The organism is Bradyrhizobium sp. 956_D2_N1_4 (assembly GCF_052076025.1).
Taxonomy (GTDB): domain Bacteria; phylum Pseudomonadota; class Alphaproteobacteria; order Rhizobiales; family Xanthobacteraceae; genus Bradyrhizobium; species Bradyrhizobium barranii.
This window is the reverse complement of sequence record NZ_CP197237.1, coordinates 4,149,579-4,204,720: the sequence shown is the minus strand read 5'-3', so window position 1 is coordinate 4,204,720 and position 55,142 is coordinate 4,149,579. Positions and strand designations below refer to the sequence as shown.

Below are 55,142 nucleotides of genomic sequence, written 5' to 3'. Positions count from 1 at the left end.
CGAGGAGATGCCGCAGCGGGTGTAAGGCACGATCCGGAAAACTGCGCAGCGGTTTTCCCTCGCGACAAACGCGGAACGGGTTTGCGCGGAGATCATGCTCAAACAAAAACTAGAGCGCGATCTCATCGCGCTTTAGGCTCGCAGCCACACTTCGAGCTTAAGCGAAGCATGCCGGCTGCAAAATAATGTAGCAAGGCGCCAGTCTCGCTCGAACCGAAGGTGGCTGCCGATGAAACGCGAAGCGCTCCGCGTCGAACCGATCTCGTCCTTTCTCGACCGCGTCAAGGCGCCGACCTCGCCGGTCACGCGCGCCGGCAACATGATCTTCGTCGCCGGCCTGCCGCCGTTCGACCCCGAGACGGGCGAGATCGGGGGGATGCCAATCGCGCGGCAGAGCGAGATCATCATGGAGCAGATGAAGCTCTGCCTTCAGACGGCAGGCGCCTCGCTCGACAATGTCATGAAGTGCAACGTCTACTGCACCTCGACCAAACACTTCGCCGTCTTCAACGCGATCTATGCGCGCTATTTCCCGATCGATCCGCCGGCGCGCATCTTCGTCTGCACCCCGGAATGGTTCGGCCCCTTCGACGTCGAGATCGACTGCATCGCGATGATGTGAGGGGGATTTCCGCGGCCCATCCTTCGAGGCGCCCGCTTGAGGCGGGCGCCTCAGGATGAGGACGGAGCGCGCGGCTTAGATTCAACGGGCAACAATGCCGATTAGCCTCATCCTGAGGAGACCGCAAAGCGGTCGTCTCGAAGGACGAGGCGTGCACGAGAAATCGATCGAGCTCATTCGTCAGCGCGCGTCTCGCGCGAGTAGGCGCGCGGGCGCCTTCGTCTCGGTCCGCCCCGCCGTCAGCGCCATCGTCGCGACGCTGACGACGCGCGCGACGACGTCCTCGACGTCGTCGAGATCGCATTTGCCTTCCGACAGCTTCGTCAACCGCTCGCTCTCGCGGATGGTGTGGTGCGCCATGGCGAGCGCGAAGTTCAGGCCCCAATAGATATCGACGTCGCTGCGGTCGGGCAGGGACCGTCGCATGGCGCCCGCGAATTTCCGCAAATGGTCGATCTCGCGGTTCTTGATGCGGCGGATCGGCGGCACGGATTCGATCGAGGCGCGGATCATGAAGCGCGCCGCGGTGGATCGCTGGTTTTCCGGACCAAGGCAGCCGCGCAAGGTCGGGCCGACCAGGGCGCGCAAGATCACCTCGATCGGCGCACGACCGCCGCCTTGTTCTTCCGCGGCCTTCAATTCGCGCAGGCGTTCGCGGTTGGTGGCGATCGAGCGCGAGACGAACAGCTCCGCGATCAATTCGTCCTTCGAGCCGAAATGATAATTCACCGCCGCGAGGTTGACGTTGGCCTCCGCGACGATGTCGCGCAGCGTCACGTCGCCAAAGCCGCGATCGGCATAAAGCCGTTCGGCGGCGGCGAGAATGGCAGACCTCGTATGATCGCTGGCCATGGATGCCCCTCGGGGAGGGAGTTGCAATTCAAACACTTGTATGAAACTATCGTTTGAAGGCCGGAGAAAGTCAATCCGCAATCGAGACTCGTTCGCAACGCGCGAGCCGGTTCCGAGGCGTCCGCAAGCATTCGCGCTTGCGGGGCGCGTGCGGCGGGAGGACAGTCCGGCGCAAAACAGCTTTGCAAAGAGAGACCGAGGAGCGTCCCATGGATTTCGATCTGTCCCCCAAGCAGAAGGAATGGCTCGACCGCGTGCAGTCGTTCATGACCAAGCACGTGCGTCCGGCGGTGCCGATCTATAACGAGCAGGATCACAGCGGCGAGCGCTGGAAGGTGATCCCGGTTCTGGAGGACCTCAAGAAGAAGGCGAAGGCCGAAGGCCTCTGGAACATGTTCATGCCGCCGAACGAGCATGAGGACGACGAATTCCGCGGCGCGGGATTGACCAATCTCGAATACGCGCTGCTGTCGGAGCAGATGGGCCACATCTCCTGGGCTTCGGAAGTGTTCAACTGTTCGGCGCCCGACACCGGCAACATGGAAGTGTTCATGCGCTACGGCTCCAAGGAGCAGAAGCGCAAATGGCTGCGTCCGCTGATGGACGGCGAGATCCGATCGGCGTTCCTGATGACGGAACCGGCGGTCGCCTCGTCCGACGCCACCAACATCGAGACCAGCATCGAGAAGGATGGCGATCACTACGTCATCAACGGCCGCAAATGGTGGTCGTCCGGCGTCGGCGATCCCCGCTGCAAGATCGCGATCCTGATGGGCAAGACCGATTTCAAGGCGGCCAAGCATCAGCAGCAGTCGCAGATCCTGGTTCCGCTCGACACCCCCGGCATCAAGGTCGAGAAAATGCTGCCGGTGTTCGGCTTCGACGATGCGCCGCACGGCCACGCCCAGGTGCTGCTCGAGAACGTGCGCGTGCCGAAGGAGAACATCCTGCTCGGTGAAGGCCGCGGCTTCGAGATCGCGCAGGGCCGCCTCGGTCCCGGCCGCATCCATCACTGCATGCGCACCATCGGCAAGGCAGAGGAAGCGCTGGAGAAGATGGTGAAGCGGCTGATGTCGCGCACCGCCTTCGGCAAGAAGATCGTCGAGCACAGCGTGTGGGAGCAGCGCATCGGCGAGGCCCGCACCAACATCGAGATGACGCGTCTTCTCTGCCTCAAGGCTGCCGACATGATGGACAAGGTCGGCAACAAGACCGCGCAGGCCGAGATCGCGATGATCAAGGTCGCAGCCCCCAACATGGCGCTGAAGATCATCGACGAGGCGATCCAGGCCTTTGGTGGCGCAGGCGTTTCGGACGAAGCGGGTCTTGCCAAGGACTACGCCGGCATCCGCACGCTGCGGCTCGCCGACGGTCCGGACGAGGTGCACAATCGCGCCATTGCAAGGCTCGAAGTTCGGAAGTATGCCAATTCTCCCAAGCATTAAGAGGGAGAGCCCTGCGGCGCTCCCGACTTGAAAAAGACGACAGGGCTGATCCGCATTCGGTGACCGCTTGACGCAAGTGCGTCAGCGGTTACCGATTAGGATCATGTTCGGACTGAAGAGGGAGCGTCATCGTGGCTGACGGCGTCAGGAAAGACGAAGAATTCTCGGGCACCAAGCCGGTCGAGGAGCGTCATCGCTTCGACGAGATGCGGCTCGAAGCCTGGATGCGCGACAACGTCGAAGGCTATGAGGGCCCGCTGGTCGTCCTCCAGTTCAAGGGCGGCCAGTCCAATCCGACCTACCGGCTCAACACGCCGAACCGCTCATATGTGATGCGCCGAAAGCCGTTCGGCAAATTGCTGCCGTCGGCGCACGCGGTCGATCGCGAATATCGCGTCATCGCAGCCCTTGGAAAGCAGGGTTTTCCGGTCGCGCGCGCCTACGCGCTGTGCCAGGACGACAGCATCATCGGCGCCGCCTTCTACATCATGTCGATGGAGGACGGCCGGGTGTTCTGGGATCCGACGCTGCCGAGCCAGACGCCGGAGGACCGCCGCAAGATATTCACCAGCAAGATCGAGACGCTGGCAAAACTCCACATGTACGATCCCGTAGCGATCGGCCTCGGCGAGTTCGGCAAGCCCGGCAACTACTTTGCGCGGCAGATCGACCGCTGGACCAAACAGTACCGGGCGTCCGAGACGCAGCACATTCCGGAGTTCGAGAAGGTCGCCGAATGGCTGCCCAAAACCGTGCCGGAGCAGGCGCGCGTCTCGATCGTCCACGGCGACTATCGCCTCGACAACATGATTTTCCACGCGACGGAACCGCGCGTGCAGGCCGTGCTCGACTGGGAGCTGTCGACGCTTGGCGATCCCATGGCCGACTTCACCTATCTGTTGATGCAGTGGATCATGCCGGGCCTGGAGGGCGCCGACCTCAAGGCGCTCAACATCCCAAGCGTGGAAGAGGCCGCGCAGATCTATTGCAACGTCACCAAGATGACGGTGCCTGATCTCAACTGGTATTTTGCTTACAACCTGTTCCGCCTCGCCGGCATCACCCAGGGCATCGCCGGCCGCGTTCGCGACGGCACCGCCGCCAATGCCAAGGCGCTGGAGTCAGCCAAGCGCACCGTGCCGCTGTCGAAGGCGTCGTGGGAGTACGCGCAGAAGGCGGGCGCGGTTTAGACACACAAAGGCGCGGCTGATGGCCGCGCCTTTTCGCTTTGTGGTTCGCCGTCTCCACACTTTCGGTGTCATTGCCCGCGAAAGCGGGCAATCCAGTATCCCAGAGACAGCGCGTGGACGCAGAGGAGCCGCGGCGTACTGGATGCGCCGGTCAAGCCGGGGCATGACACCGCTGTCGTAGCGACATCAGTGAAAGAACGGCCAGCCACATGATCGATCACGCCACCCTCATCACCTACATCCTCATCGTACTCGGTTTTGTCTTCATTCCCGGGCCTGCGACGCTGCTCACCATGGCGCGCGCGGTTAGCTCGGGAACGAAGGTCGGCATCGCGACCGGCGCGGGGATTGCGGCCGGTGACTTGATCCACACTTCGATGGCGATCGTCGGTCTTTCGGCGATCATCGCGACCTCTGCGCTGCTGTTCAGCATCGTTAAATATGCGGGCGCTGCGTTCCTGATCTATCTCGGCATTCGCGCGATGCTCGACAAGGCGCCGGTCGAGCTGAACGGCGGCGCGCCCGCGATCGGCGCGGGCCGGGCCTTCCGGCAGGCCGTGCTGACCGAAGTGCTCAATCCCAAGACCGCGCTGTTCTTCCTTGCGTTCCTGCCGCAATTCGTGAGGCCGGAGCACGGTTCGATCGCACTTCAGCTTGCGATCCTCGGCATCGTCTTCGTGCTGCTGGGTCTCGTCAGCACCGTGGTGTTCGCCGTCGGCGCCGGTCGTCTGGGCAATCTCCTGCGCCGCCATCCGGCCGTGGTGAAATGGCAGGGCAAGGTGGTCGGGACCATCTACTGCGCTGTCGGCGTGCGGCTGGCGTTGCAGGAGCGATGAGGAACGCGTGCTCCCGTAGCCCGGGTGAGCGCAGCGACACCCGGGACGGCGGTCCCGCATGTTGCTAACGCTCATGCGGGCTACGCTCTGAACGGTTGCGGCGATGAACGCCATCGATGTCGACATCCTGCGCTCGCTGTTCATGCCCTTCTTCTTCGACGCGACGGCGTCGAGCGCCGCTCTGATGGTGATTGGCCTGCTACCGGGCGCGAATGGTGAACCTCGGTCCGACGTAGTAGCCGCCGTATCCGCGATCGTAATAGCCGGGACCGGCGTAGTAGTTGTAGCCCCTGCCGGGGAAGTAGCTGGGGTCGTCAAAGTAGCGCAGGACATAGCGTCCCCGGGTCCGCCAGCAGCGTCCATAATACTCGTTGCAGATCAGACCGACTTGGTCGACGTCGGAGATTTCGGCAGAGCCGATCGTCGTTGCGTTGAGCGGCGCGGCGGGAGCGGCGGCCGCAACCGGCGTGGCCCCGAGTGCGCCCAGTGCGATGGCCTTCATGGAGTTCTCCCTTCAGTTAGGCGAGAGTCTGGAGCCTAGCAGAAGGGAGCCTTGCCTGTCGGGCAAATCAGCTCCCGCAGGGTGGGCAAAGGCGCATCATTGTCCGCCATTCGCACGGGCAACAGAAGTGGCGGGTTACGCTGCGCTAAGCTAACCCACCCTACGGGTCAGCCCTTCACACAATGCGCGATCAGCCTTTCCACGAAGCCTGCGCATTTCTCCAGCTCCGCCATCGCCACGAACTCGTCGGGCGTATGCGCTTGCGCGATCGCGCCGGGGCCGATCACCACCGACGGGATATCCGCCATGCTGGCGAACAGGCTCGCCTCGGTGCCGAAGGCGACCTTGGCGTGGTCGTTGCGCCCGGCGAGGCTTTTTGCCAGCGTGACGATCGCGGCATCGGCATCGGTGTCGAGCGCGGGATAATCGAGGATCTCCTCGAAATCGATGCCGCACTCGGGATGTTGCTTCTTCATCTCCGGCTCGAGCTCGGCCTTGGCCCAGGCGACGATCGCATCCGTCACCTCGCGCGACTCGGTGATGCCGATGCCGCGGCATTCGAAATCCACCGTGCAGGTATCGGGCACGATGTTCAGCGCGGCGCCGCCATGCACGATGCTGGTGAGCAGCGTCGAATGCGGAACGTCGTAGAGGCTGTCATTCGATCGCGCGGCCGCAAGCTTCACGGCACGGCGACGGATTTCGGTGATCAACTCGGCCGCGTATTCGATCGCGTTGACGCCGTCAGGCGCGATCGAGGAGTGGCGGGCGAGACCACGGAATGTCGCGCGCACGCCGTGCTTGCCCTTGTGGCCGATGATGACCTTCATCTCGGTCGGCTCGCCGATGAAGGCGCCGAGCGGCTTGATCTTCTTCTTCGCGACCTCGCGCAGCATCGGCCGCACGCCGACGCAGCCGATCTCCTCGTCATAGGAGATGGCGAGATGGATCGGCGTCGTCAGCTTCGCTTCCAGCATCTCCGGCACCATGGCGAGGCACACCGCGACAAAACCCTTCATGTCGGTGGTGCCGCGGCCGTAGAGCTTGCCGTCGCGCTCGACCAGCTTGAACGGATCGTGGCTCCAGTCCTGGCCCACGACCGGCACGACGTCTGTGTGTCCCGACAGCACGAGGCCTGGACGGTCCTCCGGTCCGATCGTGACCCAGAGCGAGGCCTTCTGGCCGGTGTCGTCGACGATGCGCTCGCCCTTGACACCGAGGAAAGCGAGATAGCTCTCGATATGGGCAATCAAGGGCAGATTGGTGCGGTCGCTGACGGTGTCGAAGCCGACGAGGTCGGCGAGGAGGTTGCGAATGCGATCGGGTCGTGAACTCGGGAAAATCGGGTTGGGCATTGTCTCGTTCATGAGATGGAGGATGGCTTCGCGGCTTGCACGAAACATACCAATGGAGTGGCGGTTCGGGCAAATCCGGTCGCGAGGGGTGCTTTAGCCGAGTGCGGAGAGATCTTTCGGCAGCATTCGCTTGAACAGCTCAAGCGTACGCCGCGCCTCCGCCGGCGGCAAGGCGATGGCGTGACGAACCGCGGCCGCGATCTGGATCATCGCCAGTTGCGAGAAGGAGGTGAGGGCGGTGGCGGGCTGTTTCGGCGCGACACGCTTGAGCGCCTCGCGTAGGAGGCCGGCGAGAAAAGCCACATCCTCCTCGTCGATCTTCTGCAAGCTTCGGTCGGCCTGCGTCGCCTGCCAGATGCGATGCATCACGGGATGTTCGCGGAACATCTGGTCATAGCCGTCGGTGATGCGGCATAGCGCAGCGTGCAGGTCGGACAGCTTCTTCATCTCGGCGAGGTCGCGCTGGACGCATTCGCGGCCGATGACATTGCACCGCTCGGCGAGCGTCCCGATCACCGTGCTCTTGTCCGGAAAATATTGATAGAGCGAGCCGAACGCGATGCCGGTGCGCTCGACGATGTCGCTCATCCGGAAGGCGTCGCTGCCTTTCTCGGTGAGGATCTCGGCCGCAGCGGTCAGGATGCGGTCGAAGCGTTCGCGGCTTCGCTCCTGCGTCGGCACCAGCGGCGTGCGTCGCGCGGCCGCGTGCGTCGTCTTGTCCGTCCTGCTTTTCCGTTCCGGCATCCTGATTCCCGCCATCCGCGCTTGACGTCAAAAATAAGAGAGTTTATCGCATTTATCAAATACGAGAGTTTATCGTATTATAGGGAGCTGCGGCATGTGGCAGGGTTTTACGACCGGACTGCTCTGGTTTTCGGCGATCGGCTGCGGCCTCATGGCCGGAATCTATTTCGCCTTCTCGACCTTCATCATGGCCGCGCTCGGCCGGCTCGATCAGGCCGCCGGCATCGCCGTGATGAACGCGATCAATGTCGACATCGTGCGCTCGCTGTTCATGCCGCTGTTTCTCGGCACGACGGTGGTGGGTGCGGCGCTGGTGGTGATGGGGACGTTGCGCGTCAGCGAGCCGGGGGCAGTGAGCATGATCGCCGGCGGCGGCCTCTACGTCATCGGCATGTTCGTGGTGACGATGGTGTTCAACGTCCCGCTCAACAACGCGCTCGCCGCGTTGCAGCCGTCCGCGCCGGAGGCTGGCGCGGTGTGGGCGGCGTATCTGAAGGACTGGACGTTCTGGAACCACGTGCGGACGGTTGCGTCGGTGGTCGCGAGCGGGTTGTTTGTCGCAGCGCTGGCTTCGTAGGCCAAATCGGCATCGTAGCCCGGATGGAGCGAAGCGAAATCCGGGGCCACTATGTCCGGGGGCGCAAACCCCGGATTACGCTTCGCTCCAGCCGGGCTACAATATCTCCAGTCTACAAGACCTTGCGTTGCCCGTCGGGCAAAACACTCAAACTCTCGGTCAATGTGTACTCGCGAAAATATTCCACTTTACCGAAATTCGGAAACGGCGTATCTGTCGCCGCAACCCGGCCCAAGGAAGAGGGGCGTATCGCGATCGTCACGAACGCGGGCCGGGCGGCGGTGGACGTGGGCCACATCGGTGCGAAAAGCTTCGCAGGGCGGGCGACCGTGAGCGAAGACCTCGCGCCAACGACAGATGTGATCGGCGTACGGCCAAATCGTGTCGTCCTGGCGCCCGGGGTCTGTGCGCCAAGTCTTGCGGTGATGTGGCAGCCCGACCGGGCATGCGCATCAGCCATCCGCAACGGCGACGGGGGCAATAGTGCAACGCTCCCCGGGGAGAGCACGACATAAGCCGTTCCAACCACTGCGCAGGGAAGGCCGGGATGCTCCGGTTGCCCTGTTACCCGCTGTGCATTGTAGCGCAAACTACTCATGGCATAGCGGACAATGGGAGCCAACCGGCTCCCGGCCTTCCCTGCGCCCTCTTTCAATTGGGGGTGAGGCGACCAAGCAAAGCTCGGGCGAAACAAGCCGCGAGGATGCGAGCCCATGCCGGTCATTCAACAACGATCTCGTGCCCCGGACGCAGCGCAGCACGAAGTGATGCGCTGCAGAGCCGGGGCCCATGCAACAGCGGTTGCCGCGGCTTTCTGGGTCCCGGCTCTGCGCTGCAACGCCAAGAGGCGTTGCAGCGCGTCCGGGACACGAGAGAGCGCGTGCTAAACCGGCTTGCCCGTATACGGCATCGACGCCGTCAAACCACCGTCAACCGGGAACGCCTGGCCGTTGACATACGATGCTTCGTCGCTGGCCAGGAACAGCCCCATCGCCGCGAGCTCGTGCGGCTGGCCGGGGCGCTTCAACGGATTGAGCTGGCCGATTTTGTCTTGGGTGCCGCGCTCCTTGGCGCGGTCGAAGATCGGTTTGGTCATGCCGGTCTCGATCAGGCCCGGACACACCGCGTTGATGCGCACGCCGGTGCCGGTGAGCGAATACGCTGTGGTCTGCACCAGGCTGATCACGCCGGCCTTGCTCGCCGCATAGGGATGTCCGCTGGCGCCGGCCTTGAGGCCCGCGACGGACGCCGTGAGCACGATCGCGCCGGATTGCTGCTTCACCATGTGCGGCATCGCATGCTTCACCGCGAGGAACGGGCCGATCAGGTTGACGCGCAGCACCTCCTGCCACTGTTCCACGGTCTGCTCGCCGAGCGGCACGAGCCCGCCGGAAACGCCGGCATTGGCCCAGATCACGTCGAGCCGGCCGTGCGTCTTCACCGCCTTGTCGATGACGGCCATGACGTCCTTTTCGGAGCCCGCATCCGCCACCATGGCTTCCGCGACACCGCCGGCCTTCTTCACCTCGTCGACGGTCTCCTTCACCGCCTCGGTGCGATCGACCGCGATCAGCTTGGCGCCTTCCCTGGTGAAGAGGAGTGCGGCGGCGCGGCCGATGCCGCTGCCGGCGCCGGTGATGATGACGGATTTGCCTTGCAGACGGCCCATGCGTTTCTCCCTTTGGTATGCTGCGCGACGCTTGCCGCGCAACGGAATTTCAAACAAGATTTCAAACGGTAAAGTGTCTTGAGACACGTTCACACCTGACGTACAGCGACATCACACGGGATGGAAGAGTTTCGATGACAGGCACAGACAAGCCCAAAGTGGTCACGACGCGGTGGTGGTGGGTCCGTCATGCGCCGGTGCGCAATGACGGCGGCAACATTTACGGCCAGAGCGATCTCGCCTGCGATACCAGCGATACCTACGTGTTCAACGCTGTTGCCAAGGTGCTGCCACGCAAGGCGGTCTGGTATTCGAGCAATCTGATGCGCACCCACCAGACCGCGGAAGCGATCTGGGCGGCCGGCTTCCCAAGGCCCGCATCGATGAAATGGGAAGCAGACCTGGCCGAACAGAATCTCGGCCGCTGGCAGGGCATGAACCGCGCCCAGTTCATCGCCAGCCGCCCCGTCGGCGCGAGCTGGTTCGCCGATATCAACGAGCCCGCGCCCGGCGGTGAAAGCTTCATGGATCTCTACAACCGCACGCGCCGCACCGTCGAGCGGATCAACAACGAGGCGGCCGGGCAGGACGTGATTGCGGTTGCGCATGGCGGCACCATCAAGGCGGCGATCGGCCTCGCACTCGACGGCCAGGTAGAGCGGGCACTCTCGTTCGACATCGACAACTGCTCGATCACGCGGCTCGATTATTTCTCAAGCCCCGAACGCTCGGTCTGGCGACTGCCGATGGTCAACCAGCAGCCGTGGATCGCTGATGACGCGCACGCCGAGATGCATCAGCTGGCGGGGCCGGAAGTCAAGAAGCTCGCCTGACGCCATTGTCCGCTCGTGCGGACGCGGCGTAAGCTTCAAGCCAATCAAAACGCACTCTGGGAGGAAACCATGACCTTGTTCGACATGAAGGGGAAAGTCGCCGTCATCACCGGCTCGACGCGCGGCATCGGGCTTGCGATCGCCGAGCGCATGGCCGAGCACGGCGCCAAGGTCGTGATCTCCTCGCGCAAGGCCGACGTCTGCGACCAGGTCGCGAAGGGCATCAACGACAAGTTCGGCAACGGCACGGCGGTTGCGATCGCTGCCAACATCTCGTCGAAGGAGAATCTGCAAAACCTCATCGACGAGAGCAACCGCGCCTTCGGCAAGATCGACGTGCTGGTCTGCAACGCCGCGTCGAACCCGTACTACGGTCCGCTCGCCGGCATCTCCGACGATCAGTTCAGGAAGATTCTCGACAACAACATCGTCGCCAACAACTGGCTGATCTCGATGGTGGTGCCGCAGATGATCGAGCGCAAGGACGGCTCGGTCATCATCGTGTCCTCGATTGGCGGCCTGAAGGGCTCGACCATCCTCGGCGCCTACGCGATCTCCAAGGCCGCCGACATGCAGCTCGCGCGCAACCTCGCCTGCGAATACGGCAAGCACAACATCCGCGTGAACTGCATCGCGCCCGGTCTGATCAAGACCGATTTTGCCAAGGCACTGTGGGACAATCCGGAGAATTTGAAGGCCTCGACCTCGCGCTCGCCGCTGCTCCGCATCGGCATCCCCGACGAGATCGCCGGCGCCGCCGTGTTCCTGGGATCGAAGGCCGGCGACTTCATGACCGGCCAGACCATGGTGATCGACGGCGGCGCGACGATTAGTTGAGCCGTTGCGTGGGAGGGAAGGGGCACCCAGCCCGCCCACACACAGCTGTCATCGCCCGCCTTGTGCGCAATTGCGCACTGGGGCGGGCGACCCAGTATCCCAGAGGCCGGCGTTAGAGAGCTCGCTTTCACCACATCCGCCGCGGCGTACTGGATGCCCCGCTTGCCGCCTACGCTAAAGCTTCGGCGGCCCTGGACCTGAGCCCCGGCGAAGCCTTGGCGTAGCCGGGTCGCGGGGCATGACGGTGAGTGCGGAGATGCAGCGCCGCATCTAACCGTCGCCGCGTCAGTCCACCGCCGCGTAAACCAGATCCCGCACCAACGTCCGCGTGTGGTCGCGCTGCCCCGGGCCCTGGCTCATGAACACCGTGAACAGATCCTCCTTCGAGTCGATCCAGAAGAACGTCCCTGCAATGCCGCTCCAGAAATACTGGCCGACGCTGCCGGGGAACGGCGCGATGCCGGCCTCGCGGCGCACGGCGAAGCCGAGGCCGAAGCCGTGGCCCGGCGACAGCAGCGTGCCGTTGGTCACAACGTGCGGCCCAAGGTGATCGGATGCCATCAGCTCCAGCGTCTTGCGGCCGATGATCCTGTTGCCGTCGAGCGTGCCGCCGTTGCGCAGCATCAGCGCGAAGCGGGCATAGTCCATCGTGGTCGAGACCAGGCCGCCGCCGCCGGACTCCATCACCGGCTGCTCGAGCATGTTGAACAGCGCGACCTTGTCGCCGGTCCAGGGATCGGCTTCGAACGGCTGAGCGAGCCGGCCGGCATTGGCTTCGCTGGTGGAGAAGGCGGTTTCAGTCATCTGCAACGGCGCGAGGATGCGCTCAGTGAGGAGGGCGCCGAGCGATTTGCCGCTGACGACCTCGATGATGTGGCCGAGGATGTCGGTGGAGCGGCTGTAGTTGAACTGGTCGCCGGGATGGCAGACCAGCGGGAAGCTTGCCACCAGCGCGGCATGCTCGGCATTGGTGATCTTGCGGCTGCGGACGCGGGACTCCTGGTAGAGCTTGTGCACGGGGCCGTCGCCCTGGTGCTCATAAGTGAGACCAGAGGTGTGGCGGAGCAGGTCCTGCACCGTCATCGGCCGCCGGGGCGGAACCAGTTCCAGCTTGCCGCCGCTGACCACGCCGACCTTCTGGTCCGCGAACTCCGGAATGAACTTGGCGACGGGATCGGCGAGCAGGAGGTGGCCATCCTCGACCAGCGCCATGATGCCGACCGACACGATCGGCTTGGTCATCGAGAAGATCCGGAAGATCGAATCAAGCGCCATCGGCGCGGCCCCCACCGGGCTCTGCTTGCCGAGCGCCTCGAACCAGCCGACCTGGCCGCGCCGGGCGACCAGCACGGTCACCCCGGGAATGGTTCCCTTGTCGATCTCGCGTTTGAAGGCGTCCGACATCGCCTGGAGGCGAGGGCGCGACAGACCCAGCGTTTCCGGCCTGGCCTCGGGCAAAGGCGGGGTTTTCGGCGTGGTGGCGGCTTGGGCGGCGGCTGTGGCAGTCATGTTCACTCCCGGGGGCACATTATTATCGGGAATGAACTGTGGCCCAGAAGGCGCGGCACAAACAAGCGAAGCCAGCGCGCTTCACCCTTGCAAACGAGCCGTCCCCTGTGCTTGAAAGCGCCCCTGATCCGCGTGGCGACGCGAGGGTCCGTAGGAGTGTAGCTCAATTGGTAGAGCACCGGTCTCCAAAACCGGGGGTCGCAGGTTCGAGCCCTGCCACTCCTGCCAGCTAATCCCAGACAATCAGAATCGACAGGCAGGACGGCGACGGGCCGACAAGCTCGGACCGTGGATCATGCGGACCGGGTAAGCCCTTGATCCGGATCGGGTCCGCTGGCCTCGGCCGCGCGTGTCCCGGCCAGCCCACACCTTGACCTTTGGCCTCATCCGCAGTATCTACCCCGCACTCGCAGCCGGCCCGTTAAACGCGGATTTCCGGCGCGGCTTTGAAATCCCCGAACAATCGAGCCCGGTTTCCCGGCTCATCCTTCGAGACAGAGGGCTGGGCCAACGGCGGCTGTTCGGATCCCTGAAATTCATTCGCGTCTGTCGACGGACGTTGGACATCAAACGATGGCAGTCAGCCCGTTCAAGTTTTTGCAGGAAGTGCGCTCGGAGACCGCCAAGGTCACCTGGCCGACCCGTCGTGAGACCACGATCACCACCATCATGGTGTTCGTGATGGTCGCCGTGGCCTCGATATTCTTCTTCGCCGCCGACCAGATCATCCGTTACCTCATCACCTTCCTTTTGGGCATTCACTGATGGCAACAGCCGCTGCAACCCAATCGACCGACAAGCGCTGGTACATCGTCCACGCCTACTCGAACTTCGAGAAGAAGGTCGCCGAATCGATCCGCGAGCAGGCCAAGCAGCGCGGGCTCGAAGAGCTGTTCGAGCTGGTGCTGGTTCCGACCGAGAAGGTCACGGAAGTGCGCCGCGGCCGCAAGATCGACGCCGAGCGCAAGTTCTTCCCGGGCTACGTGCTGGTGAAGATGAAGCTGACCGACGAGGCGTTTCATCTGATCAAGAACACCCCGAAGGTCACGGGCTTCCTCGGCGCCGAGAACAAGCCGATGCCGATCTCGGAAGCCGAGGCCATGCGCATCCTGCACCAGGTGCAGGAGGGCGTGGAACGGCCGAAGGCGTCGGTGTCGTTCGAGATTGGCGAGAACGTGCGCGTGGCCGATGGCCCGTTCGCCTCGTTCTCGGGTGTGGTCGAGGAAATCGACGAGGCGCGCTCGCGCGTGAAGGTCGCGGTGTCGATCTTCGGCCGCGCCACGCCGGTCGAACTGGAATTCGGTCAGGTCGAGAAGGTCTGATCGATTGAGGCGTGAGGCTTCGGTCTCACGCTAGCAAGAGGCCGTGGGAGGGAGAGGGCGGTTGCCAGCCGCATCCGACCCAGACCACGAACCTGAAACCGCTGGCCCTGCCGGCACAACAGGAGTGATACATGGCAAAGAAAGTGACCGGATACCTGAAGCTTCAGGTCCCGGCCGGTGCGGCGAATCCTTCGCCCCCGATCGGTCCCGCGCTTGGTCAGCGCGGTCTCAACATCATGGAGTTCTGCAAGGCGTTCAACGCCCAGACCCAGAAGGAAGAGAAGAACACCCCGATTCCCGTCGTGATCACGATCTACGCCGATCGTTCGTTCACGTTCGAGATGAAGACGCCCCCGATGTCCTTCTTCCTCAAGCAGGCCGCCAAGATCCAGTCCGGCTCGAAGGCGCCGGGCCGCGACAAGGCCGGCAAGGTGACCAAGGCGCAGGTGCGCGAGATCGCCGAGAAGAAGATGAAGGATCTCAATTGCGATTCCATCGAGTCGGCCATGAAGATGGTCGAGGGCTCTGCCCGTTCGATGGGTCTGGAAGTGGCGGGGTAAGCGGTCATGGCAATCGGAAAGCGTTTGAACAAAGCCCGCGAAGGTGTTGACCGCGAAAAGCTTTACCCGCTCGCGGACGCCATCAAGATGGTCAAGGAACGCGCCAAGGCGAAGTTCGACGAGACCATCGAGGTCGCGATCAATCTCGGCGTTGATCCGCGTCACGCCGACCAGATGGTCCGCGGCGTGGTTACCCTGCCGAACGGCACCGGCCGTACGCTCCGCGTCGGCGTGTTCGCCCGCGGTGCCAAGGCTGACGAAGCCAAGGCTGCTGGCGCCGACGTCGTCGGCGCAGAAGACCTGGTCGAGAAGGTGCAGAACGGCTCGATCGATTTCGACCGCTGCATCGCCACCCCCGACATGATGCCGCTGGTCGGCCGTCTCGGTAAGGTGCTCGGCCCGCGCGGCCTGATGCCGAACCCGAAGATCGGCACCGTGACCATGGACGTCACCGGTGCGGTGAAGGGGGCCAAGGGCGGCTCGGTCGAGTTCCGCGTCGAGAAGGCCGGCATTTTGCAGGCCGGCGTCGGCAAGGCCTCGTTCTCCGAGGAGAAGCTGGTCGAGAACATCAAGGCCCTGGCCGATGCTGTCTCGAAGGCGAAGCCGGCTGGCTCCAAGGGCACCTACATCCAGCGCGTTGCGGTGTCCTCGACGATGGGCCCCGGCGTGAAGGTCGAGCCGGGCACCATTCTCGGTTAAGGCTTGCCTCGGCTGAGGTTTGGAAATTGCATGAGGCGAGGGGCGGAATTGGGCAACCGATTCCGCCCTTCGTCGTTTGTGGCGGCGTTTACTGGAAACAAGAACAATGGCTGACAAGGTCCTGATCTATTCGCGCTTCCCCAAGACGATGATGGCGCGCTTCGCCGAGCGGTTCGAGCTGCTCGACACCGGCGGCAAGCCAGCTCGTGATGTGTTTCCGGTGGCGGAGCTCAGCGGCATCCGCGCGATGCTGACGGCCGGCGGCTCGCCGCTCGGCGCAGAGGCGATGGACCTGTTTCCAAAACTCGGCGCCATCGTCTGCTACGGAACCGGCTATGACGGCGTCGACCTCAAGGCGGCTGCCGCCCGCAACATCGCGGTCGGCCACAGCCCCGGCGCCAATGCCGCCTCGGTTGCCGACATCGCGATGACCCTGATGCTGGCAACGACGCGGCGGATCCTGGTTGCCGACCAATATGTCCGCAGCGGCGATTGGGCGTCGTCAAAGCAGTCGCCGATGATGCGCCCGCAGGCCGGCATGCCCGGCCGCCGTATCGGCGTCTACGGCATGGGCGAGATCGGCCGCAAGATCGCGGCGCGCTGCGCCGCCTTCGAGAGCGAGGTCGGCTATTTCAGCCGCAGCAAATACGATCTGCCCTATCAATATTTCCCGACGCTGGAGGCGCTGGCCGACTGGTGCAGCGTGCTGATGATCGCGGTCCGGGCAGGGGCCGAGACCCAGCACGTCGTCAACGCCGATATCCTCGGGCGACTCGGGGAGCACGGCTATGTCGTCAACATCTCCCGCGGCTCAGTGATCGACGAGAAGGCCCTGGTTGCGGCCCTGACCGACAGGACGATCGCCGGCGCCGGCCTCGACGTCTTCGAGAAGGAACCGCACGCCCCCGACGCGCTGACGGCGCTCCCCAACGTCGTGTTCGCCCCGCATATCGGCGGCCACACCCTCGAATCGCACGTCGCCATGCAGAACTGCGTGCTAGCGAACCTGACGGAGTTCTTCGCGGGCAAACCGCTGCCATATGGGGTCAAATCGGCCTGAATCGGCCCTTGTCGGGCCGCCTCAAGCCCGGCCGGCAACGGATTGGAACTGGTGTGAATTTTGCTCTTGGCAAGCGGGCTCCGAGCGGTTAAAGAACCGCTTCCGGACGTGCCGGCCTCGGCTGGCGCGTTCGTGCACGCATTCCGAAAACCCGACAAGACAGGAGATCATTCCTTTTCAGGACGTCCGTGAGGATTTGCCCGAAAAGGAAGGAAAACCCGTCGGTTGGTGGAGTGCGGGCAGGGGTCGGGCGGTTCGCCGGCTGACCTCGTCCTGTCCAAGACTGCAGGCGCCCGCGGGAAATTTCGATTTCTCAACGGCTTAATCGCATGGCCTGCATAGACGGGTGAAGACCGGATTTCACTTCGCGCCCAGCTTTAACGGCTGGCTTGCGAAACGGGTCTGGTTCGGACCTCGACACGCCGTGGGCCTTAAGGGCTCCCGGAGGGCAGGCTTTGAATTGTCGTCTCGCCCGGCGCGTGTCCTAGGGGTTTTGGCCCCGAGGTTCAGGTTTTGGGTGGGGCGATGGGTGCAACCCGGCGGTCCCGCTTCTCGCGATGACCGCCAACCGGAAAGAGCTTGCTGTGGAACGAGCGGCAAAAAAGGAAGCGGTCGAACAGCTCAATGGGGTCTTCAAGACCACGAGCGTCGCGGTCGTTGCTCAATATTCCGGCCTGACCGTTGCCCAGATGCAGAAGCTGCGTATGCAGATGAAGCAGGCTGGCGCCTCGGTGAAGGTCTCGAAGAACCGTCTCGCCAAAATTGCTCTTGAAGGCACTGACGTCGTTGCCATCGGCCCCATGCTGAAGGGACCGACCGTGATCGCCACTTCGAACGATCCGGTAGCGGCGCCGAAGGTCGCCGTCGAATTCGCCAAGACGAACGAAAAGTTCGTCATCATTGGCGGCTCGATGGGAAAGACCGTCCTGAATGTCGACAGCGTGAAGGCACTTGCCTCGCTGCCGTCGCTTGATGAACTGCGCGCCAAGATCGTCGGCCTTCTTGTGGCCCCGGCGACCAAGATCGCTCAGCTCGCCAATGCGCCCGCGGGCAAGCTCGCGCGCGTCATCCAGGCTCATGCCTCAAAGGGCGAAGCGGCCTGACGCCCTTCGCAAAACTCAAACCCGAACCAGACTTACACTCAAGGAAACTGAACAATGGCTGACTTGCAGAAGATCGTTGACGACCTCTCGAGCCTCACCGTGCTCGAAGCTGCCGAACTCGCGAAGCTCCTCGAAGAGAAGTGGGGCGTTTCGGCTGCCGCGGCTGTCGCCGTGGCCGGCCCGGCTGGTGGTGGCGCTGCCGCCGCTCCGGCCGAAGAGAAGACCGAGTTCACGGTCGTTCTCGCCGCCGCCGGCGAGAAGAAGATCGAGGTCATCAAGGAAGTCCGCGCCATCACCGGCCTGGGCCTGAAGGAAGCAAAGGATCTCGTCGAGGGCGCGCCGAAGCCTGTCAAGGAAGGCGTGAACAAGGACGAGGCCGAGAAGCTCAAGGTCCAGCTCGAGAAGGCTGGCGCGAAGGTCGAGCTCAAGTAAGCAACGCTTACTGGCGCGAGATCCCGGGCGAGCATCAGCGAAGCCCGGGGTCTCGGACCACCCATCTAAGGGGTGGGCAATATGCAAAAGGCGTGCGACGGAACATCCCGACGCAGGCCGAACACGAAAAAGTGTTGGGATTTGAAGGTTAACCCCTCGAATCTCGACTATTGTCGCCCCATATCGGTTCGACAGCACGAAAGCGCGGTGGGCAGGGATGCCGGATTCCCTGTAAGCCGTTGGGAGAGCAGGCTATTTCGGGCTTTTGCAGTCCGTGAAGACAATCGTTGTGACGGGCGGGCGTGCCTATGCGCCCCGCGCGTCGTTTTGCGTTTTGAAGGTCTGAAGAACAGATTCAGGACATGACGGTCTGAATCTGGATTTTTGGTCCCCAAAGCGGGTTCGAAAAATTCAACCCGGGGAGCGGTGGCAACCGCGTCCTGGACGGCGCGCCCGGAGCGGGCGACGAAATGAGAGGCCACGATGGCGCAGCAGACATTCACCGGTCGCAAACGCGTTCGCAAGTTCTTCGGACACATCAAGGAAGTCGCCGAGATGCCGAACCTCATCGAGGTTCAGAAGGCGTCCTATGACCAGTTCCTGATGGTCGACGAACCCGTGGGCGGGCGTCTCGACGAGGGCCTGCAGGCGGTGTTCCGCTCGGTGTTCCCGATCTCCGACTTCTCGGGCACCTCGATGCTGGAATTCGTCCGCTACGAGTTCGAGCAGCCGAAATACGACGTCGACGAGTGCCGCCAGCGCGGCATGACCTTCGCGGCCCCCCTCAAGGTGACGCTGCGCCTCATCGTGTTCGATATCGACGAGGAAACCGGCGCGAAGTCGGTGAAGGACATCAAGGAGCAGGACGTCTACATGGGCGACATCCCGCTCATGACGATGAACGGCACCTTCATCGTCAACGGCACCGAGCGCGTCATCGTCTCGCAGATGCACCGTTCGCCCGGCGTGTTCTTCGACCACGACAAGGGCAAGACCCATTCGTCGGGCAAGCTGCTGTTCGCCGCCCGCGTCATCCCGTATCGCGGCTCCTGGCTCGACATCGAGTTCGACGCCAAGGACATCGTCTATGCGCGTATCGACCGTCGCCGCAAGATTCCGGTGACGTCGCTGATGTTCGCGCTTGGCCTCGACGGCGAGGCGATCCTGTCCACGTTCTACAAGAAGATTCTCTACAAGCGGACCAAGGAAGGCTGGCGCGTTCCGTTCGACGCCAACCGTTTCCGCGGCTACTCGACCATCAACGACCTGATCGACGCCGACACCGGCAAGGTCGTGCTCGAGGCCGGCAAGAAGCTCACGGTGCGCGGTGCGCGTCAGATGCAGGAGAAGGGCCTGAAGGCGCTGCGGCTGTCCGATGAGGAGCTCGTCGGCAACTATCTCGCCGAGGACCTCGTCAACCCGAAGACGGGCGAGATCCACGCGGAAGCCGGTGAAGAGATCACCGACAAGTCGATGAAGGCCCTCAACGAGCAGGGCTACAAGGAACTGCCGCTGCTCGACATCGACCACGTCAATGTCGGCGCCTACATCCGCAACACGCTCTCGGCCGACAAGAACATGACGCGTGAGGACGCGCTGTTCGACATCTACCGCGTGATGCGTCCGGGCGAGCCGCCGACGCTGGATTCGGCGCAGGCGATGTTCCAGTCGCTGTTCTTCGACGCCGAGCGCTACGACCTGTCCGCGGTCGGCCGCGTCAAGATGAACATGCGCCTCGACCTCGATGCGCCCGACACCCAGCGTACGCTGCGTAAGGAAGACATCCTCTCCGTCATCAAGACGCTGGTGGATTTGCGCGACGGCAAGGGCGAGATCGACGACATCGACCATCTCGGCAACCGCCGCGTGCGCTCGGTCGGCGAGCTCATGGAGAACCAGTACCGCATCGGCCTGCTGCGCATGGAGCGCGCGATCAAGGAGCGCATGTCCTCGGTCGACATCGACACGGTCATGCCGCAGGACCTGATCAACGCGAAGCCGGCGGCTGCCGCCGTGCGCGAGTTCTTCGGCTCCTCGCAGCTCTCGCAGTTCATGGACCAGACCAACCCGCTGTCGGAGATCACCCACAAGCGCCGCCTCTCGGCGCTTGGACCGGGCGGTCTGACCCGCGAGCGCGCCGGCTTCGAGGTGCGCGACGTGCATCCGACGCATTACGGCCGCATCTGCCCGATCGAGACGCCGGAAGGTCCGAACATCGGCCTGATCAACTCGCTCGCGACCTTCGCGCGCGTGAACAAGTACGGCTTCGTCGAGACGCCGTACCGCAAGGTCAAGGACGGTCGCGTCACCGACGAGGTCGTGTACCTCTCGGCGATGGAAGAGGGCCGCTACACGGTCGCGCAGGCCAACGTGCCGCTCGACCCGAAGGGCCGCTTCACCGAGGATCTCGTGGTCTGCCGTCACGCCGGCGAAGTCTTGCCGGTGACGCCGGACAAGGTCGACTACATGGACGTGTCGCCGAAGCAGCTCGTTTCGGTCGCCGCGGCGCTGATCCCGTTCCTCGAGAACGACGACGCCAACCGCGCGCTGATGGGCTCGAACATGCAGCGCCAGGCGGTGCCGCTGGTTCGCGCCGAGGCGCCGTTCGTCGGCACTGGCATGGAAGGCGTGGTTGCGCGTGACTCGGGTGCCGCGATCGCGGCGCGCCGTTCGGGCGTGATCGACCAGATCGACGCGACCCGCGTCGTCATCCGCGCCACGGAAGATCTCGATCCGACCAAGTCGGGCGTCGATATCTACCGTCTGATGAAGTACCAGCGCTCCAACCAGTCGACCTGCATCAACCAGCGTCCGCTGGTGAAGGTCGGCGACATCGTCAAGAAGGGCGACATCATCGCCGACGGTCCGTCGACCGATCTCGGTGAGCTCGCGCTTGGCCGCAACGTGCTGGTCGCGTTCATGCCGTGGAACGGCTACAACTTCGAAGACTCGATCCTGCTCTCCGAGCGGATCGTGAAGGAAGACGTCTTCACCTCGATCCACATCGAGGAGTTCGAGGTGATGGCCCGCGACACCAAGCTCGGGCCTGAGGAAATCACCCGCGACATTCCGAACGTCTCGGAAGAAGCGCTGAAGAACCTCGACGAAGCCGGTATCGTCTACATCGGCGCGGAAGTGCGCGCCGGCGACATCCTGGTCGGCAAGATCACGCCGAAGGGCGAAAGCCCGATGACGCCGGAAGAAAAGCTTCTGCGCGCCATCTTCGGCGAAAAGGCCTCCGACGTTCGCGACACCTCGCTGCGCGTTCCTCCGGGCGTGCAGGGCACGATCGTGGAAGTGCGCGTGTTCAACCGTCACGGCGTCGACAAGGACGAGCGTGCGCTGGCGATCGAGCGGGAAGAGATCGAGCGTCTGGCCAAGGACCGTGACGACGAGCAGGCGATCCTGGACCGCAACGTCTACAACCGTCTTGCCGAGCTCCTCGAGGGACGGCAGGGCATTGCGGGCCCGAAGGGCTTCAAGAAGGACACCAAGATCACCCGTGCGGTGCTCGAGGAGTACCCGAAGTCGCAGTGGTGGCTGTTCGCGTCGCCGAACGACAAGCTGATGGCCGAGATCGAGGCCATGCGGAAGCAGTACGACGAGTCGAAGAAGGGGCTGGAACAGCGCTTCCTCGACAAGGTCGAGAAGCTTCAGCGCGGTGACGAATTGCCGCCCGGCGTGATGAAGATGGTCAAGGTCTTCGTCGCGGTGAAGCGCAAGATCCAGCCCGGCGACAAGATGGCCGGCCGCCACGGCAACAAGGGCGTGGTGTCGAAGATCGTGCCGATCGAGGACATGCCGTTCCTCGAAGACGGTACGCATGCCGACATCGTGCTCAATCCGCTCGGCGTGCCCTCGCGCATGAACGTCGGACAGATCCTCGAGACCCATCTCGGCTGGGCTTGCGCCGGCCTCGGCAAGCGTATCGGCCAGACGGTCGATGCCTATCTGTCGAAGCAGGACATCAAGCCGCTGAAGGAAACCTTGAAGAAGGTCTACGGCGAGGACGAGACGATCAAGTCGCTCAACGACAACGAGTTGATCGAGCTCGGCCACAATCTGAGCCGCGGCGTGCCGATCGCGACGCCGGTGTTCGACGGCGCCAAGGAAGCCGACATCGAGGAGATGCTGAAGCTTGCCGGTCTCGACGCTTCGGGTCAGTCGACCGTCTATGACGGCCGTACCGGCGATGCCTTCGATCGCAAGGTGACGGTGGGCTACATCTACATGCTCAAGCTGCACCATCTCGTGGACGACAAGATCCACGCGCGTTCGATCGGTCCGTACTCGCTCGTTACCCAGCAGCCGCTGGGCGGCAAGGCGCAGTTCGGTGGCCAGCGCTTCGGCGAAATGGAGGTGTGGGCGCTCGAGGCTTACGGCGCGGCGTACACGCTCCAGGAGATGCTGACGGTGAAGTCGGACGACGTCGCCGGCCGTACCAAGGTGTACGAGGCGATCGTCCGCGGCGACGACACGTTCGAGGCCGGTATTCCGGAATCGTTCAACGTGCTGGTCAAGGAAATGCGCTCGCTCGGCCTCAACGTCGACCTGCACAACTCCAAGGTGGGACCGGCGCCGACGTCGGAAGCAGCCGAGTAATACGACCTTTCATGCCCGGCCTTCACGGCCGGGCATCGGCGCCCCTCCCGAGGCCTTGAGGGCAGGGCGCCCCGATTGAGTGATTTTCGAATTTGCGGCCGTAGGCGACCGGCACGCGAGGAGAAGACGATGAACCAAGAAATTATGAATCTCTTCAACCCGACGACTCCGGCTCAGGTCTTCGACCAGATCCGGATTTCGATCGCGTCTCCTGAGAAGATTCTGTCCTGGTCCTACGGCGAGATCAAGAAGCCGGAGACCATCAACTACCGTACCTTCAAGCCCGAGCGCGACGGCCTGTTCTGCGCCCGCATCTTCGGGCCGATCAAGGACTACGAGTGCTTGTGCGGCAAGTACAAGCGCATGAAGTACAAGGGCATCATCTGCGAGAAGTGCTCGGTCGAGGTCACGCTGTCGCGCGTCCGGCGCGAGCGCATGGGCCATATCGAGCTCGCAGCCCCCGTCGCCCACATCTGGTTCCTGAAGTCGCTGCCCTCGCGCATCGGCCTTCTGCTGGACATGACGCTGAAGGATCTCGAGCGGATCCTCTACTTCGAATATTACGTCGTGCTCGAGCCGGGCCTCACCGCGCTCAAGGACCGTCAGCTCTTGTCGGAAGACGAGTATCTGAAGGCGCAGGACGAGTACGGCCAGGATTCCTTCACCGCCATGATCGGCGCGGAAGCGATCCGCGAGCTGCTCAAGGGCATGGACCTCGAGAAGCTCGAAGCCACCTTGCGCCTCGAGATGCAGGAGACCGACTCCGACATCAAGCACAAGAAGCTCGCCAAGCGCCTGAAGATCGTGGAAGCGTTCCGCCACTCCGGCAACAAGCCGGAATGGATGATCATGACCGTGGTTCCGGTGATTCCGCCGGACCTGCGTCCGCTGGTGCCGCTCGACGGCGGCCGCTTCGCGACCTCGGACCTCAACGACCTCTACCGCCGCGTCATCAACCGCAACAACCGCTTGAAGCGGCTGATGGAGCTGCGTGCGCCGGACATCATCATCCGCAACGAGAAGCGCATGCTTCAGGAAGCGGTCGATGCGCTGTTCGACAACGGCCGCCGCGGCCGCGTCATCACGGGTGCCAACAAGCGCCCGCTGAAGTCGCTCGCCGACATGCTCAAGGGCAAGCAGGGCCGCTTCCGTCAGAACCTGCTCGGCAAGCGCGTCGACTATTCGGGCCGTTCGGTGATCGTGGTCGGTCCCGAACTGCGCCTGCATCAGTGCGGCCTGCCGAAGAAGATGGCGCTCGAGCTGTTCAAGCCGTTCATCTACTCGCGGCTTGACGCCAAGGGCCTGTCCACCACCGTGAAGCAGGCGAAGAAGCTGGTCGAGAAGGAGCGGCCCGAGGTCTGGGACATCCTGGACGAGGTCATCCGCGAGCATCCGGTGCTGCTCAACCGCGCACCGACGCTGCATCGTCTCGGCATTCAGGCGTTCGAGCCCGTGCTGATCGAGGGCAAGGCGATCCAGCTGCATCCGCTGGTCTGCGCCGCGTTCAACGCCGACTTCGACGGCGACCAGATGGCCGTGCACGTTCCGCTGTCGCTCGAGGCGCAGCTGGAAGCGCGCGTCCTGATGATGTCGACCAACAACATCCTGCATCCGGCGAACGGCCAGCCGATCATCGTGCCGTCGCAGGACATCGTGCTCGGTCTCTACTACGTCTCGATCATGCGTGAAGGCCTGCCCGGCGAGGGCAAGATCTTCGGCGACATGGCCGAGCTCGAGCACGCGCTGCACGCGAAGGTCATCCACCTCCACACCAAGATCAAGTATCGGTGGCAGGGCATGGACGAGACCGGCAAGGTCTCGACGCGCTGGATCGAGACCACCGCGGGCCGCGTCATGCTCGGCAATCTGCTGCCGAAGAACCCGCGGATTTCGTACGAGATCATCAACAAGCTGATGACCAAGCGCGAAATCTCGGGCGTGATCGACCAGGTCTACCGTCACTGCGGCCAGAAGGAGACTGTGATCTTCTGCGACCGCATCATGGCGCTCGGCTTCTACAACGCGTTCAAGGCCGGCATCTCGTTCGGCAAGGACGACATGGTCGTGCCGCACTCCAAGTGGAAGATCGTCGACACCACCCGTACGCTGGCGAAGGATTTCGAGCAGCAGTACAACGACGGTCTGATCACCCATGGCGAGAAGTACAACAAGGTCGTCGACGCCTGGTCGAAGGCCACGGAAGAAATCGCCAAGGCGATGATGAAGGAGATCTCCTCGACCAAGAAGACGGCGAGCGGGGCGGATGCCGACATCAACTCGATCTACATGATGGCTCACTCCGGTGCCCGCGGTTCGCCGGCCCAGATGCGCCAGCTCGCCGGCATGCGCGGCCTGATGGCCAAGCCGTCGGGTGAGATCATCGAGACGCCGATCATCTCGAACTTCAAGGAAGGTCTCTCGGTGCTCGAGTACTTCAACTCGACCCACGGCGCCCGTAAGGGCCTCGCGGACACCGCGTTGAAGACCGCGAACTCGGGCTACCTGACCCGTCGTCTCGTCGACGTGGCGCAGGACTGCATCATCACGCAGAACGACTGCGGCACCAAGCTCGGCATCAAGATGCGCGCCATCGTCGATGCCGGCACCGTGGTTGCCTCGCTCGGCTCGCGCATCCTCGGCCGTACGGCCTGCGAAGACGTGCGTGACAGCTCGGGCAAGGTGATCATCAAGCGCGGTACGCTGATGGAAGAAAGCCATCTGGATGCCATCCACCAGGGTGGCGTGCAGGAGGTGAAGATCCGCTCGGCACTGACCTGCGAGCTCGTCAACGGCATCTGCGGCATGTGCTACGGCCGCGACCTCGCCCGCGGCACGCCGGTCAACCACGGTGAAGCCGTCGGCGTCATCGCGGCGCAGTCGATCGGCGAGCCCGGCACCCAGCTGACCATGCGCACCTTCCACATCGGTGGTGCGGCGCAGCTCAACGAGCAGTCGTTCGTCGAATCCAACTTCGACGGCAAGATCGTGATCCGGAACAAGGCCATCGCCCGCAACAGCGAAGGTCACCTGGTCGCGATGGTCCGCAACATGGTGATCGCGATCGTCGATGCCGACGGCACCGAGCGTGCGACGCACCGTATCCAGTACGGTTCGCGCCTGCACGTCGACGAGGGCGACACCGTCAAGCGCGGCCAGCGCATCGTCGAGTGGGATCCCTACACTCGTCCGCTGCTCACCGAAGTCGAAGGTACCATCGGCTTCGAGGATCTGGTCGAGGGGCAGTCGATCTCGGAAACGCTCGACGAGGCCACCGGCATCGCCAAGCGCGTGGTCATCGACTGGCGCTCGACCCGCGGCGGCGCGGACCTCCGTCCGGCCATCGTGGTCAAGGGCAAGGACGGCAAGGTGCTCAAGCTCGCCCGTGGCGGCGATGCCCGCTACATGCTGTCGGTCGATGCCATTCTCTCGGTCGACGTCGGAGCCAAGGTCAATACGGGCGACATCCTCGCCCGTGTCTCGACCGAAAGCGCCAAGACGCGTGACATCACCGGCGGTCTGCCGCGGGTGGCGGAACTGTTCGAGGCACGGCGTCCGAAGGATGCGGCGATCATCGCCGAAATCTCGGGCACCATCCGGTTCGGACGCGACTACAAGAACAAGCGTCGCATCTCGATCGAGCCGATGGACAAGACCGACGAGGCACGCGAGTACCTGATCCCGAAGGGCAAGCACATCCACCTTCAGGACGGCGACGTCGTCGAAAAGGGCGACTTCATCGTCGAAGGCAACCCGGCGCCGCACGACATCCTGGCGGTCAAGGGCATCGAGGAACTCGCGGCCTATCTGGTCAACGAGATCCAGGAGGTCTACCGGCTCCAGGGCGTGCTCATCAACGACAAGCACATCGAGGTGATCGTCCGTCAGATGCTCCAGAAGGTGGAAGTCACCGACCAGGGCGACACGGACATGATCTCCGGCGAGCAGGTCGACAAGATCGAGTTCGACGCGCTCAACGAGAAGGCGAAGGAAGAGGGCAAGAAGATCGCTACGGGAACGCCGGTTCTGCTCGGCATCACCAAGGCGAGCCTTCAGACCCGCTCCTTCTTCTCGGCGGCCTCGTTCCAGGAGACCACCCGCGTCCTCACGGAAGCGGCGGTCAACGGCAAGGTCGATCCGCTCGAGGGCCTCAAGGAGAACGTCATCGTCGGCCGGCTGATCCCGGCGGGCACCGGCGCCTCCATGGCCAAGATCCGCGAAGTCGCGATGAAGCGCGACAAGCTGATCCTGGACGAGCGCGAGAAGCAGGCGGCCGTCGTGTCGCCCGCGCCGGAAGCGGAGCTTCCTGCGCTGCCTCCTGCGGAATAATCGTTCATCCGTAGGAATACCGAGGACAATGAAAAGGCCGGCGCAAGCCGGCCTTTTTGCTGCTTTGTTTGCCTGTTGCGGTGCAGGATCAACCTTTGTTCATCTTTCCTTCAGGCGCAAAAGCGCTTCTGCTAAGGGAAGTTAGACCGGTGGTCCCGTGACGGGGGCAGGGCCGGAGACCACGGAACTCATATGCTTGATCTCGCAATCGTAGGCGGCGGCCCCGGCGGGCTGATGAGCGCCTGGTACTTGAAGCGTAAGCTCGGCGACCTCTGCCGCATCACCATCTACGAGGCCTCCGACCGGCTCGGCGGCAAGATCGTCACGCGCAAATTCGATTCCGCGCCGGCGATGTACGAGGCCGGCGTTGCCGAGATCTACGACTACTCGATGACCGGTCCCGATCCGCTGCGCGAGCTGATCCAGCATTTCGGACTTCAGACCATTCCGATGGACGCCGAGCAGGTGCAGTTCGGCGGCGAGCTCCTCAACGACGTCGCAGGCATGCGCCGCAAATACGGCGCCAAGACTGCGGCTGCGATCGAGGCGTTCCGGAACCGCTGCGCCGAGGCGATGACGCCGATCGAATATTACGAGGGCGTCGGCGCGCACGACAACGAGAATCCCTGGGCCTACAAGACCGCCGAGCAGGTGCTCGACGAGGAGGTCGAGGACGAAACCGCAAAGCGTTTCTTCAAGGTGATGGCGCGCTCCGACATCGCGACCGAAAGCCACAACACCAACGGGCTCAACGCGCTCAAGAACTACCTGATGGACGTCGACGGCTATATCGGCCTCTATTCCATCCAGAACGGCAACGAGCAGCTGATCGAGTGCCTGCAGTCGGAGGTCAACGCCGACGTCCAGCTCAATCACCGCGTGCTCACCGTCGGCAAGGCGCCGACCGGCCGCTACCAGCTCAAGATGATGAACGGCAAGGGGCCGGAGACGCGCGACTTCGACCTCGTGCTGGTCTGCCTGCCGCATTCGTGGCTCGCGACGATGGGCTGGGAAGGCGAGCAGCTCCGCAAGTCGATGGTCAAGCACGTCTCGTATTTCGATCGTCCCGCGCACTATCTGCGCGTCTCGATCCTGTTCGACACACCGTTCTGGGGCGAGAAGATTTCCGGCGCCTGGTTCATGTCGGAAGCCTTCGGCGGCTGCTGCGTCTACAACGAGGGCGCGCGTCATGACGTCGGCAAGCACGGCGTGCTGAACTGGCTGATTCCCGGCTCCGACGCGCTGGCCTTCGCCAATTTGTCGGATCAGGAGCTGATCGACGCCGCACTGAAATCGCTGCCCGCCTCGCTCGGCGATGCGCGTTCGCATTTCGTGGAAGGCAAGATCCACCGCTGGCTGTCGTCGGTGAACGCCATCCCCGGCGGTCTGCCCGTGCGCGACGTCATGACCAATCACCGGCCGGAGCCGAAGGAGCATCCCGGCATCGTGGTGGTCGGCGATTATCTGTTCGACTCCACGCTGAACGGTCTGCTCGACTCCTCGGACGCGGCGACCGACATCATCCTGACCGAGATGATGCGCCTGCGCCGCGAGCGCGGACAGGAGGAGGGCGAGCCGGTCTCGGACAAGATCGACCGCGACTATTTCGAGAACTATCGCGGCCTCGGTCCCTACAGCGAAGCTTGGCGCCACTTCACCGATCCCGATTATCTCACCAAGCTGATCGGCATCGTCTGGGGCAAGGCCAAGGGCGCCAAGCTGCTGGTCGCGGGCTCGGCCAGCGGCGAACTGGTGGGCGCGCTGCGCGATCGCGGCATCGATGCCTTCGGCATCGAGAACAACCGCGCCATCCACGCCAGGACGCCGAAGGCGCTGAAGAAGTACAACAAGCTCGGCTCGATCACCGACATGCCGTTCAAGGATGGCGCCTTCGACTTCGTGTTCGAGACCAGCCTCTGCCATGTTTCCCCGAAGCAGGTGGTCCGCGCGATCCGCGAACTGAACCGCGTGGTCAAGACCGGCCTCGTGTTCGGCTCGATCACCTCGGACATGGCTTCGGTGGTGATCGACCGCTACGACCTGCTGCGCGGCGTCAAGAAGCTCGGCACCTGGTGGGAATGGTCCGAGCTGTTCTTCGGCAACGGCTTCGACCTGTCGATGCACCGCAAGGACTGCACCGATGCGCTCTGGGAGGCGACGCTTGCCGCCAACAAGGGCCCGGGCCAGTGGTACGCCGACGCCGACAGCCTGCGTTATTCCTTCTTCGACAAGGTCGAGGGTGAGGACGACGACTAGAGACAGGATCGGACTGGCGTAGCCAATTGCTTTGCCGAATTCGTCATGATCGCATAGAATCGGTGCGATAGCGGTTGCCGCTATTTCCTGCTTTCTCCGCGGTCATGCCGGCCGTCAGCATCGGTTGGTTTCATGGCGTCCAAGCCCCTCCCGCCCGACAAACAGAAACTCGCCACGGAAGAGGCGGCCGAGCTCGACGACAAGCTTGTCCCAGTCAAGCCGGACCTCGAAGACGACGAAGACGACGAGGACGACGAAGACGAGGAGGAAGACGAGCTGGAGCTCGACGACGACGATGAGGACGAGGAACTCGTCGTCTTTACCGCGCGCGAGGCCGCAGGCGCGCTCGCGACCATCCTGGGTTTCGTCAAGCCGTTCCTGTCCAACTACAAGCGGATGCTGTCATTCGTGGCGTTCGGCGTCTGCGTCGAGACGCTGTTCAACGTCATCATGCCGCTCAGCCTGAAGTACCTGATCGACGACGCGCTCGGCGAGGAGGATTTCCAGGCGCTCTACAAGATCCTCGGCGTGCTCGCGGTCGCCGGCATCTTCACCTCGATCGTGGCGGTCTGGTACGAGCGCTGGGACGCCAGGCTGGCTGCCTGCATCATCTCCGACGTCCGCAAGCGCCTGTTCGAACATGTCCAGGACCTGCCGGCGGCCTATTTCGGCCGCACCAAGCGCGGCGAGATCCTGTCGCGCTTTTCCGTCGACCTTTCGGCCTTCGAGGGCTCGGTCAAGACCTTCGCCAACAGTGCAGCGCTGCCGTTCCTGGAATTGATCGCCGGCATCATCCTGATGTTGTTCCTGAACTGGCAGCTCGCCGCGGTCGCGCTGCTGGTGTTCCCGATCACGCTGATCGGGCCGCGCATCCTCACCCCGAAGGCGGTGCAGGCCAATTACGAGCAGAAGCAGAACGAGAGCGCGCTGCTCGGCATGGTGCAGGAGAACGTGGCCGCGCAGGCCGTGATCAAGGCGTTCAGCCTGCAACGCAAGATGTTCGGCTTCTTCAGCTTCCGCAACGACGAGACCCGCCGCAAGATCGCTTCCGCTGCGTTCCTGTCGACCATGGTGGAGCGGACGGTCACCATTTCGGTGCTGCTGCTACACCTCGTCGTGCTCGCGATCGGTGCCTATCTGGCGACCAAGGGCCAGATCACCATCGGCACCTTCGTCACCTTCGAGAGCGCGTTCTGGGAGGTGTCCTACAACATCGCCCACGTGATGCACTTCATCCCGGTGTCGATCTCCTCGGCCGCCGCGATCCGCCACATGCAGGAGCTGCTGGACGAGCCGACGCGCGGCGCCGATCGTCCGGGCGCGCCCGATCTGCCGCGCATCACCAACGACATCACCTTCGACCACGTGACGTTCCAGTACGAAGGCAGCCAGACGCCGGTGCTGGACAATCTCAGCCTCAAGCTCAACGCCGGCAAGCGCATCGCCATCGTCGGCCCCTCGGGTTCCGGCAAGAGCACGCTGCTCAATTTGATCCTGCGGCTGTACGTGCCCAACGAGGGGCGCGTCGCCATCGACGGCGTCGACGTCCGCAAGGTGACGCTGGATTCGCTGCGCCGGAGCATGGCGGTGGTGTTCCAGGAGAACATGCTGTTCAACATGTCGATTCGCGAGAACATCCGGCTCGGCAAGGAAGGCGCGACCGACGAGGAGGTGGAGGACGCCGCCAGGAAGGCCGAGATCCACCGCTACATCATGAGCCTGCCGCAGCGCTACGACACGCCGGTAGGCGAGCGCGGCGATACGCTGTCGGGCGGCCAGCGCCAGCGCATCGCGATCGCGCGCGCGGTCATCCGTAACCCTTCCGTGCTGCTGCTGGACGAAGCCACCTCGGCGCTCGACCAGACCACCGAGGCCGCGATCAACCGTACGCTGCTGAAGGTCGCGAAGGGGCGCACCATGATCTGGTCGACCCATCGCCTGACCTCCGTGGTCGAGATGGACGAGATCATCGTGATCTCAGGGGGCAGGGCGATCGAGCGCGGCTCGCATGCCGAGCTGCTCGCCAGGAACGGCACCTATCGTAAGCTGTGGAACGACCAGATCCACCAGCCGCATGGCGCCGTGGCTCAGGCCGATGACGACAGCGACGATGACGACGAGGATGAAGACGACCTCGACGAGGATGATGAGGACGAGGACGAGGAGGAGGCGTGACCGAGGAAGTTCGGCTCCAGATGAATTGCTCCTCCGAGCGGCCGCAGCAAGCCTTGAACTGACCAAGCGATGAAGCGCGCCCAGCGCTGCGCGGTCCAGTAGGGACTCGTCGCGGTCGAGACGGAGCGGAACTCGAACGCCTTCGCCGCCGACCATTCGTCGCAGGCCCGCTTGACCGGATCGGCGTAGAAGGTGGCGATCTTGGCCCCGTCCATCCCGTCGGAGGCGAGCCACTCCGGGATATGGACGTTGCAGAGCCGCTCGACGTCGGTGAAGACCTTGTCACAGCCGGTGCCGGCGGCGGGGCAGGAGGTCGAGAACGCATCGCCCACCAGCACGAGGCCGGGCTGGCCGCTTGCGTCGTTCACATAGAGGTCGACCGGACGGATCTTGATCTCGCCGGCGATGTCGAAGGCGCCGGTGATCCGCTTGAGCCGGGGCAGGGTGGCGTTCAGCGTCTCGGCTGGCGCGCGGCGCAATTCGCGCAGCCATGGGTCGTCGACGCCGCGATAGACGAACAGATTGGCGCGCATCCGCGGACCGGTCGGAAACAGCGTGATGTAGGGGATTCGGTCGCTCGGCCGTTCCGAGAAATAGGTCAGCGCCGGGAAGTCGAACGAATTCCGCCCCGCCGGCACCACGTCGAACCCGATCGAGATCGAATGGCAGGCGCTGATGATTTTTCGCGCGATGCCGAGCTGGTGGCGCAGGCCGACGTTCAGGCCGTTGGCGAGCACGACGAGTCGGGCCGAGATCGTCTCCTCATTGGAGAGCGTGATCTTTTGCCGCTCCGGGCTCGTCTCGAGCGAGACCGCCTTTGCACAGATGCGCTCGACGCCAGCAGGGATCTCGTCGCGGACGGCGTTGACGAGCGAATCGTAGAGGATGTTGAACTGCCGACTCGGCGCCCTGTCGAGCAACCGGCCGAATCGGGCGATCCGGTTTTCGCCGGCAAAAGTCGCGCGGCGCAGCACCGATTCTCCGATTCCGGTCTTCAGGAATCGCTCGACCTGGACGTGACCACTGAGTTTTTCGACTCGAAAGTCCGCCGGATAGCTCTCATGCGGGTCGATCAGTACCGTCGAAATGCCGACGCGGCCGAGCATTGCGGCGGCGGTCGAGCCGGACAATCCCCCGCCGATAATGGCAATGTCGGTGTACCGCATGGTGCAAATCTCTGCCGCAGGCGGCAGATTGACGCATCAACAGGAAAAAAAGCCTTAGCAAGGGTTATAAAAGTACATTTTGCCCGGATATAAATTGCTTTTGGGCTGGCGGAACAGATGTCCGGTCCCCATATCCAGCAGGCGCGGCGAGTGCGGGCAAACAGCGATTTCGTCAGGTGGCAGAAGCGTTTTCTGACTGTCGTTTCACCTTGACTTGGCCGACTCTCACTTATAGAAAGCGGCTCACTTAACGACAGGCGGTGAGCATCGCCAGCGTCGGAACGGGCCACCCGTTGATCTCCAGGGATCTGATCCTCAGGGATCGCTAAGACGGGCACCAACCTCGACGAATGCCGCTCAAACGCTGTCGATCATAGCTAGGCAATGCCAGTGCGATTTTAGGTCTCTTGAGCTCGTTCTCTTGAGATCGAATTCGGATGCATGACCTCGGTGCGCGGGCCGCAGCTTTATGCTGATTGGCCTGAAACTGCGGTCCTCTGTGGCGTCGTAACGCTTTCCGCTCGGTGATGGAGCGGTTGGCGCAATTTCGCTTTGTGCGGATTGTTCCGTGCGAGGCGACCTCGTCGGGCGGGTGGCCCGAAAAGAATTGCGGATCCGGCAACGGGCCGCGCCAAGACAGCGGACCCGGAAGGGACCGCGGCAGAACAAAGGGTAAGGCCAGGATGCCGACGATCAACCAGCTGATCGCTCAACCGCGTGAAGTGCAGAAGTCGCGCAAGAAGGTGCCGGCGCTGCAGCAGTCGCCGCAGAAGCGTGGTGTTTGCACCCGCGTCTACACCACGACCCCGAAGAAGCCGAACTCGGCGCTTCGTAAGGTCGCCAAGGTGCGCCTGACCAACGGCTTCGAGGTGATCGGCTACATCCCGGGTGAAGGCCATAATCTTCAGGAGCACTCGGTGGTCATGATCCGCGGCGGCCGCGTCAAGGACTTGCCCGGCGTGCGCTACCACATCCTCCGCGGCGTTCTGGATACCCAGGGCGTCAAGAACCGTAAGCAGCGTCGTTCGAAGTACGGCGCGAAGCGTCCGAAGTAAGCGGGAACCAGCTCAATGTCTCGTCGCCACTCAGCGGAAAAGCGCGAAGTTCTTCCCGATCCGAAGTTCGGGAACATCATCGTCACGAAGTTCATGAACTCGGTGATGTACGCCGGCAAGAAGTCGGTCGCCGAAGGCATCGTCTACGGTGCGTTCGGTATCATCGAAGCCAAGACCAAGCAGAGCCCCCTCGGCGTGTTCGAGCAGGCACTCGAGAACGTCATGCCGACGATCGAAGTGCGCTCCCGCCGCGTCGGCGGCGCGACCTACCAGGTGCCGGTCGAAGTTCGTTCGGTGCGCCGTCAGGCGCTGGGCATCCGCTGGCTGATCTCGGCCGCGCGCGATCGCAACGAGAAGACGATGACCGAGCGGCTCTCGGCTGAGCTGCTCGACGCCTCGAACAACCGCGGCAACGCCGTCAAGAAGCGCGAAGACGTGCACCGGATGGCGGAAGCCAACCGCGCCTTCTCGCACTATCGCTGGTAACGGCGAAACACGGAATCTAAGGATCAACCCATGCCTCGCGTTCATGCCATAGAGAACTACCGCAATTTCGGTATCATGGCGCATATCGATGCCGGCAAGACCACGACCACCGAGCGCATCCTCTATTACACCGGCAAGAGCCACAAGATCGGCGAAGTGCACGAAGGTGCCGCGACGATGGATTGGATGGAGCAGGAGCAGGAGCGTGGCATCACGATCACCTCGGCTGCCACCACCGCATTCTGGGCCGGCAAGCGCCTGAACATCATCGACACCCCCGGCCACGTCGACTTCACCATTGAAGTCGAGCGTTCGCTGCGCGTGCTCGACGGCGCCGTCTGCGTGCTCGACTCGAACCAGGGCGTCGAGCCCCAGACCGAGACCGTCTGGCGCCAGGGTGACAAGTACAAGGTTCCGCGCATCGTCTTCGCCAACAAGATGGACAAGACGGGTGCCGACTTCTTCAAGTGCCTGGCCGACATCGTTGACCGCCTCGGCGCCAAGCCGATCGCGATCCAGCTTCCGATCGGTGCCGAGAACAACTTCAAGGGTCTCGTCGACCTCGTGAAGATGCAGGGCATCATCTGGAACGATGAATCGCTCGGCGCGAAGTTCGACTATGTCGACATCCCGGAAGATATGGTCGAGCAGGCCAAGGAATACCGCGAGAAGATGGTGGAAGCCGCCGTCGAGCTCGACGATGATGCATTGGCTGCCTTCCTCGACGGCAAGGAGCCGGACGAAGCGACGCTGAAGCGGTTGATCCGCAAAGCGGTGCTGACCGGCGCGTTCTATCCCGTGCTGTGCGGCTCGGCCTTCAAGAACAAGGGTGTGCAGCCGCTGCTCGACGCCGTCGTCGACTATCTGCCGTCGCCGATCGACGTGCCCGCGATCAAGGGCACCGACGACCGCGGCAACGAGGTCGTGCGCAAGGCGGACGACAAGGAGCCGCTCGCGCTGCTCGCGTTCAAGATCATGGACGACCCGTTCGTCGGCACCATCACCTTCTGCCGCATCTACTCCGGCGTCCTGCAGAGCGGCACCGGTGTCGTGAATTCGACGCGCGAGAAGAAGGAGCGCATCGGGCGCATGCTGCTGATGCATGCGAACAACCGCGAGGACATCAAGGAAGCCTATGCCGGCGACATCGTCGCGCTGGCCGGCCTGAAGGAAGCGCGCACCGGTGACACGCTGTGCGATCCCGACAAGCAGGTGATCCTGGAGAAGATGGAATTCCCCGAGCCGGTCATCGAGATCGCGATCGAGCCGAAGTCCAAGGCCGACCAGGAAAAGCTGGGCGTGGCACTGGCGAAGCTCGCCGCGGAGGATCCGTCCTTCCGCGTGTCGACCGACCAGGAGTCCGGCCAGACCATCCTCAAGGGCATGGGCGAACTCCATCTCGACATCAAGGTCGACATCCTCAGGCGTACCTACAAGGTCGACGCCAACATCGGCGCGCCGCAGGTTGCGTTCCGTGAGCGCGTCACCAAGAAGGCCGAGGTCAAGTACACCCACAAGAAGCAGACCGGCGGTACCGGTCAGTTCGCGGAAGTGTCGATCGTGGTCGAGCCGAACGAGCCCGGCAAGGGCTACGAGTTCGAGTCCAAGATCGTCGGCGGTGCGGTTCCGAAGGAATACATCCCGGGCGTCGAAAAGGGCCTCAACAGCGTGATGGGCTCTGGTGTCGTCGCGGGCTTCCCCGTGGTCGACGTCAAGGTTCAGCTCGTCGACGGCAAGTACCACGACGTCGACTCGTCGGCGCTCGCCTTCGAAATCGCATCGCGCGCGGCATTCCGCGAAGCGCTGCAGAAGGGCAAGTCCGTCCTGCTCGAGCCGATCATGAAGGTCGAAGTGGTGACCCCGGAAGACTACACCGGCTCGGTCATCGGCGACCTGAATTCCCGGCGCGGTCAGATCCAGGGTCAGGACATGCGCGGCAACGCCAACGTCATCAACGCGATGGTGCCGCTCATGAACATGTTCGGGTACGTGAACAACCTGCGCTCGATGAGCCAGGGTCGCGCGACCTTCACCATGCAGTTCGACCACTACGCAGAAGCGCCGGCCAATGTGTCGGCAGAAGTCCAGAAGAAGTTTGCCTGATTGTCGTCGGTCTCGAACTGACGATTGAACGGAGAGTCAAATGGCCAAAGCAAAGTTTGAACGTAACAAACCGCACTGCAACATCGGCACCATCGGTCACGTCGACCATGGCAAGACGTCGTTGACGGCTGCGATCACCAAGATCCTCGCCGAGACCGGCGGTGCGACGTTCACGGCGTACGACCAGATCGACAAGGCGCCGGAAGAGAAGGCGCGCGGCATCACGATCTCGACGGCGCACGTCGAGTACGAGACCAAGAACCGCCACTATGCCCACGTCGACTGCCCCGGCCACGCCGACTACGTGAAGAACATGATCACCGGCGCCGCCCAGATGGACGGTGCGATCCTGGTCGTGTCGGCTGCTGACGGCCCGATGCCGCAGACCCGCGAGCACATCCTGCTCGCCCGCCAGGTTGGCGTGCCCGCGCTCGTCGTGTTCCTCAACAAGTGCGACATGGTCGACGATCCGGAACTCCTCGAACTCGTCGAGCTCGAAGTCCGCGAGCTGCTCTCGAAGTACGACTTCCCGGGCGACAAGATCCCGATCATCAAGGGTTCGGCGCTCGCCGCTCTCGAAGATTCCGACAAGAAGCTCGGCCATGACGCCATCCTCGAGCTGATGAAGAATGTCGACGAGTACATTCCGCAGCCGGAGCGTCCGGTCGACCAGCCCTTCCTGATGCCGGTTGAAGACGTGTTCTCGATCTCGGGCCGCGGCACCGTCGTGACCGGCCGTGTCGAGCGCGGCATCGTCAAGGTCGGCGAGGAAATCGAGATCGTCGGTCTGCGCGCCACGCAGAAGACCACGGTCACGGGCGTCGAAATGTTCCGCAAGCTGCTCGATCAGGGCCAGGCTGGCGACAACATCGGTGCGCTGCTCCGCGGCACCAAGCGCGAGGACGTCGAGCGCGGCCAGGTGCTGTGCAAGCCGGGTTCGGTCAAGCCGCACACCAAGTTCAAGGCTGAGGCCTACATCCTCACCAAGGAAGAGGGCGGCCGCCACACCCCGTTCTTCACCAACTACCGTCCGCAGTTCTACTTCCGCACCACCGACGTGACCGGTGTCGTGCATCTGCCGGAAGGCACCGAGATGGTGATGCCGGGCGACAACATCGCGATGGAAGTGCACCTGATCGTGCCGATCGCGATGGAAGAGAAGCTCCGCTTCGCGATCCGCGAAGGTGGCCGCACCGTTGGCGCCGGCGTCGTCGCCTCGATCATCGAGTAATTACGAGAATAGGGATTGGCGCGTAGCGAGTGTGACATTCGCTATTCGCTATTCGCCACCCCCCACTAAAGAGAGACCACGGCAATGAACGGCCAAAACATTCGTATCCGTCTCAAGGCGTTCGACCATCGTATCCTCGATACGTCGACCCGCGAGATCGTGAACACGGCGAAGCGCACCGGCGCGCAGGTCCGCGGACCCATTCCGCTGCCCACCCGCATCGAGAAGTTCACCGTCAACCGTTCGCCGCACGTCGACAAGAAGAGCCGCGAGCAGTTCGAGATGCGCACTCACAAGCGCCTGCTCGACATCGTCGATCCGACCCCGCAGACCGTCGATGCTTTGATGAAGCTCGACCTGGCCGCCGGTGTCGACGTCGAGATCAAGCTCTAAGATTTTTGGATCACGTTCGCGACTAGCGGACAGAAAGAACAGGAAGCACGCCGATGCGCTCCGGAGTGATCGCACAAAAGGTCGGGATGACGCGGGTCTTTACAGAGGCCGGCGAACATATCCCCGTGACCGTGCTGAAGCTCGGCAATTGCCAAGTCGTAGCCCACCGCACTGAAGAGAAGAACGGCTACGTAGCGCTCCAGCTCGGGTCTGGCAGCCGCAAGACCGTGTATCTGCCCAAGGCAGAGCGCGGCCAGTTCGCGGTCGCCAAGGTCGAGCCGAAGCGGCAGGTCGAGGAATTCCGCGTCTCCGCGGATGCGATGATCCCGGTTGGCGCCGAGATTCTCGCCGATCATTTCGTCGTCGGCCAGTTCGTCGACGTCACCGGCACCTCGGTCGGTAAGGGCTTTGCCGGCGGCATGAAGCGCTGGAACTTCGGCGGTCTGCGCGCCACCCACGGCGTGTCGGTCTCGCATCGCTCGATCGGTTCGACCGGTGGCCGTCAGGACCCCGGCAAGACCTGGAAGAACAAGAAGATGCCCGGCCACATGGGTGTCGACCGCATCACCACGCTCAACCTTCGAGTCGTTCAGCTCGATGTCGAGCGCGGCCTGATCCTCGTCGAAGGCGCCGTTCCCGGCTCCAAGGGCGGCTGGATCCGCGTGCGCGACGCTGTCAAGAAGCCGCTGCCGAAGGAAGCTCCGAAGCCCGGCAAGTTCAAGGTTGCTGGCGAAGCGGACGCCGCTCCGGCTGCGCAGGAGGCGTGAGATGGAATTGAAGGTCACGACCCTCGAAGGTAAGGAAGCCGGCTCGGTCCAGCTTTCCGATGCCATTTTCGGCCTCGAGCCGCGCCAGGACATCATTGCACGTTGCGTGCAGTGGCAGCTCAACAAGCGTCAGGCCGGCACTCACAAGGCCAAGGGCCGCGCCGAGATCTGGCGCACCGGCAAGAAGATGTACAAGCAGAAGGGCACCGGCGGTGCTCGTCACGGCTCGGCCCGCGTGCCGCAGTTCCGCGGCGGTGGCCGTGCCTTCGGTCCGGTGGTGCGTTCGCACGCCACCGACCTGCCGAAGAAGGTCCGCGCGCTTGCCCTCAAGCATGCGCTGTCGGCCAAGGCCAAGGACGGCGACCTGCTGGTGATCGACAAGGCCGCGCTGGAAGCCGCCAAGACCAAGGCGCTGCTCGGCCATTTCTCGGGCCTCGGTTTGACCAACGCGCTGATCATCGACGGCGCCGAGCTCAACAACGGCTTTGCCGCTGCGGCCCGCAACATCCCGAACATGGACGTGCTGCCGATCCAGGGCATCAACGTCTATGACATCCTGCGCCGTCAGAAGCTCGTTCTGACCAAGGCCGCCATCGATGCGCTGGAGGCGCGCTTCAAATGACGAAGAACATCGAGCCTCGCCACTACGACGTGATCTTGTCGCCGGTCGTGACCGAAAAGGCGACGATCGCCTCGGAGCACAACAAGGTCCTGTTCAAGGTGGCCGCGAAGGCGACCAAGCCGCAGATCAAGGAAGCGATCGAGAAGCTGTTCGACGTCAAGGTTAAGAGCGTCAACACGCTGGTCCGCAAGGGCAAGACCAAGATCTTCCGCGGCAATCTCGGCTCGCAGTCGAACAGCAAGCGCGCGATCGTGACCCTCGAAGAGGGCCACCGGATCGACGTGACCACCGGTCTGTAAGGTCGTACGACGATGGCACTGAAAAAATTCAATCCCACGACGCCGGGCCAGCGCCAGCTGGTCATGGTCGATCGTTCGGCCCTCTACAAGGGCAAGCCGGTCAAGGCGCTCACCGAAGGCAAGCACTCCTCGGGCGGTCGCAACAACACCGGTCGCATCACCGTGCGCTTCCGCGGCGGCGGTCACAAGCAGACGCTGCGCATCGTCGACTTCAAGCGCGACAAGGTCGATGCGCCCGCGACGGTCGAACGGCTGGAATACGATCCGAACCGCACCGCGTTCATCGCGCTGGTCAAGTACGAAGACGGCACCCAGGCCTATATCCTGGCGCCGCAGCGCCTTGCCGTCGGTGATTCCGTGGTTGCCGGCAACTATGTCGACGTGAAGCCGGGCAACGTCATGCCGCTCGGCAACATGCCGGTCGGCACGATCATCCACAACATCGAGGTCAAGATCGGGAAGGGCGGCCAGCTCGCTCGTTCCGCCGGCACCTACGCCCAGCTCGTCGGCCGCGACCACGACTACGTGATCATCCGCCTGAACTCGGGCGAGCAGCGCCTGGTGCACGGCCGTTGCCGCGGCACGATCGGCGCGGTGTCGAACCCGGATCACATGAACACCTCGATCGGCAAGGCCGGCCGCAACCGTTGGCTGGGCCGCAAGCCGCATAACCGCGGTGTCTCGATGAACCCGATCGACCATCCGCACGGCGGTGGTGAAGGTCGTACCTCGGGCGGTCGCCACCCGGTCACCCCGTGGGGCAAGCCGACCAAGGGCAAGAAGACCCGCAGCAACAAGTCGACCAACAAATTCATTCTCCTAAGCCGCCACAAGCGGAAGAAGTAAGGAACGCCGGACATGGTTCGTTCAGTCTGGAAAGGCCCGTTCGTCGAGGGTTCTCTGCTCAAGAAGGCAGATGCCGCCCGCGCGTCCGGCCGTCACGACGTCATCAAGATCTGGAGCCGTCGCTCGACGATCCTGCCGCAGTTCGTCGGCCTGACCTTCGGTGTCTACAACGGTCAGAAGCACGTGCCGGTGGCCGTCAACGAGGAAATGGTCGGTCACAAGTTCGGCGAGTTCTCGCCGACCCGGACCTTCCATGGCCACTCCGGGGACAAGAAAGCCAAGAAGGCTTGAGGATTAAACGATGAGCAAACCTAAGCGCGAACGGAGCCTCGCCGAGAACGAGGCCAAGGCGGTCGCCCGGATGCTGCGGGTGAGCCCGCAGAAGCTCAACCTGGTCGCCCAGCTCATTCGCGGCCGGAAGGCAGCTGCTGCGCTCGCCGATCTGCAGTTCTCGCGCAAGCGGATCGCGGTCGACGTGAAGAAGTGCCTGGAATCGGCTATCGCAAACGCCGAGAACAACCACGACCTCGACGTCGACGATCTCGTCGTGGCGCAGGCCTTCGTCGGCAACGGCCTCGTGATGAAGCGCTTTGCCGCCCGCGGCCGTGGCCGCTCGGGCCGTGTCTACAAACCATTTTCGCAGCTGACGATCATTGTTCGTCAGGTCGAAGCCGAAGCAGCAGCGGCTTAAGGGTCGCAGGAGAAAACGATGGGTCAAAAGATCAATCCAATCGGTCTGCGTCTCGGCATCAACCGGACCTGGGATTCCCGCTGGTTCGCCGGCAAGCAGGAATACGGCAAGCTGCTGCACGAGGACGTCAAGATCCGCGAGATCCTGCACAAGGAGCTCAAGCAGGCGGCCGTCGCCCGCATCGTGATCGAGCGTCCGCACAAGAAGTGCCGCGTCACCATCCACTCGGCTCGTCCGGGCGTGGTGATCGGCAAGAAGGGCGCCGACATCGACAAGCTGCGCAAGAAGGTCGCGGACATCACCTCGTCCGACGTCGTCATCAACATCGTCGAGATCCGCAAGCCGGAGCTCGATGCGACGCTGGTGGCCGAGTCGATCGCGCAGCAGCTCGAACGCCGCGTGGCGTTCCGCCGTGCCATGAAGCGCGCCGTGCAGTCGGCGATGCGTCTCGGCGCGGAAGGCATCCGCATCAACTGCTCGGGTCGCCTGGGCGGCGCGGAAATCGCGCGCATGGAGTGGTACCGCGAAGGTCGCGTGCCGCTGCACACGCTGCGCGCCGACATCGACTACGGCGTTGCGACCGCGTTCACGACCTTCGGCACCTGCGGTGTCAAGGTCTGGATCTTCAAAGGCGAGATCCTCGAGCACGATCCGATGGCCCAGGACAAGAGAATGGCCGAAGGCGAGACCGGCGGCGGTGGTGATCGCGGTGGCCGTGGGCGCCGTGACAACGCTGCGGCCTGACGCCAGCACAGAGAATTTGAGGGCTTGAAGCCATGATGCAACCTAAGAAAACGAAGTTCCGGAAGGCGCATAAGGGCCGTATCCACGGCGTTGCGTCTTCGGGTGCGACGTTGGCCTTTGGCCAGTTCGGCCTGAAGGCGACCGAGCCGGAGCGCGTTACCGCGCGCCAGATCGAAGCCGCTCGCCGCGCGCTGACCCGCCACATGAAGCGCGCCGGCCGCGTCTGGATCCGCGTGTTCCCCGACGTTCCGGTGTCGAAGAAGCCGGCCGAAGTCCGCATGGGCTCCGGCAAGGGTGCTCCGGAACTGTGGGTCGCGCGCGTCAAGCCCGGCCGGGTGCTGTTCGAGATCGACGGCGTCAACACCCAGACGGCGCGTGAAGCGCTGACCCTGGCGGCCGCCAAGCTGCCGATCAAGACGCGCTTCGTCGAGCGCATTGCGGAGTAATGGCCATGGCCCAGATGAAGATCGAAGACATCCGTGCATTGAGCCCTGATCAGCAGGATGACGCCATCCTGAATCTGAAGAAGGAGCGCTTCAACCTGCGCTTCCAGCGCGCCACCGGGCAGCTCGAGAACACCTCGCGCCTGCGCGAGGCTCGCCGTGACATCGCCCGCATCAAGACCGTCGCCGCGCAGAAGCGCGCGAAAGAGAAGTAAGGGGCTTACGAATATGCCGAAACGTACTTTGCAAGGCGTGGTCGTCAGCGACAAGACTGCCAAGACCGTTGTGGTGCGCGTCGATCGCCGCTTCACGCACCCGATCTACAAGAAGACGATCCGCCGTTCGAAGAACTACCACGCGCACGACGAGGACAACCAGTTCAAGCCGGGCGACATGGTGTGGATCGAGGAAACCAAGCCGATTTCGAAGTTGAAGCGCTGGATCGTGATCCGGGGCGAACACAAGAAAAGCGCCTGATCTGTTGGCTTTAGCCGACTGACTTCAGGAAAATGTTGAGCGCCGGCTGGGCTGGCGCAAGAGAGAAGAGGACGAGGTGCATCAATGATTCAGATGCAGACCAACCTCGACGTGGCCGACAATTCTGGCGCACGCCGTGTCATGTGTATCAAGGTGCTCGGAGGCTCCAAGCGCCGCTACGCCACGATCGGCGACATCATCGTCGTCTCGATCAAGGAAGCGATTCCGCGTGGCAAGGTGAAGAAGGGCGACGTGATGAAGGCCGTCGTGGTGCGCGTCCGCAAGGACATCCGCCGCGCCGACGGTTCGGTCATCCGCTTCGACCGCAACGCCGCCGTTCTGATCAACAACCAGTCCGAGCCGGTCGGCACCCGTATCTTCGGGCCCGTGCCGCGCGAGCTGCGCGCGAAGAACCACATGAAGATCATCTCGCTCGCGCCGGAGGTGCTGTGATGGCTGCGAAGATCCGCAAGGGCGACAAGGTCGTCGTGCTGACCGGTCGCGACAAGGGTCGCACCGGCGAAGTATTCGAGGTTCGCCCGGACGCCGGCACGGCGCTGGTGCGCGGTATCAACATGGTCAAGCGTCATCAGAAGCAGACGCAGGCCCAGGAGGGCGGCATCATCTCGAAGGAGTCGCCGATCCAACTGTCCAACATCGCGTTCGTCGGCAAGGATGGAAAGCCGACCCGCGTCGGATTCAAGATTCTGGCGGACGGCAAGAAGGTCCGCATCGCCAAGAGCTCGGGAGCTGAGATCGATGGCTGAGGTCGCTTACACGCCGCGCCTGCGCGCGGAATATGACGCGAAGATCCGGACGGAAATGACCGAGAAGTTCGGTTATGAGAACGTCATGCAGGTTCCGCGTCTGGACAAGGTCGTGCTGAACATGGGCGTTGGCGACTCCGTCAACGACCGTAAGAAGGCCGAGAACGCCGCCGCTGAATTGACGCTGATCGCCGGCCAGAAGGCGATCGTGACCTATTCGCGTATCGCGATCGCGACCTTCAAGCTGCGTGAGAACCAGCCGATCGGCTGCAAGGTCACGCTGCGCAAGGCCCGCATGTACGAGTTCATCGATCGCCTGGTGACGGTCGCGCTGCCGCGCGTCCGCGACTTCCGCGGCCTGAACCCGAAGAGCTTCGACGGCCGCGGCAACTACTCGCTCGGCCTCAAGGAACACATCATTTTCCCCGAGATCGACTTCGACAAGGTCACGGAAGCCCGCGGTATGGACATCACCGTCTGCACCACGGCCAAGACCGACGACGAGGCGAGGGCCTTGTTGACCGCTTTCAATTTCCCGTTCCGGCAGTGAGACGCTGACCTAAAGCCTCTCAAACGCGGATACCCAGGAGCCAAGCATGGCAAAGAAGAGTTCAGTCGAGAAGAACAACCGGCGCAAGCGGATGGCGAAGAACGCCGCCCCGAAGCGCGAGCGGTTGAAGGCGATCATCGCCGACAAGACGCTGCCGATGGAGGAGCGGTTCGCCGCCACCCTGAAGCTTGCGGAAATGCCGCGCAACTCGTCGGCGACCCGCATCCGTCTGCGTTGCGAGCTGTCGGGCCGTTCGCGCTCGAACTACCGCAAGACCAAACTGTCTCGCATCGCGATGCGCGACCTTGGCTCCAAGGGCATGGTCCCGGGCCTCGTGAAGTCCAGCTGGTAAGGAGGGTCGTTTAGATGTCTACGCACGATCCAATCAGCGATCTGATCACCCGTATCCGCAACGCGCAGATGCGTTCGAAGTCCAAGGTCTCCACGCCTGGCTCGAAGATGCGCGAGAACGTGCTCGAGGTCCTCAAGACCGAAGGCTACATCCGCGGTTACGCCACGCTTGAGCATTCCTCGGGCCGCAGCGAGATCGAGATCGAGCTGAAGTATTTCGACGGCGAGCCCGTCATCCGCGAGATCGAACGAGTCTCCAAGCCCGGGCGTCGTGTTTACGCCTCGGTGAAGGCTCTGCCGCGGGTCAACAACGGGCTCGGCATTTCGGTGTTGTCGACGCCGAAGGGGATCATGGCCGACCACAGCGCGCGCGAAGCGAATGTGGGCGGCGAAGTTCTCTTCACGGTGTTCTGAGAAGGATTGTTGATCCATGTCACGTGTTGGCAAAAGGCCTGTGGCGGTTCCGTCGGGTGTGACCGCGACCGTCGACGGGCAGACCGTCAAGATGAAGGGGCCCAAGGGCCAGCTTCAGTTCGTCGTCCATAACGACGTCGAGGTGAAGCTCGAGAACGGCCAGGTCAAGGTGAACCCGCGGGTCGAGACCAACCGCGCGCGGGCGCTGTACGGTACTGCTCGCGCCCAGGTCGCGAATCTGGTCGAAGGCGTCACCAAGGGCTTCGAGAAGAAGCTCGAAATCACCGGCGTCGGTTACCGCGCCGCGATGCAGGGCAAGAACCTGCAGCTCGCGCTCGGTTACAGCCACGACGTGGTCTACGCGATCCCGGAAGGGATCACGATCACCGTGCCGAAGCCGACTGAGATCACGGTGACCGGCAGCGACATCCAGCGTGTCGGCCAGGTCGCCGCCGAGATTCGCTCCTATCGTCCGCCGGAGCCCTACAAGGGCAAGGGCGTGAAGTATGTTGGCGAATTCATCTTCCGCAAGGAAGGCAAGAAGAAGTAACGGAGCCGGTCATGTCCAAAGCCAAGGTTACCAATGCCCGGCGCAAGCGGAGTGTGCGGCTGAAGCTGCGCCGCTCCGGTGGCGGTCGTCCGCGTCTGTCGGTGTTTCGCTCGTCCAAGCACATCTACGCCCAGGTCATCGACGACCTGAAGGGCGAGACGCTGGCCTCTGCCTCGTCGCTCGAGAAGTCGATGCGCGACGGCGGCAAGACCGGCGCCGACATCGATGCGGCGAAGGCGGTCGGCAAGCTGCTGGCCGAGCGCGCCGCCGAGAAGGGCGTCAAGGAAGTCGTGTTCGATCGCGGCAGCTACCTCTACCACGGGCGCGTCAAGGCACTGGCCGACGCTGCGCGTGAGAGCGGGCTGAGCTTCTAACAGAATTTGAGGATTGAGGCGCAAGCCTCTGAAGGATTGGAAAAATGGCAGAACGCGAACAACGTGGTGGACGCGATCAACGCGGCGGCGGCGGACGTGAACGCCGGGAGGAGCGCGACAGCGAGTTCGTCGACAAGCTCGTCCACATCAATCGCGTGGCAAAGGTCGTCAAGGGCGGCAAGCGCTTCGGTTTCGCAGCGCTGGTCGTGATCGGCGACCAGAAGGGCCGCGCCGGCTTCGGTCACGGCAAGGCGCGCGAAGTGCCTGAGGCGATCCGCAAGGCGACTGAATCCGCCAAGCGCAACCTGACCCGCGTGTCGCTGCGCGAGGGCCGTACGCTGCATCACGACATCGCCGGCCGTCATGGCGCGGGCCGTGTCTACCTGCGTGCTGCTCCGGCCGGTACCGGCATCATCGCCGGCGGCCCGATGCGCGCCGTGTTCGAGACGCTCGGCGTCCAGGACGTGGTCGCGAAGTCGATCGGCTCGTCGAACCCCTACAACATGGTTCGCGCAACCTTCGACGCGCTGAAGCATCAGGATTCGCCGCGTTCGGTCGCAGCCCGCCGCAATATCAAGGTGTCCACCCTCCAGTCCCGCCGTATCGGCGGTGACGCCGAGGCGGCTGCCGACTAACGGAAGCTTTTCGGAGTAGACTCCCATGGCCAAGGCAGCAAAGACGATCAAGCTCGAGCAGACCGGCAGCGCGATCCGCCGCCATCACTCGCAGCGTTCGACGCTGATCGGACTCAAGCTCAACAAGATCGGCCGCACCAGCGAACTGCCGGACACCCCGGCGGTTCGTGGCATGATCGAGAAGGTTCACCATCTCGTTCGCATCGTCGACGAGAAGTAAGCAAAGGCGCAGGATCCCGAAAAGCGGGCACCCGTTTTCGGTGAAGATCATGCGCAAGAAACAAGGAGCAGGGCGATGAAGCTCAGCGATATCGCCGACAACGCCGGCTCGCGCAAGAAGCGTATGCGCGTCGGCCGTGGCATTGGTTCGGGCAAAGGCAAGCAGTCCGGCCGCGGTGGCAAGGGCCAGACCGCGCGTTCGGGCGTGCGCATCAAGGGTTTCGAAGGCGGCCAGATGCCGATGCATCGCCGTCTGCCGAAGCGCGGCTTCAACAACATCTTCCGCGTCGAGTTCGCCGAGATCAATCTCGACCGGCTCCAGGAAGCGGTCGATGCCAAGAAGATCGACGCCGGCAGCGTCGTGAACGTCGAGGCCCTGGTGAAGGGCGGCGTGCTGCGCCGCGCCAAGGCCGGCGTGCGGCTGCTCGGCCGCGGCGAGCTCAAGTCCAAGCTCAACATCGAAGTGCACGGCGCCACGAAGACCGCGATCGCCGCGGTCGAGAAGGCCGGCGGCTCGGTGAAGATCCTCGCCCCTGCCAAGGAAGAAGGCGAGGCGGCGTAACAACTGCGTCATTGGCCCGCGGCTCGCGGGCCTTTACGCGTGTGGGACGTGGACTTATCGAAGCCGAGCCCCAGATAATGTCCGGCGTCCGCTAGAGTAGCCCGGCCGCGGGCATGACGGCGCAATAGGCGGCGGGAGAAAGTCCAAGATGGCCTCTGCAGCGGAACAACTGGCAGCCAATCTCAATTTCGGTGCGTTTGCCAAGGCTGACGAACTGAAGAAGCGCATCTGGTTCACCCTGGGTGCGCTGCTCGTTTATCGGCTCGGGACCTACATCCCGCTTCCCGGCATCGATCCCAACATCTGGGAACAGGTGTTCCGCTCCCAGGCGGGCGGCATCCTCGGCATGTTCAACATGTTCGCCGGCGGCGGTATCCACCGCATGGCGATCTTCGCGCTGAACATCATGCCGTATATCTCGGCCTCGATCATCATCCAGCTCCTCACCACCGTCTCGCCGCAGCTCGAGGCGCTGAAGAAGGAAGGTGAGTCCGGCCGCAAGCTGCTGAATCAGTACACCCGCTATCTCACGGTGATCCTGGCCGCGTTCCAGTCCTACGGCATCGCGGTGGGCCTCGAGGGCGCCGGCAACGTCGTCAGCGACCCCGGCATGTTCTTCCGCCTGTCCACGGCGATCACGCTGACCGGCGGCACCATGTTCCTGATGTGGCTGGGTGAGCAGATCACCTCGCGCGGCATCGGCAACGGCATCTCGCTGATCATTCTCGCCGGCATCGTCGCCGAGCTGCCCGCGGCGCTCGCCAACATGCTCGAGCTCGGCCGTCAGGGCGCCATGTCGACCGGCCTGATCCTGGTCGTCATCATCATGGCGGTCGCCGTCATTGCCTTCATCGTGTTCATGGAGCGCGCGCAGCGCCGGCTGCTGATCCAGTATCCGAAGCGCCAGGTCGGCAACAAGATGTTCGAGGGCCAGTCCTCGCATCTGCCGCTCAAGCTCAACACCTCGGGCGTGATCCCGCCGATCTTCGCGTCCTCGCTGCTGCTGCTGCCGACCACGGTTGCCAACTTCAACGCCGGCAGCGGGCCGGAATGGTTCCAGTGGATCACGACCCAGCTCGGCCACGGCCGTCCGCTGTTCCTGATCATGTATCTCGCGCTGATCGTGTTCTTCGCGTTCTTCTACACTGCGATCGTGTTCAACCCGACCGAGACCGCGGACAATCTGAAGAAGCATGGCGGCTTCATTCCGGGCATCCGCCCGGGCGAGCGCACCGCGGAATATATCGACTACGTGCTGTCGCGCATCACCGTGCTCGGCGCTGTTTATCTGGCGATCGTCTGTTTGATCCCGGAAATCCTGATCTCCTACGCCTCGGTGCCGTTCTACTTCGGCGGCACCTCGCTGCTGATCGTCGTCAGCGTCACCATGGACACGGTGGCGCAGGTGCAGGGCTATCTGCTGGCGCATCAGTATGAGGGCCTGATCCGGAAGTCGAAGCTGCGCGGCCGCCGCCGCTAAGCGCGGGGTTCTCCGAGGGCGGCGCGACAGCGCCGCCGATTCGCCGCGCGAGCAACGCGCGGCGCCCGCCGAGGCGACCAGTCAGCCATTCCAAGACATCGGCAGAGCTGCTCTCCCTGCGACGCAATCACTGATTTCAAAGGCCTTCTTGGCGTCCTGGTATTTGCTCCCCTATGATATGGGTAGCGGTGCGACGCCGATTATGATTTGCACTGTCATTGGACTTCAAACACAGGTGCGCGACGTATCGCTCACCAATCGGGGGGCGTACGCCGATGAGAATTATACTTCTGGGACCGCCGGGGTCGGGCAAGGGGACCCAGGCGCAACTGCTGGTGCAGCGCTATGGCATCGTCCAGCTCTCGACCGGCGAGATGCTGCGCGCGGCCGTTGCGGCGGGAACGCCGGTCGGGCTGAAGGCCAAGGAGATTATGGCCAGCGGCGGCCTCGTGCCCGACGAGATCGTGGTGGGAATCATCTCCGACCGCATCGACCAGCCGGACGCCAAGAACGGATTCATCCTCGACGGCTTCCCGCGTACCGTGCCGCAGGCCGAGGCGCTGGATGAGCTGCTCAAGCACAAGCATCTCAAGCTCGACGCCGTGGTCGAGCTCCGCGTCAACGAGAGCGCACTCCTGAGCCGCGTCGAGACTCGCGTCGCCCAGATGCGAGAGCGTGGGGAGGAGGTTCGGGTCGACGACACCCCGGAGGTCCTGACCAAGCGGCTCGCTAGCTACCGCAGCCAGACGGAACCCCTGATTCACTACTATTCCGAGCGGCGGAAGCTCTCGACCATCGACGGCATGATGGCCATCGACGAGGTCACCCGCGCGATTCATCGTCAGCTCCTGGCCCTCGGGGCGGTCGAACCCAAGACGTATGGCAAGGCCCATGCGCGCAGCGCGGCCAAGTCGGCGCCCGCCAAGAAAGGTGCCAAGAAGGCCAAGGTAGCCAAAAAACCGGCGAAAACCGCCAAAAAGGCTGCCAAATCCGCTAAAAAGGCCGCCAAGAAGGCCGTGAAGGGCGCCAAGAAGGCGGCCAAGAAAACGACCAAGAAAACGGTCAAAAAGGCAGCCAAAACGACCGCCAAGAAGGCTGTCAAAAAAGGTGCCAAAAAGGCCGCAAAAAAGGTCACGAAAAAGCGAGCTAAGCGCTAGCAGCGGTTGACGAAAGCCCCCTGAATCCCCTAATAAGCCCCGCATCCAAGTCGGATAGTTTCAAACGATGCCGGGCCCCAGGAAGACCAGGGGTGGGCGTCGTGTTCGCGTTTGTGAACACCTGCCCGAGAAACCAAGCACTTAAAGCCTGATTCCTGACGAGGGATCGGCAACAGGAGAGAAGGCCGTGGCCCGTATTGCCGGCGTGAACATTCCGACCAACAAGCGCGTGCTGATCGCGCTCCAGTACATCCATGGCATCGGCCAGAAGATCGCTGGTGAGATCCTGGAGAAGGTGAAGATCCCCGAGGATCGTCGCGTCAACCAGCTCAGCGATGCCGAAGTGCTCCAGATCCGCGAAGTGATCGACCGCGACTATCTCGTCGAGGGCGACCTGCGTCGTGAGGTCGGCATCAACATCAAGCGTCTGATGGACCTTGGCTGCTATCGCGGCCTGCGTCATCGTCGCGGCCTGCCGGTGCGCGGTCAGCGTACCCACACCAATGCGCGTACGCGCAAGGGTCCGGCCAAGGCCATCGCCGGCAAGAAGAAGTAAGTTTTCGAATCCAATCGCGGCGTGTGGCGAAAGGGGAGACCCGTTCGCCACGCGCCTTTCGTTCCACAGGTGTAGCCGCTGGCATTACGGCGGCGTTTGAGATCTTCAGGAAAGGTACTCTATGGGCAAGGAAGCCACCCGCGTTCGTCGTCGTGAGCGCAAGAACATCGCCTCCGGCGTCGCGCACGTGAACTCTTCGTTCAACAACACGACCATCACCATCACCGACGCGCAGGGCAACACGATTGCCTGGTCTTCCGCCGGCACGATGGGCTTCAAGGGTTCGCGCAAGTCGACGCCGTACGCCGCGCAGGTTGCCGCCGAGGACGTGTCGAAGAAGGCGCAGGAGCACGGCATGCGCACGCTCGAAGTCGAAGTCGCTGGTCCCGGTTCGGGCCGCGAGTCGGCGCTCCGTGCGCTTCAGGCCGCGGGCTTCACCGTCACCTCGATCCGCGACGTGACCACGATCCCGCACAACGGTTGCCGTCCCCGCAAGCGTCGGCGCGTTTGATACCAAGTTGCGGGCGCATTGGTCGCCCGCAATGACTTTTTGCAAAGCCGCGCGAATGATCCGCGGCCTTTCTCCAACGCCAGTGTCTGCACTAGCAGTTTGACTGGCCTGTATGGGTGAAACAGTGACGATCCAGAAAAATTGGCAAGAACTGATTCGGCCGAACAAGCTCCAGATCCAACCCGGCAGCGATTCGAACCGTTTCGCGACCATCGTCGCCGAGCCGCTCGAGCGCGGCTTCGGCCAGACGCTCGGCAACGCGCTGCGCCGCATCCTGCTCTCCTCGCTCCAGGGCGCGGCGGTGCAGTCGGTGCACATCGATGGCGTGCTGCACGAGTTCTCCTCGATCGCGGGCGTCCGTGAGGACGTCACCGACATCGTGCTCAACATCAAGGACATCTCGATCAAGATGCAGGGCGAAGGCCCCAAGCGCATGGTCGTGAAGAAGCAGGGCCCGGGCGTCGTCACCGCCGGCGACATCCAGACCGTGGGCGACGTGGTCGTGCTCAACCCGGACCTCCAGATCTGCACGCTCGACGAGGGCGCCGAGATCCGCATGGAGTTCACGGTCGCCACCGGCAAGGGCTACGTGCCCGCCGAGCGCAACCGTCCCGAGGACGCGCCGATCGGACTGATCCCGGTCGACAGCCTGTACTCGCCGGTCCGCAAGGTCTCCTACAAGGTCGAGAACACCCGTGAGGGCCAGATCCTCGACTACGACAAGCTGACCATGACGATCGAGACCAACGGCGCGCTGACGCCGGATGACTCGGTGGCTTATGCCGCCCGCATCCTGCAGGATCAGCTCAACGTGTTCGTCAACTTCGAAGAGCCGCGCAAGGAAGTCGCCCAGGAGATCATCCCGGACCTCGCCTTCAACCCGGCCTTCCTCAAGAAGGTGGACGAGCTCGAGCTGTCGGTGCGTTCGGCCAACTGCTTGAAGAACGACAACATCGTCTACATCGGCGACCTCGTGCAGAAGAGCGAAGCGGAAATGCTCCGCACCCCGAACTTCGGCCGCAAGTCGCTGAACGAGATCAAGGAAGTGCTGGCCCAGATGGGTCTGCACCTCGGCATGGAAGTGCCGGGCTGGCCGCCGGAGAACATCGACGAGCTCGCCAAGCGCTTCGAGGATCACTACTGATCCGAATTACAACTAGCTAAGGCGCGAATTCATCGCGCTTTAGCGGGCGAACGCAGGCAGCCCACCTGAGCAACAAGTCCGACGAACCGTCGCGACGAATGGAATTCAAGGAATACAAAAATGCGTCACGGCAAGGTTCATCGGAAGCTCAACCGCACGGCCGAGCATCGCCGCGCGATGTTCGCCAATATGTGCGCCGCGCTGATCAAGCACGAGCAGATCGTCACCACGCTGCCCAAGGCCAAGGAGCTCCGTCCGATCGTCGAGAAGCTCGTCACCCTCGGCAAGAAGGGCGGCCTGTCCATGCGTCGCCAGGCCATCTCCGAGATGCGCGACAAGGATCAGGTCAAGAAGCTGTTCGACGTGCTGGCGCCCCGCTACAAGGACCGTCAGGGCGGCTACACCCGCATCATCAAGGCCGGCTTCCGCTACGGCGACAACGCCGCGATGGCCGTGATCGAGTTCGTCGACCGCGACGTCGATGCCAAGGGCCAGGACTCCGGTCCGGTGCAGGAGAAGGAAGCCGAGGCGGCGTAAGCCGGCCGGTACCTCAGTTTTCAGAAAGCGGCGCCCTCTGGGGCGCCGCTTTTTTGTATGGCGCGGCGATATCTCATGCCGCGCATCGTCTGGTGAACGCGATTCGGCCGGGGGGCTGTAGATGAGGATTGTGCTTGGGATCGCGCTGGCGCTGTTGATGTCGCCGGCCTCCGGCGAGCCGCTGGTCGAACGCGGTGCCTATCTCGTCAACAGCGTGATGGTCTGCCACAACTGCCACACGCCGCGCGGGCCGCAGGGCCTCGATCTCTCGCGCGCGCTCGCGGGCGGCAGCCAGGTCTTCGATGAGCCTGCCTTCAAGGTCACCGGCTCCAACATCACGCCGGACAAGGACACCGGCATCGGCAACTGGAGCGATGCCGAGATGAAGCGGTTTCTGGTCAGCGGTCACAGGCCGAACGGGACCAAGGTCGCGCCAATCATGCCGACCGCATTCTACACGGTGCTCACGGCCCGGGATCTCGATGCGCTTACCGCTTACCTGCGCTCAGTACCCGCAGTGCGCCACGAAACCCCGGCGCCGGAATACAGGATCGCGCTGAAGCCGGAAACGCCGACCTATGCCGGCAAGCAGGCGACCGAGGCCGAGATCTCCGACAAGCTCGCGCGCGGCCGCTATCTCCTGACCATCGCCCATTGTTTGGAATGCCACACGCCGGAGGGCCCGTCCGTCGTGCATGATTTCGCGGGTGCGAGCGGCAAGGGTGGCCGGACATTCAAGGGGCCGTGGGGCGAATCCGTCTCCCCCAACATCACCGCGGATCCCGCGGTCGGTATTGGGCAGTGGAGCGACGACGAAATCAAACGTGCGATTACGCAAGGCATCGCGCGCGACGGCCACAAGCTCAAGCCGCCGATGGCCTATGCTGCCTACGCCAGCATGACGGCCCAGGATCTCGATGCCATCGTCGCGTTTCTCAGGACGCTACCGCCGCGGCAATAGTGCCGCAGGGTGGGCAAAGGTGCGCTCTCAGCGCGCCGTGCCCACCATTTCGCTTTCAACTCGTGTCGAAAAGGTGGGCACGGTTCCGCCTTCGATCTTCGAGCTGCAGCGGACAAGTCGCTTTGTGCCACCCTACGATTTCGCAGTTGTGGCGATTGAAGCGGCGTGCGCTGGACACGATATCCGCTTCAGCAACAATGGAGACGATTCATGAAGATCGACCTTTCCGGAAAGACCGCCCTCGTGACCGGCTCCACCGCCGGCATCGGCCACGCCATCGCAAAAGGTCTCGCTGCGTCCGGCGCGAGCGTGGTCATCAACGGTCGCGGCCAGGACAAGGTCGATGCCGCCGTGCGCAAGCTGGAAGGGGCGGGCCTTAAGGTCCGCGGCATCGCCGCCGACGTCTCGACCGCTTCGGGCTGCAAGGCGCTCGTCTCGGCGCTGCCGGAGGTCGACATCCTCATCAACAATGCCGGCATCTTCGAGCCGAAAGACTTCTTCGAGATCCCTGACGAGGACTGGAGCCGCTTCTTCGAGGTCAACGTGATGAGCGGCGTGCGGCTGTCGCGCGCCTACATGAAGGGCATGCTCACGCGCAACTGGGGCCGCATCGTCTTCATCTCATCGGAGTCCGGGCTCAACATTCCCGTCGAGATGATCCATTACGGCATGAGCAAGACGGCCCAGCTCTCGGTCGCCCGCGGCCTCGCGCAGCTCACCCGCGGCACCGGCGTCACCGTCAATTCCGTGCTGCCGGGTCCGACCATGTCGGAGGGCGTCGAGACCTTCGTGAAGGATCTCGCCAAGCAGAATGGCCAGTCGGTGGATGAGGCCGCGGCCAATTTCGTCAAGCAGCACCGCCCGAGCTCGCTGATCCAGCGCTTCGCCAGCGTCGACGAAATCGCCAACATGGTGGTCTATGTCGCGTCGAAGGAAGCGTCCGCGACCAACGGTGCGGCGCTGCGCGCGGAAGGTGGTATCGTTAACACGATCGCCTGAGACTGCGCGAAGGCGTGGCACCGCAAGCGTGGCACCGTAGGGTGGGCAAAGCGACTTGTCCGCCATAGCTCGAAGAGCGAAGGCGGAAGCGTGCCCACCACTTTTGTCACACCCGTTGCGAGATGGTGGGCACGGCGCGAGCGCGCCTTTGCCCACCCTACGCAGCTACGCCCCAACGTTGTGACTGCTACCACCCCTCGAGCACGATCTTGCCGCGCGACTTGCCGCTTTCGAGCAGCGCATGCGCGCGCTTGAGGTTGGCTGCGTTGATCGTGCCAAAGGTCTGGTCGAGCGTGGTGCGCAGCACGCCCTTGTCGATGAGGTCGGAGACGTCGTTGAGCAGATGATGCTGCGCGATCATGTCGGGCGTCTGGAAAGAGGAGCGCGTGAACATCGATTCCCAGTGTACCGAGATCGCCTTGCCCTTGAAGGTGCTCACGGTGAACTCCGGGGGATCGTCGATCAGGCCGAACCGACCCTGCGGCGCCATGAACTCGGCGATCGCCTTGTAGTGCTGGTCGGTGAAGGTAAGGCTCGCTACCAGCG

General features: G+C 63.3%; 60 protein-coding genes and 1 tRNA gene (2 of these 61 cut by a window edge). 53 read left to right on the top strand and 8 right to left on the bottom strand.

Features of this window, described 5'->3' with window-relative positions; all coding sequences use genetic code 11:
- Together AB7535_RS19890 and AB7535_RS19885 are read left to right on the top strand one after the other, a co-directional pair.
- Positions 1-25 carry the 3' end of a hypothetical protein gene (locus tag AB7535_RS19890; RefSeq protein WP_014494475.1) on the top strand. The gene continues 191 nt to the left of window position 1, outside the view, so 25 of the gene's 216 nt are visible here — the last part of the coding sequence; its start codon lies off the left edge, out of view; the stop codon is at positions 23-25.
- A gap of 204 nt (positions 26-229) precedes the next feature.
- Positions 230-622, top strand: a complete 393-nt coding sequence (locus tag AB7535_RS19885) for a RidA family protein (protein ID WP_085405401.1) — start codon at positions 230-232, stop codon at positions 620-622.
- Positions 623-802: 180 nt separating this feature from the next.
- On the opposite strand, the gene AB7535_RS19880 is transcribed toward AB7535_RS19885, so the two are convergent.
- Positions 803-1,474 carry a TetR/AcrR family transcriptional regulator gene (locus AB7535_RS19880; RefSeq protein ID WP_085405402.1) on the bottom strand — a complete coding sequence of 224 codons (672 nt, stop codon included), beginning with the start codon at positions 1,472-1,474 and terminating at the stop codon, positions 803-805.
- Between the two features lie 209 nt (positions 1,475-1,683).
- On the opposite strand from AB7535_RS19880, the gene AB7535_RS19875 reads away from it, so the two are divergent.
- The 3 genes from AB7535_RS19875 to AB7535_RS19865 all read left to right on the top strand — a co-directional run bounded on the left by AB7535_RS19875 (position 1,684) and on the right by AB7535_RS19865 (position 4,945).
- On the top strand, positions 1,684-2,919 hold the full coding sequence (locus AB7535_RS19875; protein WP_063982561.1) for an acyl-CoA dehydrogenase family protein: 1,236 nt from the start codon (positions 1,684-1,686) through the stop codon (positions 2,917-2,919).
- Between the two features lie 131 nt (positions 2,920-3,050).
- Positions 3,051-4,109: a phosphotransferase family protein gene (locus tag AB7535_RS19870; RefSeq protein ID WP_063982562.1), complete on the top strand. Its 1,059-nt coding sequence runs from the start codon at positions 3,051-3,053 to the stop codon at positions 4,107-4,109.
- Positions 4,110-4,318: 209 nt separating this feature from the next.
- Positions 4,319-4,945, top strand: a complete 627-nt coding sequence (locus tag AB7535_RS19865; RefSeq protein ID WP_063982563.1) for a LysE family translocator — start codon at positions 4,319-4,321, stop codon at positions 4,943-4,945.
- Positions 4,946-5,144: 199 nt separating this feature from the next.
- Here the strand turns inward: AB7535_RS19865 and AB7535_RS19860 are convergent, their stop codons facing one another.
- The 3 genes from AB7535_RS19860 to AB7535_RS19850 all read right to left on the bottom strand — a co-directional run bounded on the left by AB7535_RS19860 (position 5,145) and on the right by AB7535_RS19850 (position 7,546).
- Positions 5,145-5,447, bottom strand: coding sequence for a hypothetical protein (locus AB7535_RS19860; protein WP_439036801.1), 303 nt, complete (start codon positions 5,445-5,447; stop codon positions 5,145-5,147).
- A 167-nt stretch (positions 5,448-5,614) separates the two neighbouring features.
- Complete coding sequence (argE, locus tag AB7535_RS19855) at positions 5,615-6,802, bottom strand: acetylornithine deacetylase (protein WP_085405573.1); 1,188 nt, start codon at positions 6,800-6,802, stop codon at positions 5,615-5,617.
- Between the two features lie 93 nt (positions 6,803-6,895).
- Positions 6,896-7,546, bottom strand: a complete 651-nt coding sequence (locus AB7535_RS19850; protein ID WP_085405574.1) for a TetR/AcrR family transcriptional regulator — start codon at positions 7,544-7,546, stop codon at positions 6,896-6,898.
- A 94-nt stretch (positions 7,547-7,640) separates the two neighbouring features.
- On the opposite strand from AB7535_RS19850, the gene AB7535_RS19845 reads away from it, so the two are divergent.
- Positions 7,641-8,123, top strand: coding sequence for an anthrone oxygenase family protein (locus AB7535_RS19845; protein ID WP_085405404.1), 483 nt, complete (start codon positions 7,641-7,643; stop codon positions 8,121-8,123).
- Positions 8,124-9,006: 883 nt separating this feature from the next.
- Here AB7535_RS19845 and AB7535_RS19840 read toward each other — a convergent pair.
- Positions 9,007-9,792, bottom strand: a complete 786-nt coding sequence (locus tag AB7535_RS19840; RefSeq protein ID WP_028152877.1) for an SDR family NAD(P)-dependent oxidoreductase — start codon at positions 9,790-9,792, stop codon at positions 9,007-9,009.
- 134 nt (positions 9,793-9,926) lie between these two features.
- On the opposite strand from AB7535_RS19840, the gene AB7535_RS19835 reads away from it, so the two are divergent.
- Together AB7535_RS19835 and AB7535_RS19830 are read left to right on the top strand one after the other, a co-directional pair.
- Positions 9,927-10,625 (top strand): histidine phosphatase family protein, encoded by a 699-nt coding sequence (locus tag AB7535_RS19835; protein ID WP_085405405.1) that lies wholly within the window; start codon positions 9,927-9,929, stop codon positions 10,623-10,625.
- Positions 10,626-10,694: 69 nt separating this feature from the next.
- The gene (locus AB7535_RS19830) at positions 10,695-11,462 is read left to right on the top strand and encodes an SDR family NAD(P)-dependent oxidoreductase (RefSeq protein WP_063982568.1); all 768 of its coding nucleotides are present in this window, start codon (positions 10,695-10,697) and stop codon (positions 11,460-11,462) included.
- A gap of 285 nt (positions 11,463-11,747) precedes the next feature.
- Here the strand turns inward: AB7535_RS19830 and AB7535_RS19825 are convergent, their stop codons facing one another.
- A complete protein-coding gene (locus AB7535_RS19825) occupies positions 11,748-12,971 on the bottom strand; it encodes a serine hydrolase domain-containing protein (protein ID WP_085405406.1) in 1,224 nt (407 codons plus the stop codon).
- Positions 12,972-13,123: 152 nt separating this feature from the next.
- On the opposite strand from AB7535_RS19825, the gene AB7535_RS19820 reads away from it, so the two are divergent.
- From AB7535_RS19820 to AB7535_RS19765, 12 genes are all read left to right on the top strand, one after another.
- A tRNA-Trp gene (locus AB7535_RS19820) sits at positions 13,124-13,199 on the top strand.
- A 345-nt stretch (positions 13,200-13,544) separates the two neighbouring features.
- Positions 13,545-13,736 (top strand): preprotein translocase subunit SecE, encoded by a 192-nt coding sequence (gene secE / locus AB7535_RS19815; RefSeq protein WP_007611620.1) that lies wholly within the window; start codon positions 13,545-13,547, stop codon positions 13,734-13,736.
- The gene (nusG, locus tag AB7535_RS19810; RefSeq protein ID WP_063982569.1) at positions 13,736-14,293 is read left to right on the top strand and encodes a transcription termination/antitermination protein NusG; all 558 of its coding nucleotides are present in this window, start codon (positions 13,736-13,738) and stop codon (positions 14,291-14,293) included. Before secE ends, nusG begins: the two co-directional genes overlap by 1 nt.
- 131 nt (positions 14,294-14,424) lie before the next feature.
- Entirely contained in the window at positions 14,425-14,853 is a 429-nt protein-coding gene (gene rplK, locus AB7535_RS19805; protein WP_006611824.1) for a 50S ribosomal protein L11, read from the top strand.
- Between the two features lie 6 nt (positions 14,854-14,859).
- Positions 14,860-15,552 carry a 50S ribosomal protein L1 gene (rplA, locus tag AB7535_RS19800; protein WP_014494487.1) on the top strand — a complete coding sequence of 231 codons (693 nt, stop codon included), beginning with the start codon at positions 14,860-14,862 and terminating at the stop codon, positions 15,550-15,552.
- 106 nt (positions 15,553-15,658) lie between these two features.
- Positions 15,659-16,612, top strand: a complete 954-nt coding sequence (locus AB7535_RS19795; protein ID WP_085405451.1) for a 2-hydroxyacid dehydrogenase — start codon at positions 15,659-15,661, stop codon at positions 16,610-16,612.
- A gap of 584 nt (positions 16,613-17,196) precedes the next feature.
- Positions 17,197-17,715, top strand: a complete 519-nt coding sequence (gene rplJ, locus AB7535_RS19790; protein WP_063986291.1) for a 50S ribosomal protein L10 — start codon at positions 17,197-17,199, stop codon at positions 17,713-17,715.
- Positions 17,716-17,769: 54 nt separating this feature from the next.
- Positions 17,770-18,147 (top strand): 50S ribosomal protein L7/L12, encoded by a 378-nt coding sequence (gene rplL, locus AB7535_RS19785; protein WP_063982571.1) that lies wholly within the window; start codon positions 17,770-17,772, stop codon positions 18,145-18,147.
- Between the two features lie 483 nt (positions 18,148-18,630).
- Complete coding sequence (gene rpoB / locus AB7535_RS19780; protein WP_085405453.1) at positions 18,631-22,749, top strand: DNA-directed RNA polymerase subunit beta; 4,119 nt, start codon at positions 18,631-18,633, stop codon at positions 22,747-22,749.
- 129 nt (positions 22,750-22,878) lie between these two features.
- Positions 22,879-27,075: a DNA-directed RNA polymerase subunit beta' gene (gene rpoC / locus AB7535_RS19775; RefSeq protein WP_071912831.1), complete on the top strand. Its 4,197-nt coding sequence runs from the start codon at positions 22,879-22,881 to the stop codon at positions 27,073-27,075.
- A gap of 192 nt (positions 27,076-27,267) precedes the next feature.
- Positions 27,268-29,331: an FAD-dependent oxidoreductase gene (locus tag AB7535_RS19770; RefSeq protein ID WP_085405454.1), complete on the top strand. Its 2,064-nt coding sequence runs from the start codon at positions 27,268-27,270 to the stop codon at positions 29,329-29,331.
- 132 nt (positions 29,332-29,463) lie between these two features.
- Entirely contained in the window at positions 29,464-31,506 is a 2,043-nt protein-coding gene (locus AB7535_RS19765; RefSeq protein ID WP_439036800.1) for an ABC transporter ATP-binding protein, read from the top strand.
- Here AB7535_RS19765 and AB7535_RS19760 read toward each other — a convergent pair.
- Positions 31,419-32,672: an FAD-dependent oxidoreductase gene (locus AB7535_RS19760; protein WP_085405456.1), complete on the bottom strand. Its 1,254-nt coding sequence runs from the start codon at positions 32,670-32,672 to the stop codon at positions 31,419-31,421. The two genes, AB7535_RS19765 and AB7535_RS19760, sit on opposite strands and share 88 nt — an antisense overlap.
- Before the next feature lie 683 nt (positions 32,673-33,355).
- Here AB7535_RS19760 and rpsL point away from each other — a divergent pair.
- The 33 genes from rpsL (at position 33,356) to AB7535_RS19595 (ending at position 54,596) form a co-directional block, all read left to right on the top strand.
- Positions 33,356-33,727 (top strand): 30S ribosomal protein S12, encoded by a 372-nt coding sequence (gene rpsL / locus AB7535_RS19755; RefSeq protein WP_007603006.1) that lies wholly within the window; start codon positions 33,356-33,358, stop codon positions 33,725-33,727.
- Positions 33,728-33,742: 15 nt separating this feature from the next.
- Positions 33,743-34,213, top strand: coding sequence for a 30S ribosomal protein S7 (rpsG, locus tag AB7535_RS19750; RefSeq protein ID WP_063982575.1), 471 nt, complete (start codon positions 33,743-33,745; stop codon positions 34,211-34,213).
- Between the two features lie 30 nt (positions 34,214-34,243).
- Entirely contained in the window at positions 34,244-36,316 is a 2,073-nt protein-coding gene (gene fusA, locus AB7535_RS19745) for an elongation factor G (protein WP_063982576.1), read from the top strand.
- A gap of 40 nt (positions 36,317-36,356) precedes the next feature.
- Entirely contained in the window at positions 36,357-37,547 is a 1,191-nt protein-coding gene (gene tuf / locus AB7535_RS19740; protein ID WP_063982577.1) for an elongation factor Tu, read from the top strand.
- 84 nt (positions 37,548-37,631) lie between these two features.
- Positions 37,632-37,940 carry a 30S ribosomal protein S10 gene (gene rpsJ, locus AB7535_RS19735; protein ID WP_002712302.1) on the top strand — a complete coding sequence of 103 codons (309 nt, stop codon included), beginning with the start codon at positions 37,632-37,634 and terminating at the stop codon, positions 37,938-37,940.
- A 53-nt stretch (positions 37,941-37,993) separates the two neighbouring features.
- Positions 37,994-38,707, top strand: a complete 714-nt coding sequence (gene rplC / locus AB7535_RS19730; protein ID WP_085405457.1) for a 50S ribosomal protein L3 — start codon at positions 37,994-37,996, stop codon at positions 38,705-38,707.
- A gap of 1 nt (position 38,708) precedes the next feature.
- On the top strand, positions 38,709-39,329 hold the full coding sequence (gene rplD / locus AB7535_RS19725; RefSeq protein WP_011088150.1) for a 50S ribosomal protein L4: 621 nt from the start codon (positions 38,709-38,711) through the stop codon (positions 39,327-39,329).
- The gene (locus AB7535_RS19720; protein ID WP_007603019.1) at positions 39,326-39,628 is read left to right on the top strand and encodes a 50S ribosomal protein L23; all 303 of its coding nucleotides are present in this window, start codon (positions 39,326-39,328) and stop codon (positions 39,626-39,628) included. Before rplD ends, AB7535_RS19720 begins: the two co-directional genes overlap by 4 nt.
- 12 nt (positions 39,629-39,640) lie before the next feature.
- The gene (gene rplB / locus AB7535_RS19715) at positions 39,641-40,474 is read left to right on the top strand and encodes a 50S ribosomal protein L2 (protein WP_028152985.1); all 834 of its coding nucleotides are present in this window, start codon (positions 39,641-39,643) and stop codon (positions 40,472-40,474) included.
- A gap of 12 nt (positions 40,475-40,486) precedes the next feature.
- Entirely contained in the window at positions 40,487-40,765 is a 279-nt protein-coding gene (gene rpsS, locus AB7535_RS19710; protein ID WP_008136357.1) for a 30S ribosomal protein S19, read from the top strand.
- Positions 40,766-40,775: 10 nt separating this feature from the next.
- The gene (gene rplV / locus AB7535_RS19705; protein ID WP_011088147.1) at positions 40,776-41,165 is read left to right on the top strand and encodes a 50S ribosomal protein L22; all 390 of its coding nucleotides are present in this window, start codon (positions 40,776-40,778) and stop codon (positions 41,163-41,165) included.
- 18 nt (positions 41,166-41,183) lie between these two features.
- The gene (gene rpsC / locus AB7535_RS19700; protein WP_063982580.1) at positions 41,184-41,909 is read left to right on the top strand and encodes a 30S ribosomal protein S3; all 726 of its coding nucleotides are present in this window, start codon (positions 41,184-41,186) and stop codon (positions 41,907-41,909) included.
- Positions 41,910-41,941: 32 nt separating this feature from the next.
- Positions 41,942-42,355, top strand: coding sequence for a 50S ribosomal protein L16 (gene rplP / locus AB7535_RS19695; protein ID WP_063982581.1), 414 nt, complete (start codon positions 41,942-41,944; stop codon positions 42,353-42,355).
- 5 nt (positions 42,356-42,360) lie between these two features.
- Positions 42,361-42,567 (top strand): 50S ribosomal protein L29, encoded by a 207-nt coding sequence (gene rpmC, locus AB7535_RS19690; protein WP_063986292.1) that lies wholly within the window; start codon positions 42,361-42,363, stop codon positions 42,565-42,567.
- A gap of 13 nt (positions 42,568-42,580) precedes the next feature.
- Complete coding sequence (rpsQ, locus tag AB7535_RS19685) at positions 42,581-42,829, top strand: 30S ribosomal protein S17 (RefSeq protein WP_063982582.1); 249 nt, start codon at positions 42,581-42,583, stop codon at positions 42,827-42,829.
- An 84-nt stretch (positions 42,830-42,913) separates the two neighbouring features.
- Positions 42,914-43,282, top strand: a complete 369-nt coding sequence (gene rplN / locus AB7535_RS19680; RefSeq protein ID WP_007603030.1) for a 50S ribosomal protein L14 — start codon at positions 42,914-42,916, stop codon at positions 43,280-43,282.
- Positions 43,282-43,596 (top strand): 50S ribosomal protein L24, encoded by a 315-nt coding sequence (gene rplX / locus AB7535_RS19675; protein ID WP_063982583.1) that lies wholly within the window; start codon positions 43,282-43,284, stop codon positions 43,594-43,596. Before rplN ends, rplX begins: the two co-directional genes overlap by 1 nt.
- Entirely contained in the window at positions 43,589-44,146 is a 558-nt protein-coding gene (rplE, locus tag AB7535_RS19670; RefSeq protein ID WP_063982584.1) for a 50S ribosomal protein L5, read from the top strand. Before rplX ends, rplE begins: the two co-directional genes overlap by 8 nt.
- A 46-nt stretch (positions 44,147-44,192) precedes the next feature.
- A complete protein-coding gene (gene rpsN, locus AB7535_RS19665; protein ID WP_063982585.1) occupies positions 44,193-44,498 on the top strand; it encodes a 30S ribosomal protein S14 in 306 nt (101 codons plus the stop codon).
- A gap of 14 nt (positions 44,499-44,512) precedes the next feature.
- Positions 44,513-44,911, top strand: coding sequence for a 30S ribosomal protein S8 (gene rpsH, locus AB7535_RS19660; protein ID WP_008136338.1), 399 nt, complete (start codon positions 44,513-44,515; stop codon positions 44,909-44,911).
- A gap of 16 nt (positions 44,912-44,927) precedes the next feature.
- Positions 44,928-45,461, top strand: a complete 534-nt coding sequence (gene rplF, locus AB7535_RS19655) for a 50S ribosomal protein L6 (RefSeq protein ID WP_063982587.1) — start codon at positions 44,928-44,930, stop codon at positions 45,459-45,461.
- 11 nt (positions 45,462-45,472) lie between these two features.
- Positions 45,473-45,835 carry a 50S ribosomal protein L18 gene (gene rplR, locus AB7535_RS19650; RefSeq protein WP_007603036.1) on the top strand — a complete coding sequence of 121 codons (363 nt, stop codon included), beginning with the start codon at positions 45,473-45,475 and terminating at the stop codon, positions 45,833-45,835.
- A 44-nt stretch (positions 45,836-45,879) separates the two neighbouring features.
- Positions 45,880-46,470, top strand: coding sequence for a 30S ribosomal protein S5 (rpsE, locus tag AB7535_RS19645; protein ID WP_028152981.1), 591 nt, complete (start codon positions 45,880-45,882; stop codon positions 46,468-46,470).
- 25 nt (positions 46,471-46,495) lie between these two features.
- On the top strand, positions 46,496-46,690 hold the full coding sequence (gene rpmD, locus AB7535_RS19640; RefSeq protein WP_011088137.1) for a 50S ribosomal protein L30: 195 nt from the start codon (positions 46,496-46,498) through the stop codon (positions 46,688-46,690).
- A gap of 75 nt (positions 46,691-46,765) precedes the next feature.
- Positions 46,766-47,251, top strand: a complete 486-nt coding sequence (gene rplO / locus AB7535_RS19635; protein ID WP_014494508.1) for a 50S ribosomal protein L15 — start codon at positions 46,766-46,768, stop codon at positions 47,249-47,251.
- Between the two features lie 148 nt (positions 47,252-47,399).
- The gene (gene secY, locus AB7535_RS19630; protein ID WP_071912844.1) at positions 47,400-48,731 is read left to right on the top strand and encodes a preprotein translocase subunit SecY; all 1,332 of its coding nucleotides are present in this window, start codon (positions 47,400-47,402) and stop codon (positions 48,729-48,731) included.
- Between the two features lie 275 nt (positions 48,732-49,006).
- Entirely contained in the window at positions 49,007-49,888 is an 882-nt protein-coding gene (locus AB7535_RS19625; protein WP_085405458.1) for an adenylate kinase, read from the top strand.
- A 187-nt stretch (positions 49,889-50,075) separates the two neighbouring features.
- Positions 50,076-50,444, top strand: a complete 369-nt coding sequence (gene rpsM / locus AB7535_RS19620; RefSeq protein WP_014494511.1) for a 30S ribosomal protein S13 — start codon at positions 50,076-50,078, stop codon at positions 50,442-50,444.
- Between the two features lie 121 nt (positions 50,445-50,565).
- Entirely contained in the window at positions 50,566-50,955 is a 390-nt protein-coding gene (rpsK, locus tag AB7535_RS19615) for a 30S ribosomal protein S11 (RefSeq protein ID WP_007603045.1), read from the top strand.
- 112 nt (positions 50,956-51,067) lie between these two features.
- On the top strand, positions 51,068-52,099 hold the full coding sequence (locus AB7535_RS19610) for a DNA-directed RNA polymerase subunit alpha (RefSeq protein WP_085405459.1): 1,032 nt from the start codon (positions 51,068-51,070) through the stop codon (positions 52,097-52,099).
- Between the two features lie 120 nt (positions 52,100-52,219).
- Positions 52,220-52,636, top strand: coding sequence for a 50S ribosomal protein L17 (gene rplQ, locus AB7535_RS19605; RefSeq protein WP_014494513.1), 417 nt, complete (start codon positions 52,220-52,222; stop codon positions 52,634-52,636).
- A gap of 121 nt (positions 52,637-52,757) precedes the next feature.
- Complete coding sequence (locus AB7535_RS19600) at positions 52,758-53,597, top strand: c-type cytochrome (RefSeq protein WP_085405460.1); 840 nt, start codon at positions 52,758-52,760, stop codon at positions 53,595-53,597.
- 210 nt (positions 53,598-53,807) lie between these two features.
- A complete protein-coding gene (locus AB7535_RS19595) occupies positions 53,808-54,596 on the top strand; it encodes an SDR family NAD(P)-dependent oxidoreductase (RefSeq protein WP_085405461.1) in 789 nt (262 codons plus the stop codon).
- A 187-nt stretch (positions 54,597-54,783) separates the two neighbouring features.
- On the opposite strand, the gene AB7535_RS19590 is transcribed toward AB7535_RS19595, so the two are convergent.
- A protein-coding gene (locus AB7535_RS19590) for a zinc-binding alcohol dehydrogenase family protein (RefSeq protein WP_085405462.1) crosses the window boundary here: on the bottom strand, positions 54,784-55,142 show its 3' end. It continues 655 nt past the right edge of the window; only the last 359 of its 1,014 coding nucleotides appear in the window; its start codon lies beyond the right edge, outside the window — the gene reads right to left on this strand; the stop codon is at positions 54,784-54,786.

What these genes read in the sequence shown, in the direction of transcription:
- AB7535_RS19885 (WP_085405401.1), top strand. Translation starts at nt 230, where the DNA reads ATGAAACGCGAAGCGCTCCGCGTCGAACCGATCTCGTCCTTTCTCGAC.
- AB7535_RS19880 (WP_085405402.1), bottom strand. Translation starts at nt 1,474, where the DNA reads ATGGCCAGCGATCATACGAGGTCTGCCATTCTCGCCGCCGCCGAACGG.
- AB7535_RS19875 (WP_063982561.1), top strand. Translation starts at nt 1,684, where the DNA reads ATGGATTTCGATCTGTCCCCCAAGCAGAAGGAATGGCTCGACCGCGTG.
- AB7535_RS19865 (WP_063982563.1), top strand. Translation starts at nt 4,319, where the DNA reads ATGATCGATCACGCCACCCTCATCACCTACATCCTCATCGTACTCGGT.
- AB7535_RS19860 (WP_439036801.1), bottom strand. Translation starts at nt 5,447, where the DNA reads ATGAAGGCCATCGCACTGGGCGCACTCGGGGCCACGCCGGTTGCGGCC.
- argE (WP_085405573.1), bottom strand. Translation starts at nt 6,802, where the DNA reads ATGCCCAACCCGATTTTCCCGAGTTCACGACCCGATCGCATTCGCAAC.
- AB7535_RS19850 (WP_085405574.1), bottom strand. Translation starts at nt 7,546, where the DNA reads ATGCCGGAACGGAAAAGCAGGACGGACAAGACGACGCACGCGGCCGCG.
- AB7535_RS19845 (WP_085405404.1), top strand. Translation starts at nt 7,641, where the DNA reads ATGTGGCAGGGTTTTACGACCGGACTGCTCTGGTTTTCGGCGATCGGC.
- AB7535_RS19840 (WP_028152877.1), bottom strand. Translation starts at nt 9,792, where the DNA reads ATGGGCCGTCTGCAAGGCAAATCCGTCATCATCACCGGCGCCGGCAGC.
- AB7535_RS19835 (WP_085405405.1), top strand. Translation starts at nt 9,927, where the DNA reads ATGACAGGCACAGACAAGCCCAAAGTGGTCACGACGCGGTGGTGGTGG.
- AB7535_RS19830 (WP_063982568.1), top strand. Translation starts at nt 10,695, where the DNA reads ATGACCTTGTTCGACATGAAGGGGAAAGTCGCCGTCATCACCGGCTCG.
- AB7535_RS19825 (WP_085405406.1), bottom strand. Translation starts at nt 12,971, where the DNA reads ATGACTGCCACAGCCGCCGCCCAAGCCGCCACCACGCCGAAAACCCCG.
- secE (WP_007611620.1), top strand. Translation starts at nt 13,545, where the DNA reads ATGGCAGTCAGCCCGTTCAAGTTTTTGCAGGAAGTGCGCTCGGAGACC.
- nusG (WP_063982569.1), top strand. Translation starts at nt 13,736, where the DNA reads ATGGCAACAGCCGCTGCAACCCAATCGACCGACAAGCGCTGGTACATC.
- rplK (WP_006611824.1), top strand. Translation starts at nt 14,425, where the DNA reads ATGGCAAAGAAAGTGACCGGATACCTGAAGCTTCAGGTCCCGGCCGGT.
- rplA (WP_014494487.1), top strand. Translation starts at nt 14,860, where the DNA reads ATGGCAATCGGAAAGCGTTTGAACAAAGCCCGCGAAGGTGTTGACCGC.
- AB7535_RS19795 (WP_085405451.1), top strand. Translation starts at nt 15,659, where the DNA reads ATGGCTGACAAGGTCCTGATCTATTCGCGCTTCCCCAAGACGATGATG.
- rplL (WP_063982571.1), top strand. Translation starts at nt 17,770, where the DNA reads ATGGCTGACTTGCAGAAGATCGTTGACGACCTCTCGAGCCTCACCGTG.
- rpoB (WP_085405453.1), top strand. Translation starts at nt 18,631, where the DNA reads ATGGCGCAGCAGACATTCACCGGTCGCAAACGCGTTCGCAAGTTCTTC.
- rpoC (WP_071912831.1), top strand. Translation starts at nt 22,879, where the DNA reads ATGAACCAAGAAATTATGAATCTCTTCAACCCGACGACTCCGGCTCAG.
- AB7535_RS19770 (WP_085405454.1), top strand. Translation starts at nt 27,268, where the DNA reads ATGCTTGATCTCGCAATCGTAGGCGGCGGCCCCGGCGGGCTGATGAGC.
- AB7535_RS19765 (WP_439036800.1), top strand. Translation starts at nt 29,464, where the DNA reads ATGGCGTCCAAGCCCCTCCCGCCCGACAAACAGAAACTCGCCACGGAA.
- AB7535_RS19760 (WP_085405456.1), bottom strand. Translation starts at nt 32,672, where the DNA reads ATGCGGTACACCGACATTGCCATTATCGGCGGGGGATTGTCCGGCTCG.
- rpsL (WP_007603006.1), top strand. Translation starts at nt 33,356, where the DNA reads ATGCCGACGATCAACCAGCTGATCGCTCAACCGCGTGAAGTGCAGAAG.
- rpsG (WP_063982575.1), top strand. Translation starts at nt 33,743, where the DNA reads ATGTCTCGTCGCCACTCAGCGGAAAAGCGCGAAGTTCTTCCCGATCCG.
- fusA (WP_063982576.1), top strand. Translation starts at nt 34,244, where the DNA reads ATGCCTCGCGTTCATGCCATAGAGAACTACCGCAATTTCGGTATCATG.
- tuf (WP_063982577.1), top strand. Translation starts at nt 36,357, where the DNA reads ATGGCCAAAGCAAAGTTTGAACGTAACAAACCGCACTGCAACATCGGC.
- rpsJ (WP_002712302.1), top strand. Translation starts at nt 37,632, where the DNA reads ATGAACGGCCAAAACATTCGTATCCGTCTCAAGGCGTTCGACCATCGT.
- rplC (WP_085405457.1), top strand. Translation starts at nt 37,994, where the DNA reads ATGCGCTCCGGAGTGATCGCACAAAAGGTCGGGATGACGCGGGTCTTT.
- rplD (WP_011088150.1), top strand. Translation starts at nt 38,709, where the DNA reads ATGGAATTGAAGGTCACGACCCTCGAAGGTAAGGAAGCCGGCTCGGTC.
- AB7535_RS19720 (WP_007603019.1), top strand. Translation starts at nt 39,326, where the DNA reads ATGACGAAGAACATCGAGCCTCGCCACTACGACGTGATCTTGTCGCCG.
- rplB (WP_028152985.1), top strand. Translation starts at nt 39,641, where the DNA reads ATGGCACTGAAAAAATTCAATCCCACGACGCCGGGCCAGCGCCAGCTG.
- rpsS (WP_008136357.1), top strand. Translation starts at nt 40,487, where the DNA reads ATGGTTCGTTCAGTCTGGAAAGGCCCGTTCGTCGAGGGTTCTCTGCTC.
- rplV (WP_011088147.1), top strand. Translation starts at nt 40,776, where the DNA reads ATGAGCAAACCTAAGCGCGAACGGAGCCTCGCCGAGAACGAGGCCAAG.
- rpsC (WP_063982580.1), top strand. Translation starts at nt 41,184, where the DNA reads ATGGGTCAAAAGATCAATCCAATCGGTCTGCGTCTCGGCATCAACCGG.
- rplP (WP_063982581.1), top strand. Translation starts at nt 41,942, where the DNA reads ATGATGCAACCTAAGAAAACGAAGTTCCGGAAGGCGCATAAGGGCCGT.
- rpmC (WP_063986292.1), top strand. Translation starts at nt 42,361, where the DNA reads ATGGCCCAGATGAAGATCGAAGACATCCGTGCATTGAGCCCTGATCAG.
- rpsQ (WP_063982582.1), top strand. Translation starts at nt 42,581, where the DNA reads ATGCCGAAACGTACTTTGCAAGGCGTGGTCGTCAGCGACAAGACTGCC.
- rplN (WP_007603030.1), top strand. Translation starts at nt 42,914, where the DNA reads ATGATTCAGATGCAGACCAACCTCGACGTGGCCGACAATTCTGGCGCA.
- rplX (WP_063982583.1), top strand. Translation starts at nt 43,282, where the DNA reads ATGGCTGCGAAGATCCGCAAGGGCGACAAGGTCGTCGTGCTGACCGGT.
- rplE (WP_063982584.1), top strand. Translation starts at nt 43,589, where the DNA reads ATGGCTGAGGTCGCTTACACGCCGCGCCTGCGCGCGGAATATGACGCG.
- rpsN (WP_063982585.1), top strand. Translation starts at nt 44,193, where the DNA reads ATGGCAAAGAAGAGTTCAGTCGAGAAGAACAACCGGCGCAAGCGGATG.
- rpsH (WP_008136338.1), top strand. Translation starts at nt 44,513, where the DNA reads ATGTCTACGCACGATCCAATCAGCGATCTGATCACCCGTATCCGCAAC.
- rplF (WP_063982587.1), top strand. Translation starts at nt 44,928, where the DNA reads ATGTCACGTGTTGGCAAAAGGCCTGTGGCGGTTCCGTCGGGTGTGACC.
- rplR (WP_007603036.1), top strand. Translation starts at nt 45,473, where the DNA reads ATGTCCAAAGCCAAGGTTACCAATGCCCGGCGCAAGCGGAGTGTGCGG.
- rpsE (WP_028152981.1), top strand. Translation starts at nt 45,880, where the DNA reads ATGGCAGAACGCGAACAACGTGGTGGACGCGATCAACGCGGCGGCGGC.
- rpmD (WP_011088137.1), top strand. Translation starts at nt 46,496, where the DNA reads ATGGCCAAGGCAGCAAAGACGATCAAGCTCGAGCAGACCGGCAGCGCG.
- rplO (WP_014494508.1), top strand. Translation starts at nt 46,766, where the DNA reads ATGAAGCTCAGCGATATCGCCGACAACGCCGGCTCGCGCAAGAAGCGT.
- secY (WP_071912844.1), top strand. Translation starts at nt 47,400, where the DNA reads ATGGCCTCTGCAGCGGAACAACTGGCAGCCAATCTCAATTTCGGTGCG.
- AB7535_RS19625 (WP_085405458.1), top strand. Translation starts at nt 49,007, where the DNA reads ATGAGAATTATACTTCTGGGACCGCCGGGGTCGGGCAAGGGGACCCAG.
- rpsK (WP_007603045.1), top strand. Translation starts at nt 50,566, where the DNA reads ATGGGCAAGGAAGCCACCCGCGTTCGTCGTCGTGAGCGCAAGAACATC.
- AB7535_RS19610 (WP_085405459.1), top strand. Translation starts at nt 51,068, where the DNA reads ATGGGTGAAACAGTGACGATCCAGAAAAATTGGCAAGAACTGATTCGG.
- rplQ (WP_014494513.1), top strand. Translation starts at nt 52,220, where the DNA reads ATGCGTCACGGCAAGGTTCATCGGAAGCTCAACCGCACGGCCGAGCAT.
- AB7535_RS19600 (WP_085405460.1), top strand. Translation starts at nt 52,758, where the DNA reads ATGAGGATTGTGCTTGGGATCGCGCTGGCGCTGTTGATGTCGCCGGCC.
- AB7535_RS19595 (WP_085405461.1), top strand. Translation starts at nt 53,808, where the DNA reads ATGAAGATCGACCTTTCCGGAAAGACCGCCCTCGTGACCGGCTCCACC.